The sequence below is a fragment of the Leucobacter sp. cx-328 genome, assembly GCF_014530035.1.
In the GTDB taxonomy this organism is placed as follows: Bacteria; Actinomycetota; Actinomycetes; order Actinomycetales; family Microbacteriaceae; genus Leucobacter.
On sequence record NZ_JACVMX010000001.1, the window covers coordinates 173,014 to 230,684 of the forward strand.

General features: G+C 62.3%; 50 protein-coding genes (2 of these 50 only partly in view). 17 read left to right on the forward strand and 33 right to left on the reverse strand.

The genetic code is table 11. From position 1 onward, the window contains the following. The 6 genes from ICL81_RS00750 to cls all read left to right on the forward strand — a co-directional run. Positions 1-258, forward strand: partial view of a PH domain-containing protein gene (locus tag ICL81_RS00750; RefSeq protein WP_188033097.1) — the 3' portion only. It extends 261 nt beyond the left edge of the window; only the last 258 of its 519 coding nucleotides appear in the window; its start codon lies beyond the left edge, outside the window; the stop codon is at positions 256-258. Next, complete coding sequence (locus ICL81_RS00755) at positions 255-2,042, forward strand: PH domain-containing protein (RefSeq protein ID WP_188033098.1); 1,788 nt, start codon at positions 255-257, stop codon at positions 2,040-2,042. The genes ICL81_RS00750 and ICL81_RS00755 overlap by 4 nt, the downstream gene beginning before the upstream one ends. Further along, positions 2,039-2,767, forward strand: coding sequence for an NAD(P)-binding domain-containing protein (locus ICL81_RS00760; RefSeq protein ID WP_188033099.1), 729 nt, complete (start codon positions 2,039-2,041; stop codon positions 2,765-2,767). Before ICL81_RS00755 ends, ICL81_RS00760 begins: the two co-directional genes overlap by 4 nt. 69 nt (positions 2,768-2,836) lie before the next feature. Beyond that, positions 2,837-4,375, forward strand: a complete 1,539-nt coding sequence (lysS, locus tag ICL81_RS00765) for a lysine--tRNA ligase (RefSeq protein WP_188033100.1) — start codon at positions 2,837-2,839, stop codon at positions 4,373-4,375. 312 nt (positions 4,376-4,687) lie between these two features. Further along, entirely contained in the window at positions 4,688-4,864 is a 177-nt protein-coding gene (locus tag ICL81_RS00770; RefSeq protein ID WP_188033101.1) for a hypothetical protein, read from the forward strand. 60 nt (positions 4,865-4,924) lie between these two features. Further along, positions 4,925-6,394 carry a cardiolipin synthase gene (gene cls / locus ICL81_RS00775; protein ID WP_188033102.1) on the forward strand — a complete coding sequence of 490 codons (1,470 nt, stop codon included), beginning with the start codon at positions 4,925-4,927 and terminating at the stop codon, positions 6,392-6,394. A 131-nt stretch (positions 6,395-6,525) separates the two neighbouring features. Here cls and ICL81_RS00780 read toward each other — a convergent pair whose 3' ends face one another. From ICL81_RS00780 to ICL81_RS00815, 8 genes are all read right to left on the reverse strand, one after another. Beyond that, entirely contained in the window at positions 6,526-7,608 is a 1,083-nt protein-coding gene (locus ICL81_RS00780) for an acyltransferase (RefSeq protein WP_188033103.1), read from the reverse strand. Between the two features lie 100 nt (positions 7,609-7,708). After that, positions 7,709-8,335, reverse strand: a complete 627-nt coding sequence (locus ICL81_RS00785) for a histidine phosphatase family protein (protein WP_188033104.1) — start codon at positions 8,333-8,335, stop codon at positions 7,709-7,711. Beyond that, positions 8,332-9,438: an ABC transporter ATP-binding protein gene (locus ICL81_RS00790; protein ID WP_188033105.1), complete on the reverse strand. Its 1,107-nt coding sequence runs from the start codon at positions 9,436-9,438 to the stop codon at positions 8,332-8,334. The genes ICL81_RS00785 and ICL81_RS00790 overlap by 4 nt, the downstream gene beginning before the upstream one ends. 8 nt (positions 9,439-9,446) lie before the next feature. Continuing rightward, a complete protein-coding gene (locus ICL81_RS00795; protein ID WP_188033106.1) occupies positions 9,447-11,123 on the reverse strand; it encodes an iron ABC transporter permease in 1,677 nt (558 codons plus the stop codon). Next, positions 11,107-12,129: an ABC transporter substrate-binding protein gene (locus tag ICL81_RS00800; protein WP_188033107.1), complete on the reverse strand. Its 1,023-nt coding sequence runs from the start codon at positions 12,127-12,129 to the stop codon at positions 11,107-11,109. The genes ICL81_RS00795 and ICL81_RS00800 overlap by 17 nt, the downstream gene beginning before the upstream one ends. Positions 12,130-12,187: 58 nt before the next feature. Continuing rightward, positions 12,188-13,015, reverse strand: coding sequence for a metallophosphoesterase (locus tag ICL81_RS00805; protein WP_188033108.1), 828 nt, complete (start codon positions 13,013-13,015; stop codon positions 12,188-12,190). Continuing rightward, a complete protein-coding gene (locus tag ICL81_RS00810; RefSeq protein WP_353055375.1) occupies positions 13,012-13,698 on the reverse strand; it encodes a tyrosine-protein phosphatase in 687 nt (228 codons plus the stop codon). The genes ICL81_RS00805 and ICL81_RS00810 overlap by 4 nt, the downstream gene beginning before the upstream one ends. 155 nt (positions 13,699-13,853) lie before the next feature. After that, positions 13,854-14,720 (reverse strand): MurR/RpiR family transcriptional regulator, encoded by an 867-nt coding sequence (locus tag ICL81_RS00815; RefSeq protein WP_188033110.1) that lies wholly within the window; start codon positions 14,718-14,720, stop codon positions 13,854-13,856. 207 nt (positions 14,721-14,927) lie between these two features. Between ICL81_RS00815 and ICL81_RS00820 the strand changes: the two genes are divergently transcribed. The 3 genes from ICL81_RS00820 (at position 14,928) to ICL81_RS00830 (ending at position 18,834) form a co-directional block, all read left to right on the forward strand. Then, positions 14,928-17,459, forward strand: coding sequence for an ATP-dependent Clp protease ATP-binding subunit (locus ICL81_RS00820; protein WP_188033111.1), 2,532 nt, complete (start codon positions 14,928-14,930; stop codon positions 17,457-17,459). Positions 17,460-17,619: 160 nt separating this feature from the next. Next, positions 17,620-18,147 (forward strand): amino-acid N-acetyltransferase, encoded by a 528-nt coding sequence (locus ICL81_RS00825; protein ID WP_188033112.1) that lies wholly within the window; start codon positions 17,620-17,622, stop codon positions 18,145-18,147. Between the two features lie 18 nt (positions 18,148-18,165). Beyond that, positions 18,166-18,834 (forward strand): hypothetical protein, encoded by a 669-nt coding sequence (locus ICL81_RS00830; protein ID WP_188033113.1) that lies wholly within the window; start codon positions 18,166-18,168, stop codon positions 18,832-18,834. A gap of 639 nt (positions 18,835-19,473) precedes the next feature. On the opposite strand, the gene ICL81_RS00835 is transcribed toward ICL81_RS00830, so the two are convergent. Further along, positions 19,474-21,021, reverse strand: coding sequence for a PucR family transcriptional regulator (locus tag ICL81_RS00835; protein WP_188033114.1), 1,548 nt, complete (start codon positions 21,019-21,021; stop codon positions 19,474-19,476). A gap of 83 nt (positions 21,022-21,104) precedes the next feature. Here ICL81_RS00835 and ICL81_RS00840 point away from each other — a divergent pair, with 83 nt between their 5' ends. Next, the gene (locus ICL81_RS00840) at positions 21,105-22,298 is read left to right on the forward strand and encodes a CoA transferase (protein ID WP_188033115.1); all 1,194 of its coding nucleotides are present in this window, start codon (positions 21,105-21,107) and stop codon (positions 22,296-22,298) included. A 69-nt stretch (positions 22,299-22,367) separates the two neighbouring features. Beyond that, positions 22,368-23,531 (forward strand): acyl-CoA dehydrogenase family protein, encoded by a 1,164-nt coding sequence (locus ICL81_RS00845; RefSeq protein WP_188033116.1) that lies wholly within the window; start codon positions 22,368-22,370, stop codon positions 23,529-23,531. A 787-nt stretch (positions 23,532-24,318) separates the two neighbouring features. On the opposite strand, the gene ICL81_RS00850 is transcribed toward ICL81_RS00845, so the two are convergent. From ICL81_RS00850 to ICL81_RS00875, 6 genes are all read right to left on the reverse strand, one after another. Beyond that, complete coding sequence (locus ICL81_RS00850) at positions 24,319-24,948, reverse strand: TetR/AcrR family transcriptional regulator (RefSeq protein ID WP_188033117.1); 630 nt, start codon at positions 24,946-24,948, stop codon at positions 24,319-24,321. A gap of 171 nt (positions 24,949-25,119) precedes the next feature. Continuing rightward, the gene (locus tag ICL81_RS00855; protein WP_370566811.1) at positions 25,120-26,526 is read right to left on the reverse strand and encodes a class II fumarate hydratase; all 1,407 of its coding nucleotides are present in this window, start codon (positions 26,524-26,526) and stop codon (positions 25,120-25,122) included. Between the two features lie 59 nt (positions 26,527-26,585). After that, entirely contained in the window at positions 26,586-27,263 is a 678-nt protein-coding gene (locus ICL81_RS00860; RefSeq protein WP_188033119.1) for a carbonic anhydrase, read from the reverse strand. An 11-nt stretch (positions 27,264-27,274) separates the two neighbouring features. Then, positions 27,275-27,985 carry a DUF4245 family protein gene (locus tag ICL81_RS00865; RefSeq protein WP_188033120.1) on the reverse strand — a complete coding sequence of 237 codons (711 nt, stop codon included), beginning with the start codon at positions 27,983-27,985 and terminating at the stop codon, positions 27,275-27,277. Positions 27,986-27,987: 2 nt separating this feature from the next. After that, on the reverse strand, positions 27,988-28,230 hold the full coding sequence (locus tag ICL81_RS00870) for an exodeoxyribonuclease VII small subunit (RefSeq protein ID WP_188033121.1): 243 nt from the start codon (positions 28,228-28,230) through the stop codon (positions 27,988-27,990). Positions 28,231-28,261: 31 nt separating this feature from the next. Next, positions 28,262-28,873, reverse strand: a complete 612-nt coding sequence (locus tag ICL81_RS00875) for a TetR/AcrR family transcriptional regulator (RefSeq protein ID WP_188033122.1) — start codon at positions 28,871-28,873, stop codon at positions 28,262-28,264. 74 nt (positions 28,874-28,947) lie between these two features. Between ICL81_RS00875 and ICL81_RS00880 the strand changes: the two genes are divergently transcribed. The 3 genes from ICL81_RS00880 to ICL81_RS00890 all read left to right on the forward strand — a co-directional run bounded on the left by ICL81_RS00880 (position 28,948) and on the right by ICL81_RS00890 (position 33,272). Beyond that, positions 28,948-30,339 (forward strand): amidase, encoded by a 1,392-nt coding sequence (locus ICL81_RS00880; protein ID WP_215394721.1) that lies wholly within the window; start codon positions 28,948-28,950, stop codon positions 30,337-30,339. 256 nt (positions 30,340-30,595) lie between these two features. Further along, positions 30,596-32,032: an APC family permease gene (locus ICL81_RS00885; protein WP_251381593.1), complete on the forward strand. Its 1,437-nt coding sequence runs from the start codon at positions 30,596-30,598 to the stop codon at positions 32,030-32,032. Between the two features lie 178 nt (positions 32,033-32,210). Next, a complete protein-coding gene (locus ICL81_RS00890) occupies positions 32,211-33,272 on the forward strand; it encodes a hypothetical protein (RefSeq protein WP_188033124.1) in 1,062 nt (353 codons plus the stop codon). Between the two features lie 5 nt (positions 33,273-33,277). Here the strand turns inward: ICL81_RS00890 and ICL81_RS00895 are convergent, their stop codons facing one another. The 7 genes from ICL81_RS00895 to hpaH form a co-directional block, all read right to left on the reverse strand. Next, positions 33,278-33,883, reverse strand: coding sequence for a TetR/AcrR family transcriptional regulator (locus ICL81_RS00895; RefSeq protein WP_188033125.1), 606 nt, complete (start codon positions 33,881-33,883; stop codon positions 33,278-33,280). A gap of 306 nt (positions 33,884-34,189) precedes the next feature. After that, positions 34,190-35,332 carry a 3,4-dihydroxyphenylacetate 2,3-dioxygenase gene (hpaD, locus tag ICL81_RS00900; RefSeq protein WP_188033126.1) on the reverse strand — a complete coding sequence of 381 codons (1,143 nt, stop codon included), beginning with the start codon at positions 35,330-35,332 and terminating at the stop codon, positions 34,190-34,192. 43 nt (positions 35,333-35,375) lie between these two features. Beyond that, a complete protein-coding gene (gene hpaE / locus ICL81_RS00905; protein ID WP_188022833.1) occupies positions 35,376-36,872 on the reverse strand; it encodes a 5-carboxymethyl-2-hydroxymuconate semialdehyde dehydrogenase in 1,497 nt (498 codons plus the stop codon). 43 nt (positions 36,873-36,915) lie between these two features. Further along, positions 36,916-37,593, reverse strand: a complete 678-nt coding sequence (locus tag ICL81_RS00910) for a GntR family transcriptional regulator (protein ID WP_188033127.1) — start codon at positions 37,591-37,593, stop codon at positions 36,916-36,918. A 2-nt stretch (positions 37,594-37,595) separates the two neighbouring features. Further along, positions 37,596-39,107, reverse strand: coding sequence for a fumarylacetoacetate hydrolase family protein (locus ICL81_RS00915; RefSeq protein WP_188033128.1), 1,512 nt, complete (start codon positions 39,105-39,107; stop codon positions 37,596-37,598). Between the two features lie 85 nt (positions 39,108-39,192). Then, positions 39,193-40,041: an HpcH/HpaI aldolase/citrate lyase family protein gene (locus ICL81_RS00920; RefSeq protein ID WP_188033129.1), complete on the reverse strand. Its 849-nt coding sequence runs from the start codon at positions 40,039-40,041 to the stop codon at positions 39,193-39,195. Next, positions 40,026-40,811 (reverse strand): 2-oxo-hept-4-ene-1,7-dioate hydratase, encoded by a 786-nt coding sequence (hpaH, locus tag ICL81_RS00925; RefSeq protein ID WP_188022829.1) that lies wholly within the window; start codon positions 40,809-40,811, stop codon positions 40,026-40,028. The genes ICL81_RS00920 and hpaH overlap by 16 nt, the downstream gene beginning before the upstream one ends. Before the next feature lie 321 nt (positions 40,812-41,132). On the opposite strand from hpaH, the gene ICL81_RS00930 reads away from it, so the two are divergent. After that, the gene (locus tag ICL81_RS00930; RefSeq protein WP_188033130.1) at positions 41,133-42,512 is read left to right on the forward strand and encodes an MFS transporter; all 1,380 of its coding nucleotides are present in this window, start codon (positions 41,133-41,135) and stop codon (positions 42,510-42,512) included. 311 nt (positions 42,513-42,823) lie between these two features. On the opposite strand, the gene ICL81_RS00935 is transcribed toward ICL81_RS00930, so the two are convergent. Both ICL81_RS00935 and ICL81_RS00940 read right to left on the reverse strand, forming a co-directional pair. Then, entirely contained in the window at positions 42,824-44,284 is a 1,461-nt protein-coding gene (locus ICL81_RS00935; RefSeq protein ID WP_188033131.1) for an MDR family MFS transporter, read from the reverse strand. Further along, positions 44,281-44,643, reverse strand: coding sequence for a DoxX family protein (locus ICL81_RS00940; RefSeq protein WP_188022826.1), 363 nt, complete (start codon positions 44,641-44,643; stop codon positions 44,281-44,283). The genes ICL81_RS00935 and ICL81_RS00940 overlap by 4 nt, the downstream gene beginning before the upstream one ends. A 139-nt stretch (positions 44,644-44,782) precedes the next feature. On the opposite strand from ICL81_RS00940, the gene ICL81_RS00945 reads away from it, so the two are divergent. Beyond that, positions 44,783-45,301 carry a helix-turn-helix domain-containing protein gene (locus ICL81_RS00945; protein WP_353055376.1) on the forward strand — a complete coding sequence of 173 codons (519 nt, stop codon included), beginning with the start codon at positions 44,783-44,785 and terminating at the stop codon, positions 45,299-45,301. A 539-nt stretch (positions 45,302-45,840) separates the two neighbouring features. Here ICL81_RS00945 and solA read toward each other — a convergent pair. The 6 genes from solA to ICL81_RS00975 all read right to left on the reverse strand — a co-directional run bounded on the left by solA (position 45,841) and on the right by ICL81_RS00975 (position 52,310). Continuing rightward, the gene (gene solA, locus ICL81_RS00950) at positions 45,841-47,013 is read right to left on the reverse strand and encodes an N-methyl-L-tryptophan oxidase (RefSeq protein WP_188033132.1); all 1,173 of its coding nucleotides are present in this window, start codon (positions 47,011-47,013) and stop codon (positions 45,841-45,843) included. A gap of 94 nt (positions 47,014-47,107) precedes the next feature. After that, entirely contained in the window at positions 47,108-48,235 is a 1,128-nt protein-coding gene (locus ICL81_RS00955; protein ID WP_188033133.1) for a tyramine oxidase subunit B, read from the reverse strand. A 126-nt stretch (positions 48,236-48,361) separates the two neighbouring features. After that, positions 48,362-48,940 (reverse strand): TetR/AcrR family transcriptional regulator, encoded by a 579-nt coding sequence (locus ICL81_RS00960; RefSeq protein ID WP_188033134.1) that lies wholly within the window; start codon positions 48,938-48,940, stop codon positions 48,362-48,364. Then, positions 48,940-50,484, reverse strand: a complete 1,545-nt coding sequence (locus ICL81_RS00965; protein WP_251381595.1) for an APC family permease — start codon at positions 50,482-50,484, stop codon at positions 48,940-48,942. Before ICL81_RS00965 ends, ICL81_RS00960 begins: the two co-directional genes overlap by 1 nt. A 288-nt stretch (positions 50,485-50,772) precedes the next feature. Beyond that, the gene (locus tag ICL81_RS00970) at positions 50,773-50,895 is read right to left on the reverse strand and encodes a nuclear transport factor 2 family protein (RefSeq protein WP_188033415.1); all 123 of its coding nucleotides are present in this window, start codon (positions 50,893-50,895) and stop codon (positions 50,773-50,775) included. Between the two features lie 2 nt (positions 50,896-50,897). Continuing rightward, a complete protein-coding gene (locus ICL81_RS00975; protein ID WP_188033135.1) occupies positions 50,898-52,310 on the reverse strand; it encodes an aldehyde dehydrogenase family protein in 1,413 nt (470 codons plus the stop codon). A 191-nt stretch (positions 52,311-52,501) separates the two neighbouring features. On the opposite strand from ICL81_RS00975, the gene ICL81_RS00980 reads away from it, so the two are divergent. Then, a complete protein-coding gene (locus ICL81_RS00980; RefSeq protein ID WP_188033136.1) occupies positions 52,502-54,097 on the forward strand; it encodes a GMC family oxidoreductase in 1,596 nt (531 codons plus the stop codon). A 104-nt stretch (positions 54,098-54,201) separates the two neighbouring features. Here the strand turns inward: ICL81_RS00980 and ICL81_RS00985 are convergent, their stop codons facing one another. From ICL81_RS00985 to ICL81_RS00995, 3 genes are all read right to left on the reverse strand, one after another. Then, positions 54,202-55,836 (reverse strand): amidohydrolase, encoded by a 1,635-nt coding sequence (locus ICL81_RS00985; RefSeq protein ID WP_188033137.1) that lies wholly within the window; start codon positions 55,834-55,836, stop codon positions 54,202-54,204. Between the two features lie 208 nt (positions 55,837-56,044). After that, positions 56,045-57,073 (reverse strand): helix-turn-helix domain-containing protein, encoded by a 1,029-nt coding sequence (locus ICL81_RS00990; protein WP_188033138.1) that lies wholly within the window; start codon positions 57,071-57,073, stop codon positions 56,045-56,047. Between the two features lie 299 nt (positions 57,074-57,372). Beyond that, positions 57,373-57,671, reverse strand: partial view of a thiamine pyrophosphate-binding protein gene (locus ICL81_RS00995; RefSeq protein ID WP_188033139.1) — the final stretch only. It continues 1,441 nt past the right edge of the window; the window shows 299 of its 1,740 coding nt (coding positions 1,442-1,740); its start codon lies beyond the right edge, outside the window — the gene reads right to left on this strand; its stop codon occupies positions 57,373-57,375.

Consider the following 57,671-nt stretch of genomic DNA (forward strand, 5'->3'; position numbering starts at 1 on the left):
TACCAGCTGCGCGAGGACGACTTCCTCTTCCGCCGCGGTTTCATGTTTGAGCGAATCGTCGCGGTGCCCTACGGCCGTCTCCAGCTCGTCGATATGAACCGCGGTCCCATCGCGCGCATGCTCGGTCTCGCGACGCTGAAGTTTGTGACGGCATCTGCAGCGACCGGCGTGAACCTCCCAGGACTCGAGGTCGCTGAGGCCGAGGCGCTGCGCGACAGGCTCGTCGAGCTTGCTGAGACCCGCAGGTCAGGACTGTGAGCGAGCAGCAGCCTGGCGCCGTCGCGCTCCCAGGTAAAGCCGACGCTGACGGCTGGCGTCATCTCCATCCACTGTCACCGCTTCTGCGTGGTGGCCTTGCGCTCATTGTTATTGCCGGCATCATCATCGCGAACCTTCGAGACCGTGTCATCCAGTTCTTCATGAATGATGCGTTCTCAGAAGGTGAACTGCCAGCCGGCTCGATCGACGGCTCTGGCGACCCCATTGATTTCATCGTGGAGCGCCAGCTCGTACCGCTCGCGCTCGGTGGCGCGCTCGGGCTCGTGCTGCTCATCGTGTTGTTCTCGTGGATCGTCTGGAAATTCCAGACCTACCGCATCACGACCGACACCGTCGAAGAACGGAGTGGTGTGATCTCGAAGAAGCACCGCCGTGCTCCGCTCGAGCGCGTGCAGAGTGTGAACCTGCAGCGCAGTTTGTTCGCACGCATTCTCGGCCTCGCAAAGGTCGAAGTCGTCACGGCAGGCCAGGGCGGCAAAGTCGAACTGGCATATCTTTCCTTTACCGATGCGAAGCTCGTGCGAGGAGAGATCTTGCGACGCGCTGCCGCGATCCGCGCCGGCAAGATCGCGCCGGCGGCTCCCGGCATTCCGGTTGAGCTCGCGTCCGCTGACCCTGCAGTTGCAGCTGCAGCTGCAACTGCAGCTGTGCACGCTGATCACGCCCAGGGTGAACCGAAGCTGTTGAGTGCGGCGGGCCTCTCAGGTCACGTTGATTCCATTCTCGACACAGATATCTCGCCGGAAGCCATCGCTGAGCAGACCCTCGTGAAAGTGCCGGTCGGGCGTCTGATCGCGTCGGTGCTGCTCGGCTGGGAGAGCGTGTTGCTTATCGCGTTCGTGCTGCTCGCCGGCGGTGGATTCGTATTCGGTGCGTTCAAGCTCCTTATCTCGGGCGATGGGGCGGCAGCCGGAATCGCAGCCGCTGTGCTGTTCACGGCCGTGCCGATGGTGATTGTCTTCGCTTCGATTCTGATTGCACAGTTCAATAAGGGGTACGGCTTCACGCTGTCACGCGGGGCCGACTCCGTACGTATTGGTTCTGGCCTTACCTCGACCGTCACCGAGTCGATTCCCTTCGGTAAAGTGCACGCTGTTGAAGCACGCCAGCCGCTGTTTTGGCGCCCGCTCGGCTGGTGGAAGGTGCGCATTACGCTTGCCGGCCAGACCGTCGCGCAGGGCGGCCAGAACGCGACCTCGCAGAACCTCATTCTTCCCGTCGGCAAGCTCGACGATGTGATTCGCGTCATTGAAACGATCATGCCTGGCCTCGGTGGCGAGCAGGCAGCCGCGGGCCTCGTCGATGCGCTTGTCGGCACTGGCGAGGGATACCTGGGTGCTGGGCCGCGATCCGCGCCCGTGCTCTGGTTCGGTAAGCGCCGCGCGGGTGTGCGGATCGAGACTCCCAACCTCTCGAGTTCTATGACCGCTGTAGGTCTGGCTGCGGCTCCCGCGCACGCTCCGGTGCCGAGCGAGGGGGAAGACGCGACGCTGCGGATTCGCCGCGGTGCGCTGAACCGTGTGCTGGTCATTATGCCGCTTGTTCGTGCACAGTCGGTGAGTTTCCGACAGCCGTTCGTGCATCGGTTCCTCGGGCTTGCGTCGGTGCAGGCACACACCGTGCTTGGGCCTGTGCGCGTAGAAATGCGGGGCCTGGCCAATGCTGACGCTCGCGCGCTGTTCACGGATCTTGAGCACGCAGTCCTTGATGCGCAACTACAAGATTCACAGCAGCGAGCTGCACTACGGAGGAATCACGCATGAGTTTCGGAGCGAGTCGCCTCGGCGTCGGAATCGTTGGCGCAGGAAACGTCGGCCCGGTGCTTGGTAGAGCCCTCGCCGGAGCGGGGCACGCCATCACCGGCGTCAACGCGACGGGGGACGAAGCGCGTGAACGCGTGGAAGCAATGCTTCCTGGAGTGCCGATTCTTGAGGTACCCGAGATTGTCCGGCGATCTGAGCTCGTGCTGTTCGCGGTCCCTGGCAGCGAACTCCCTGGAATCATCGAGGGGCTCACGAAGCTCAGCGCATGGCAGCCGGGGCAGCTTGCGATCCACACGGCGCCCGAATACGGCGCCGGGGTGTTCGCTGCTGCGCCGGGGGTCATCCCTATCGCACTTACACCCGCGATCGTCTTCACCGGCACGAGCCTCGACCTTGCCCGATTGTCAGGTGCGGCCGTCGCCGTGACCGCTCCCGCACCGGTGCTCCCGATCGGTCAGGCACTCGCGGTCGAGATGGGGGCCGAACCCGTGGTCGTGGCGGAGGCGGATCGCCCCACCTACGCTCGCGCACTCGACGCCGCACTGAGCTCAGCACGGGCAGCTGTCGCGACCCCAGCTGCGATTCTCGCGAGCATCGGTATCTCTCGCCCCGACCTGTTGCTCGGTGGTGTCGTGACCTCCGCGATTGACGAAGAACTGCGAAATGTCGCGGGTATCGAGGCTGAACCTCGGGAGCCAGAAGAAACCTGGGGCGAGCGCGGCTAAGATGGTGGGGTGCGTTGACACGAGAGTGTTCGGCGCGCTTCAAAATCGATTTGACGGAGGAACCCGCCCATGAGCGAGCAGACCGCGCCCACCACCCCGGCCGAGACCGAGGAAGATGTCTTCGAACAGAAGCGGGTGCGACTGGAGAAGCGTGACAAGCTCAACGCCTCCGGTGATCTCGCTGGCGGCGCATACCCCGTAGCTGTTCCCGTAACCACCACGATTCCCGCAGTGCGCGCACAGTGGGGTCACCTTGAGGAGACCCCCGATACCGCTTCGGGTGAGATCGTTGGCATCGCAGGCCGCGTCGTGTTCCAGCGCAACACTGGCAAGCTGTGCTTTGTGTCGCTGCAGGCAGGCGACGGCAGCCGCATCCAGGGCATGGTGAGCTTCGCCGAGGTCGGCGAAGAGTCGCTCGCTTCGTATAAGGAGCTTGTAGACCTCGGTGATCACCTCTTCATCCAGGGTGAGGTTATCTCGAGCCGCCGCGGTGAGCTCTCGATCATGGCGACCGGCTGGCAGATCGCATCGAAGGCGCTCGCTCCGCTCCCCAACATGTACGCAGAGCTGAACGAGGAGACTCGCGTTCGCGCGCGCTACCTCGACCTCATCCAGCGCGAGCAGGCACGCATCAATGTCGTGACTCGCGCACGCACCATGGAGAGCCTGCGCAAGACCTTCGCATCGCACGACTTCCTCGAAGTCGAGACCCCGATGCTTCAGACGATGCACGGCGGAGCTTCGGCTCGCCCGTTCATCACCCACTCGAACGCGTTCGACATGGAGCTCTACCTGCGCATCGCGCCCGAGCTCTTCCTCAAGCGCGCAGTTGTCGGTGGCCTCGAGCGCGTCTTCGAGATCAACCGTAACTTCCGTAACGAGGGCGCTGACTCGACCCACAGCCCCGAGTTCGCAATGCTCGAGTCGTACCAGGCGTACACCGACTACAACGGTATTGCTGACCTCACGCAGGAGCTCATTCAGAATGCAGCGCTCGCTGCAAACGCTGGCACCGAGCGCGAAGGCTCGCACGTTGTGAAGTGGGCAGACGGCACCCTCTTCGACCTCGGCGGCAACTGGGACCGCATCTCGATGTACGGCACCCTCTCTGAGGCATGCGGCAAGGAGATCACCCCCAAGACTTCGGTCGAGGAGCTCCAGACGATCGCAGATGCCGAAGGTGTCCAGGTAAAGCTTCCCAACCACGGCAAGCTTGTCGAGGAACTCTGGGAGCACTTCGTAAAAGACGGTCTCACCGCGCCGACCTTCGTCATGGACTTCCCGGTTGAGACCAGCCCGCTCACCCGACACCACCGCTCGATCGACGGTGTCGTTGAGAAGTGGGACCTCTACGTGCGCGGCTTTGAGCTTGCTACCGGCTACTCGGAGCTCATTGACCCCGTCGTGCAGCGAGACCGTTTCGTCCAGCAGGCAGCAGAGGCCGCACGCGGCGACGATGAGGCAATGGGCGTTGACGAAGAATTCCTGCGCGCGCTCGAGCACGCAATGCCGCCGTCGGGTGGCATGGGCATGGGCATGGACCGCCTGCTCATGGCTCTCACCGGCCTCGGTATTCGCGAGACCATTCTCTTCCCGCTCGTGAAGTAAGTTCTTTGCTGGCTGGCGCCGTCGGTTCCCCGTGTGGGAGCCGGCGGCGCTTTGCGTTGTGCGGCGCTTGTGGTCCCGGCCGCCTGGCCTCGCCCTCGCTGCGCGCCTGGCCTACCGACTTCTCGCCGCCACCTTCACGAGATTGATGGTTTCTGTCGAGAAGGGGTGTTTCTGCGCGTTGCAACGGGTGATCTCGGCAGAAACCGTCTGTTTCGCGCGGTTGAGGGGAAGAACTGGAACGCCTACTGCCGTAGACACGCGGTGGCGCGAGTTCACAGGATTCCCCCGGGGCGGCTGGCTAGGCTTAGGAATATGGATAACTGGTGGGTGAACGCAGTCTGGTCGCTGATTCCGACTGTCGTGATCGGTATCTTCTTCTGGCTGGTCATTCGACTCATCCTCCGCGCAGATCGTACAGAACGACGCATCTATCGCGAGATTGAGACGGAAGAGCGCGCCAAGGCTGGTCTGCCCGCCCGCGAAGAATAGCCGAACCCTGCCCTCCACCGATACAGTTGACAGGAACTGTACCGGCAGGAGGGCATTTTGGTGGCGGATGTGAACTGGGCTTACGTCTGGGCAATTTCGATCCTTTCGATCGAAATCGTCATTCGAATCGTTGCCCTCTTTGTCGTCCCGCGAAACCGCCGCCCAACCTCGGGGATGGCGTGGCTTCTGGCCATCTTCCTGCTCCCGATTCCGGGACTCATTCTCTTTCTCATTATTGGCAGCAAACGACTTCCCAAGAAGCGTGAGCTGAAGCAAGAGGCGATTAACAAGTTCGTCTCGGGTATTTCAGAGATCGACGGTGGTCGGCTCACGACAGATCCAGAGGACCTGCAAATTGGCGTCCTGAACGCCGTCGAACTCGGCAGCTCACTCGGCGCCCAGCCGATGCTTCGAGGAAACCGCGCAAGTATGTGCATCGACTACGAGCGATCGTTCGCGTGGATGGCAGATGCGATCCGCTCGGCGAAGCGCTACGTGCATATTGAGTTCTACATTCTCGTGCATGACGCTTCGACCGACGTGATTTTCCAAGCGATGCGCGAGGCCCGTGCACGGGGCGTCGAGGTTCGCGTGCTGCTTGACCATATTTCTGCGGTGCGTAACCCCGGGGCGAAGAAGACCCGCGAAACCCTTGACGAAATCGGTGCGGAGTGGGCTTACTTGCTTCCCGTTCGGCCGTGGCGCGGTGAGTATCAGCGCCCTGACCTGCGCAACCACCGAAAGCTCATCGTGGTTGACGGCCGTGTTGGCTTCATGGGATCGCAGAACATCGTTGACTCGAGTTACAACAAGAAGTCAAACATCCGCAGGGGGCTGCACTGGCGCGACATCATGGTGCGCGTCGAGGGACCAATCGTGCTCGGCCTCGAGGCAGTGTTCCAGGGCGACTGGTACCTCGAAACCGGCGAATACCTCGAACACTTGAACCTGCCCGAGCTCACGCCGTCGTTCCCCGGCACGCTCGATTGCCAGATCGTGCCGAGCGGTCCGGGATACGCGGCCGAAAATAACCTTCAGGTCTTTGTCTCGTTGCTCTACACCGCGCAGGACCGCATCAGCATCACGAGCCCCTACTTCGTTCCCGAGGGGTCGATCATGAATGCGCTCCGCGCAGCGACTGCACGCGGCGTCGAGGTAGAGCTGTTCGTTTCTGAGACCGGCGACCAAGCCATGGTCTATCACGCACAGCGTTCGTACTATGAGGAGCTGCTTCAGGCAGGGGTGCGGATCTGGATGTTCCGTCCGCCATACATCCTGCATTCCAAGCACTTCACGGTCGACCGGTCGGTCGCTGTGATTGGTTCTTCCAACATGGATCAGCGCTCGTTTGGTCTGAACATGGAGATCTCCATGGTGGTCTACGGTGAAAGTTTCATTAGCGATCTTGACCAGGTCACCGAGTACTACCGCGACAATTCACGCGAGCTCACGATCGAGGAATGGTCAAAGCAGCCGCTTCGCTCGCAGCTACTCGACGGACTTGCCCGCCTGACGAGCGCGCTGCAGTAGCGAGCCCCTACGTCTACGGCTAGCCTCGCCAAACACCGTCGTTCCCCCGAGATCGCCACCTTCAGGCGCCAGAAAGTGACAATCTTGGAAGAAAGTGTTGATCTCGCGAAGTTCTGGGCGCGACTCGGGCGCTAGCTGATATAGCTGCCGAACTTCGGAATTCGCTGCAACAACCATGCAACGCAAGCACTTGGCACCAGAATCGCAAGTGTCAGCAAGGGGACCGAGATGATCGTCGGCGCGAATGCTGCTGTGAAGTCGAACTGCTGGTACAGCCACTGGAAGAACGGGTGCACCAGGTAGATGCCGAAAGAGAGCTTACCAATCAGTGCAATGATCGGATGCGGGGGTACGTCTGCCTGGAAGCCGCGTTCACTCAGAGCACGCACGCCGATGAACACCGCAATAGCTGCGACCACCACATTTGGTGTGAGGTAATCGTAGAAGAACGCGTTTGGAGTCCCCGCCCCCTGTGAGACGAGCGCCGTGAGAGCAGCGGTGGCGACGACACCGCAGACGCCGAGTACGCTGATGAGTGCGACACGCTTGAGGGTGAGTAGCATCGTGCTGAGGAGATAGCCCAGAACGAAGAAAAGTGTGTACCCGAGCACAAGGTGCATGCGAGTCGTTTCGAGCACGCCAGCGATGAGGTAACCGACCTGCGGCAGATGTGTGAGCAGGGGCAGCACCGAGGCGAAGATGAACGCCAATACAACGAAGTACCAGGCATTCTTTCTGTCTGCTGTTATCGCGCGGAGCAGCGGCGTCACCAAATACAGTCCACCGAGGACGAACAAGAACCACAGGTGATAGTGGCCGAGCACGAACTGCTCGACAAGCGTGCGAAGTGAACCAGTGCCGCCCGGACCAAACGTGGCGAGCCCTGCATAAAACGCTGACCAAAGTACGTAGGCGACCAAGATGCGAGGAATGTACTTGCGGAAGATCGATGCCAACGTAATGTTGCGCGCTGGCTGGAGGAACAGTGCGCCACTCACCATGAAGAATACCGGAACACAGAAGCGGACGATGCTGTCATAAACGTTGAGCACCTGCCAGTCGAGGGTGTCAACAGGAGTTCTGTACCAGTTCCACGCCGCAGCATGCAGCAGTACGACCGCAATGATTGCGAGCGAGCGCAACGTATCAAGGTACGGAATTCGCTGAGGTCGAGCTGCCGGAGGTCGGGGAGCGATCGACGAAGAAGCGGTCATGATGCAGCAGCTTTCAGCTCAGAGAGTACAGTTCACCGACAACTTGCGCTGGGAAGCGCAGGTTGTCCGTCAACTAGCGTACTGAGTGCACGATGAATCGTTACGCTAGCGACAGCCCGGCCGTCGTTCTTGCGCGCCTGACCGAGAAGGGGCTAGCGAGGTTGCCGGTGCCGACACCATCCGAATCACGCCGCAACAACCAGATCTCACCGTTCAAGATACGGGGGACTTCGGTGTTGGTGATCCGCGCCAAACCTGCTCGCAGCATGGCGCCGTGAGCGACGACGATCGAGCCGGGAGCGGTCGTCAGGACGCGCTCGAATTCGCGGGCGGTGCGATCGGCGAGCACGTCGAGGGATTCTGCTCCCGGGATGATGAGGCCTGGCCAGCGGTCCATCGCTTCTGCAACATCCAAGCCTTCGGCTGGACCAAAGTCGCGCTCGATGAACGCGTGGTCAATGGCCGGGGGAGTGAGGCCGAGGGATTGCGCGATGATGGCCGCGGTCTCGTGCGCGCGGCCGAGCGGCGACGAGACGACGGAGTGCCAGGCGACTGACAGATCAAGCGCGGCAAGTAGCTCGCCTGTCGCTCGCGCCTGGGCGCGGCCGGTCTCGTTCAACGGTACCTCGGTGCGGCCCTGGATGCGGCGGGCGCTATTCCAATCGGTCTCACCGTGGCGAACGAGTGCAATTACCTCGGGCGAATCAGCGGGCGTGAACTCAGTCATGCCGCAAGGCTAGCTGGTTCGCGCGTCTGCGTCGAAGGCTGGGGCATTGGTGTCGGCTGGGAGTCGGACGGGTACAGCGTGCCGCCGGTGATCTCGATGCGCACGCGATCGCCGACCGCTGCGCGAGTTCCGCTCACTCTGCTGCGCAGGGAAAGGCCGGCCCAGTCGAGCATGATGTCGTCACATTCGCGGCCGAAGAGTGCGGATCGTACGATGGCAGGCCCTGCCGGGTCGAGCACCACACGCACGTCTTCTGGGCAAATCGCGAGCTCCACGGCACCGCACGCGAGTGTGGAGTCGAGCACTTCGGCAGGAACTCGCAGCTCGTGTCCTGCGGCAACGAAGCGGTGACGGGTGAGCGCCCCCGGCACGATCGTCGCGTCGGCGATGAACTTGGCGACGAACGGCGTCGCGGGTTGCGCAAGCAATTCGGCTGGGGTGGACTGCTGTTGGATGCGTCCGCCGTCGAGTACGACGACCCGATCCGCGATCGCGAGCGCTTCGCCGCGGTCGTGCGTGACAAAAATGACCGTGAGGCCGAGCTCCCGCGTGAGTGCACGCAGCTCGAGCCGCAACCGATCGCGCAGCGGCTCATCGAGCGCCGAAAGCGCCTCGTCGAGCAACAGCACCCGGGGTCGCGCGACGATGGCGCGGGCGATCGCCACTCGCTGCCGCTGCCCGCCAGAGAGTGTCGCTGGGTTTCGCTTCTCGGTGCCAGCGAGCCCGACGAGTTCGAGCACCTCGGCTACTCGGCGGTCCCGCTCGGCGCGGCTGACACCAGCGCGCTTGAGCGGGTAGGCGACATTGCGCCCGACGTTCCAGTGCGGCCAGATCGCGTGCTGCTGGAAGACCATGCCGAGCCCACGATGCTCTGGCTCAATCGCACGGTCTGCGCTTGCGACGATCTCGTCACCGATGCGGATCGTGCCAGCGGTCGGCCGGGCAAACCCTGCGACGGCACGCAGCAGGGTGGTTTTGCCAGAGCCAGAGGGGCCGACGAGGGCGATGAACTCGCCGTCACCGATGGTGAGGTCGATATCGGCGAGACCGAGATGACCGTCTGGGAATGCGAGACTGACGGATTCAAGGGCGACAGATGACATGCGTAAACCTAACGAGGGGTGCGCGCGGTGAGGCCGAGTCCGGCCAAGCCGACGAGCGCGACGATGAGCGACAGCGCCGAGGACGCGTTGTACGCCCCGGCCTGTTGCAGGTTGAAGATGACGACACCGAGAGTCTGTGATCCCGGCGAAAGCAGCAGCACGGAGAGCGTGAGCTCGCGCACAGCGGTGAGGCCGACGAGGACGGCCCCAGAGATCGCGGCGGGCACGGCCATACGGCAAGAGATGTCCCAGAGGGCGCGGATCCTGGAGGCGCCAGAAATTCGTGCAGCTTCTTCGGCAGTGGTTGGCGTTGCAGAGAGCGGCGCACTCACCGACTGCACCACGAGGGCGAGGAATGAGGTGAGGTAGGCGCAGAGGATGATCCACGGGGTATCGCGGAGCCCGATGTACGGCGCGATGACGAGCCATGCGACGGCGATCACGAGCCCGGGGATTGCTTGTGGCAGGAGCGCGAGCCCGAGCATCGCCGGGTTTGCGCGGGACTGGGTGCGGGTGACGAGCGTGCCGATCGCGAGTCCGAGCACACCGCAGATGAGCGCGGCGGTGATTGCGAGGAACAGCGAGTTCGAGACACCGGTGAGCGTGCCAGACGCGGTGAGTGCGCGGGCGAAGCTGTCGAGCGTGATGTTCTCTGGGGTGAACGGTACACCCGGTGCGGGCAAGAGCGCCTGCATTGCGAGGGTCACGAGCGGCAGCACGGTGAGTGCCGCGATGCTGAGCGTCGCAATCACACCGACCAGGCCGCGTGCGCGACCGAGGGGCAGTAGCGCGGGGGCTGCGGCCTGCACGTCAAGCTCGACCCTGGTCTGCGCGCGCAAGAGATCAACAATTACGCCGAGCAGTGCGATAACGAGCAATACAAAACCGATGGCGGCAACGACCGCGAGCGGGTCTTCGACCGTGCCCGACTGCAGGTAGCGATACACGAGCGTTGACAGGGTCGCGTACTTTCCGGGCGACCCAACGAGCGAAGGGATGCCGAAGTCTGCGAGGTTCGCGACGGCAACGAGGGTGAACGCTGACAACATCGCGGGACGCAGGAGGGGGACGGTGACCTCCCACAGCGAGCGGATCGCCGAGGACCCTGCGATGCGGGCTGCCTGCTCGAGATCCGCCGGGACGCGTTTGAGGGCTGCGGTCACGATCATCATGGCGATGGGGAAGCTGTGCAGAGTGAGTAGGAAGATGACGCCGTCGCCGCCATAGAGATTCCACAACGGCTGACCGAACTGACTCTCCCACCACCGGTTGAGCGCAGAGCTCGGGCCGAGGAGACTCAGCCAAGCGATCGCACCAACGAACGGCGGAATGAGCATGGGGCTGAGCGCCAGCACACGGAGTGCGCGACGCCCAGGAAGATCGGTGCGTTCGAGCAGGATCGCGAGGAACGTGCCTACGACGACCGCGAGCGCACCAGACAGGGTGGCCGAGACGAGCGAATTCACCGCTGCCTCAAACACAGTCGACGAGAGCAGTTCACGCCACCCGCCGCCCGTCGCCGCAAGTACGATGATCGCGCCGATCGGTACAACGACGAGCGCGGTGAGTGCGAGCCAGAGTGCTCCGCGCGTGAGCGTCAGCCCATCAGCGCGACGCACCCCGGCACGGGGGAGGCCCAGTCGAGCCACCCCCGCAACCGGAAACGTATTACTGGAAGAGGCCATTGAACGTCTGTACTGCGTCAGCCTGGGTCGCGCGGATCATCTCAAGATCGGGCGAGAGGAACGTGATGTCGGAGACCTTCGGCGCACCCGCGGGGCCGGTGACGTCTTCGCGGATCGGCAGGTACGACTGCGTTGCCGCGATCTCCTGGCCCTCCTTGCTGATGAGGAAGTCAACGAAGAGCTTCGCTGCCTCGGGCTCGTCAGTGTTCTCGAAGATGCCTACGGGCTGGGTGACGTAGGGGACACCCTCCGACGGGTAGACCGCCTCGATGGGGGAGCCAGCAGCCGAGAGGTCACGGACGAGCGAGTCGACCACGATGCCTACCGGGTTGCTGCCGTCAGCGACTGCCTGCGAGACGGGGCCGTTGCTGTCAGCGATGAGCGGCTCGTTCTTGGCGAGCGCCTCGAGCCAGGTCTTGCCCAGCTTGTCATTGTCAAGCCAGACCGCAGCGTTGTACGCTGCCGCACCCGAAACATCGGGGTTCGGCATCGCAATCTTGCCCGCGTACTGTGCGTCGGTGAGATCCTGCCACGAGGTCGGCGCGTCAGTGACGATGTTCGTGTTCACCGCGATGACGGTCGGCAACAGGCGGGTGCCAACGTAGAAGCCCTCGGGATCTGACATCTCAGGCATGATGTTCTCGGCTTCAGCTGACTCGTACTGCAGCAGCAGGTCACGCGCCGCGTAATCCTCGAATGTGGCAGCGTCAGCAGCGAGCAGCAGATCCGCGCCAATGTCGCCCGACTTCTCCTCGGCCGCGATACGAGCGGTGAGGTCACCGGTACCCGCGCGGAACACCTCGACCTCGATCTCGGGGTGCACGGTGCCGAACGCTGAGACGAGCTCGTCGATCTTCTCCTGCGGCTCCGAGGTGTACAGGGTGAGCGATGCTGGCTCAGCGTCCTTCGCGGGCTCTGCGTCAGCAGCCGGCGACGAGCAACCCGTCAGCGCGATCGTGCCGAGAGTGAGCGCGGCAATCGCACCGAAAGCGTGCTTGCGAATCATGTGGTTCTCCTAAATAACAAGAAATGAGATGTACGGGAAAGACAGAAAGAACAAACCGTCAACGCTCAGTAAGCGCCGCGGAAGCTGATGCGCTCGCCGCAGAGGTGAGCGGTTTCCGGAAGAGCGGCTGCGGTTCACACAGGCTCACGGTGGCGACGCTGACCTCGTGAGACGTCAGTCTGACGAGCGAAAACATGGGGGAGTCGTGGCCGGCGACGGAATTGGGATCCGCGTCCATCACCTGGTGATAGGCGAGCGAGGGGCCGACAAAGACCGGGATGCCATCGGCGGTCGCACTCAGCGGGTGATGGAAGTGGCCAGCAAGGAGGGCGCGCACGTCGCTTCCGCGCAGCACACGCAAGAGCTCGTCAGCATCGCGCAACCCCTGCTTGCGGAGCGCCGGCAACGGCGAATCAAGCGGCGCATGATGGATCGCGATGATCGTTCCACGGCCATACGGGGCGCGGATCGTGTCAGCTAGCCAGGCGAGCTGCTCGCCTCCGAGACTGCCCGTGTGGGAATCGAGCCGAACGAAGCGGAAATCCTCGATGTGCGTGACGCCGAAGTGGCTTGTCTCGTGCCCGGTGAGTGTGCGAGCGGCGACCGGATCATCGTGGTTGCCGAGCACCGTGAGTACGGGAGCGCCGAGCTCGTGCTCGAGTCGGCGGCACGCGAGTTCAAATGCTGCGTACGCGCCAGGGTTCTCGCGCTGCACGAGGTCGCCGGTGATAAGCACGACCTCCGGTGTGATGCCCGCCTCGGTTGCGTAGTCGCTCACGCTCCGTAGGCGTGCAAGGCCATCGACCGCACCGTAGAGTTCACCCGACTCCGTCGCGTGGACATCGCTGAGGTGCAGCACCGTGAAGCGACCGGTCGCGCGACTCATCGAATTGCTCCGGCGAGGGCGCGGGACTGCAGCGCGTTGAGCGCCTCCCGCGGTGTGCCGTTCGCGAGCAGGTATTCGGTGGCGCCGCCGAGCGCGTCGAGCTCATCGAGTGCGAGGCTCAGGGCTGCGGCGGGGCTGTCGAGGTGGAGGCGTTCGGCGGCTGCCCGATCCGCTCCCGCAATTCCTAGGCCGTTGAGCTGACGCGTCACCAGGTCGATGCGCTGCGGGCGGACGCGGTCACCGGAGAGCTCGTAGTCGGCAACGACCGTCGCGCGGTCATCGCCAGCTGCGAGCCGGGCGAGTGCCACGACGAGACCCGTACGGTCCTTGCCCGCTGCACAGTGCACGAGGCTGGCTCCCTCGGTCACTGCGAGCTGCGTGACCGCGAGGGCGAGCGCCCGCCCGCTGTTGCGGAGGAGGCCGAGGTAGACCGCTTCGAGCGTGCCATCGGCCGGCGGGGCTGCGCCGTACAGTGGCACCGAGACGACCGGGAGTGAGTGACTGCGCGGCGCGTGCTCCGAGGTCTCGCGCAGGTCAATGATCTGAGTGACACCGAGGTCGCGCAGCTGGTGTTCGTCGGCTGCGGTGAGCGTATCGACCGCTGCGGTGCGCACGAGCCAGGGGGTGCGCGGATCGCCAATGCTGCGTGCGTTGTAGGTCCCCTGCAGGGTGAGCTCGTTCACCAAGTGCGTCTCCAGATTCTTCGTGTGATTCGTGATGCACCGCCGTTTCATGTGGGATGAAATGCGTTACAGGAATCACTCTCACGGGTGCATATGACCGCTCGGTGAATCGGGAGGGAACCCGGAGTGAAGACTCGGGGCGTGGTGTGAACTTGCTAGTCAGCGGAGTCTGACAGTGCCGTAGCGACGACGTCAAACATGCCGGTTGCGTCGCCGCGGCCTGCGAGCTCCGTATACGCGGTAAGGAGCGCGTGCAGCGCGACCGAGTGGTTCACACGCGAGAAAAATGGGTCAACTGCCTGCTGGGAGCTGCGCGATCCTGTCGCGATGACGGTGTCGGCAAGCTCTGGAATCGGTGCGTGGGAATAGCTGCACACCACGATGACGGTGGCGCCAGCCTGCTGCGCCGCGCGCACGGTCGCCAGGGTGTGCGCATTGGCGCCGGAGTGCGTGAGCGCGAGGCACACGTCGTCGGGGCCGAGGGTGTGCGCGGTGAACTGCTGCGCCAAAATGTCGAGTGGTGACTCGACGGGGCGTCCAACCGTTGCGAAACGCATTGCCGCATCTTGGAGTGGTGGTGCAGAGAAGCCATTTGCCGTAAACATAATTCGGTTGGCGCCCAACAGCGTCTGCGCCGCCCGCATCACGGTCGAACGGTCAATTGCCGCCGCGCTCAGCCGCAACGCTTCCTGCGCCCCAGTGAACGACTGCGTGACGGCATCCAGGCTCGCGCTCGTCCCCGCTGACTGCAGGGGAGCGCCCTCGCGCGCCAACTCAAGTCGCAGGTGCTGGTACCCGCGGAACCCGAGCCGCTGGCAAGCGCGCACCACCGTAGCGGCAGAGGTGCCAGCGGCGGCCGCCAATTCCTGCGTCGACCAATCAGGGATTTCGGCGCAACGATCCAAGATCACTCCCGCCACAGCGCCCTCACTCGGGCCCAGGCTCGGTTTCAGGGCGCGGATCAGTGCAAGTGTTGGCGGGACAACGCCGGCTGGCGAAGAAACTTCAGAGGATCGCTGCATGGCAGCACGGTAAGTAGCTTGCGTGATCCGCGCATCCTCGCACGCCGTGCGTTGCCAGCTGTTCACCGGCCGGACAGTCTGTTGGGAAATTGAGGGAAGCTTGCACGCCTCTGGCGAACAAATCCCCACGCCGCAATATCACCGCGTAGCCTGGTTTTATCGACCGGGAGGCTACCGCCATGTGTCCCCGGAAACAGGAGGTATTCGATGTTTGAGAGATTCACAGACCGCGCTCGCCGCGTCATCGTTCTCGCCCAAGAAGAGGCGAAGATGCTGAATCACAACTACATCGGCACAGAGCACATTCTGCTCGGCCTCATCCACGAGGGTGAAGGTGTTGCCGCGAAGGCGCTTGAACAGCTCGACATCTCGCTTGATGCCGTGCGTGAGCAGGTGACCGAAATCATCGGCACTGGCCAGCAGCCGCCCGCCGGTCATATTCCCTTCACGCCGCGTGCGAAGAAGATGCTTGAGCTGAGCCTGCGTGAATCGCTCCAGCTCGGCCACAACTACATTGGCACCGAGCACATTCTGCTCGGTCTCATTCGTGAGGGCGAGGGCGTTGCAGCTCAGGTGCTCGTCAAGCTCGGTGCAGACCTGAACCGCGTCCGTCAGGCTGTCATTCAGCTGCTCTCGGGCTACCAGGCCGGCAAGGAGAACGCCACGGTTGGTGCTCCCGAGCAGCAGAACGACACCAAGGGCTCGCAGGTGCTCGACCAGTTCGGTCGTAACCTCACCCAGGCAGCTCGCGAAGGCAAGCTTGATCCGGTCATTGGCCGTGAGAAGGAAGTTGAGCGGGTCATGCAGATCCTCTCGCGCCGTTCGAAGAACAACCCCGTCCTGATCGGTGAGCCTGGCGTGGGCAAGACCGCAGTTGTCGAGGGCCTCGCGCAGGCAATCGTCAAGGGCGAAGTTCCCGAGACGCTGAAGGACAAGCAGCTCTACGTGCTTGACCTGTCGTCGATGATCGCCGGTAGCCGATACCGCGGTGACTTCGAGGAGCGCCTGAAGAAGGTCACCAAGGAGATCCGCAACCGCGGCGACATCATCATCTTCATCGATGAGATTCACACGCTCGTTGGCGCTGGCGCTGCCGAGGGTGCGATTGACGCAGCAAACATCCTGAAGCCGCTGCTTGCTCGTGGCGAGCTGCAGACCATCGGTGCGACCACGCTCGATGAGTTCCGTAAGCACTTCGAGAAGGATGCAGCGCTCGAGCGCCGCTTCCAGTCGATCATGGTGAACGAGCCTTCGCTGCCGCACACGATCAACATCCTCAAGGGTCTGCGTGACCGCTACGAGGCACACCACAAGGTTTCGATCACCGACGGTGCAATCGTCGCTGCCGCGAACCTTGCTGATCGCTATGTACAGGACCGCTTCCTTCCGGACAAGGCAATCGACCTTATCGATGAGGCAGGCGCACGCCTCCGCCTCTCGATCCTGTCGAGCCCGCCCGAGCTCGTCGAGTTCGACGAGAAGATCGCGGTCGTTCGTGCCGACAAAGAAAAGGCCATCGAGGAGCAGGACTTCGAGAAGGCTGCCGGCAAGCGCGACGAAGAGAAGAAGCTGATCGCTGAGCGTCTCCGCATGGAGAAGCAGTGGCGTTCGGGTGACGTCGAGTCGGCTGCTGAGGTCGATGAGGGACTCATCGCCGAGGTGCTCGCACAGGCAACCGGTATCCCCGTCTTCAAGCTCACTGAGGAAGAGACCTCGCGTCTCCGCTTCATGGAAGAGGCGCTGCACCAGCGCGTTATCGGCCAGAACGAAGCAATCTCGGCGCTCGCAAAGACGATCCGCCGCCAGCGCGCAGGACTCAAGGACCCGAAGCGTCCCTCGGGCTCGTTCATCTTCGCCGGCCCTACCGGTGTCGGTAAGACTGAACTCGCGAAGGCACTCGCTGAGTTCCTGTTCGACGACGAAGATGCGCTCATCTCGCTCGACATGTCGGAATACGGCGAGAAGCACACCGTTTCGCGCCTGTTCGGTGCCCCTCCCGGGTTCGTTGGCTTCGAAGAGGGCGGCCAGCTCACCGAGAAGGTGCGCCGCAAGCCGTTCTCGGTCGTGCTGTTCGATGAGATCGAGAAGGCTCACCCTGACATCTTCAACTCGCTCCTGCAGATCCTTGAAGAGGGTCGCTTGACCGACGGCCAGGGCCGCATCGTTGACTTCAAGAACACCGTCATCATCATGACGACCAACCTTGGTTCGACCGCGATTGCGGGCGGCCCGGTTGGCTTCCAGATCGAGGGCGACGTTCGCCACGGCTACGAGAAGATGAAGGGCAAGGTGAACGAGGAGCTCAAGAAGCACTTCAAGCCGGAGTTCCTCAACCGTGTCGATGACACGATTGTCTTCCCGCAGCTCACCAAGCCCGAGATCCTCAAGATTGTCGATCTCTTCGTCAAGCAGCTCAAGGACCGCCTGCTCGACCGCGACATGTACATCGAGGTTTCGCAGGCTGCTCGTGAGCGCCTCGCTGACCTGGGGTACGACCCCGCGCTCGGTGCACGTCCGCTGCGCCGCGCGATCCAGCGCGAAATCGAGGATCAGCTCTCCGAGCGCATCCTTGGTGCAGAGCTCGTCGCAGGCGACACGGTCGTGGTCGACATCGAGGAGGAGAGCGGCAAGTTCACCTTCGAGACCAAGAGCGCGAACCCCAAGTCGCACGGTGAATCGTCGGCTTCCGCAGCCGCAGCCGCAGCATCGACCGCACCCACCCCGGGCGCGACCGACTAAGGCTCATCTGCTAGCTCGCTAGCCAAGTGCGAAGGCCGGTATCCCCTCGGGGTACCGGCCTTTTGCTTTCCCTGGCACAGGCGGTCGGGATCCGCGCCCCAATCGAGCCAGGGAAATGGGTGCGGATCCGAGCAATCACACGAAAGAGTAGACTCAGCTCATGGAAATTCAGGCATCGGCAGTAACCATTCGCCAGGCGCGCACGCAGGACGTGCGCGCAATGGTGGCGCTTATGGAACCGCTGATTGCCCGACGTATTTTGCTCGGTAAAGATCTTGTTGATCTGTACGCTGCGGTTCCCGAGTTTCTCGTGGCGGTCGACGACAACGAAAACGTTGTCGGCTATGGCGCAGTGCACGTGATGTGGGAGCAGCTCGGTGAGGTACGCACGCTCGGCGTCTCTGAAGAGTGGCTCGGCAAGGGCATCGGCCACATGCTGCTCGATGCGCTCCAAGAACGCGCACGCGCGCTTGGTCTTGAGCAGCTCTTCTGCTTGACGTTTGAGACCACGTTCTTCGAGCGCCACGGTTTCTCTGCGGTCGAAGAAAACGAGTCGCTCGTTGCGGCTGACGTCTACGCCGAGCTGTTGCGCTCGACGGATGAGGGCATCGCGGAGTTCCTGGATCTCGCCCGTGTAAAGCCGAACACGCTCGGCAACACGCGAATGATCAAGCGCCTCTCTGCGTAATCGCGGTAGCCTGATTTCATGCCAGGCAACGCACGACAGACCCCAGGACAGGCCCCGACCGGCGGCCTGGACAAGAGCGTCTATCGGCGTCGGCGGATTGTCGTGTTCGGCGGCCTGCTGGTCGTCATTGCGCTCATCGTGCTGCTCATCATGTCGTTGAGCGGCGCGTTCGGCGGTTCTGGTGCCCGCGATTCCGGTTCTGGCGCGCAGAAGGTCGATGTTCCCGCCGACATTACCGCGCAGGAGAAGCAGAAGTCTGCGACGGAAAAGAAGGAAGGCGAGCCAGATGCGTGCGCCCAGGCGCGCGTCATGGTGACCGCGGTGGTCGACCACGACTCGTACGACCCTGGCGAGCTTCCGGAGCTCTCACTGACCGTTGAAAATACGAGCGAGGTTGAGTGCATCATTGACCTCGGCACCGCTGCGATGACGTTTGAAGTCTCTAGTGGTGACGATATTGTCTGGCGCTCGACCGATTGCCAGACTGATCAGACCAAACGCCAGATCATCCTGGTGCCTGGCAAGCCGCTCGAAACCGAACCCATCGTCTGGGACCGCACCCGCTCAGATCCTGAGACCTGCGACGTGACCCGCGACGATGTGATCGGCGAAGGCGCGACCTACCACCTGCGCACTGCGGTCGTCGGGACGACGAGCAAGGCTTCCGCGCAGTTCTTGTTGTACTAGACGGCACACTTTTGAGTTCGACTTCGCTTGCTGACTCAACCCCGTAAAGCAGGGGCGTTTCACACAAGACGGGGTGTTTGAACGGGGTTCGCCGGCGGCAGACCTGAAGGAAACTCTGAACAGCCCGTTCTGAGTGGCTTCTCGGGCATCCTGTCCGGTTTCTTGCACCGGACAGCGTTCGGCCGCTGTTGAAGGGTGTTGACGGCCATCACCTGTCAACGCTTGCGATACAACATCATGTCGTGCAAACTCACGTGATGGAGACCGTAGCTAGCCGTGCCGTTGATACTCCTGACGGGCCAGTACAGATAGTGATCTTGTGCGTGAACGGATCGCACCATGCGCCGGATGAGGACCCCGAGTACGCGGAATTTGTCTACGAGGTATGGGCCCCCGACGAGAAACTCTTTGCACGTCAAAGAATCTTTGGAGCCGATTCAATGCAAGCCCTGCTTCTCTGCATTGCTGCGTGTGGTGATCTATTAAGCAGGTACTACCCAGCGGCCTCCTGCCTCGGCTCAGACGGGCATGGGTTGTTGCAGACCGACCTTTCGAGCGGCCTCGAATGGCGAGCCACGGTGCGAATGGCGCTTGAGTAAAAACCTCGGGACGGGCCACGCAATTGCCCGGCACATCACCTTACTGCGCGAAGGTCTGCTCCTCGAGGCGCAGCGCGATCCAGATCTCGGCTCGGTCGTCGGGTTCCGAGAGTGAGCGCCCGATGAGTCGCTCGATCCGCTGCATGCGGTCACGCAGCGTGTTTCGGTGAATGCCGAGAGCTGTGGCAGCCGGGCCGCGCTGACCGTCGGCCTCGAACACGGCGCGGAGGGTGACTCGAAGCGTCTCGCGATCCGCCACCGTGAGCTCCGTTGATTCACGCGCGAGTGGACCAAGCACGCGCGCGGCAAGTTCGGCGCTTGGCGCGGGGTAACCGCCAGCGACCCCGCCATCCGCGGCGTTGCCCGGCAGCGTCATGAGGGTTTCGAGGACGGGGGAAGTGCGGTCAGCCCAGATGGTCTCTGGTACGCGCGGGGCGATGTAGAGGGGCGCGGTGGTCGACAGCGTCGGGAGCTTGGCGAGCGCGGATCGTCGACTCAGTGGTGCATCCTCCGCGGAGACGGCCCGCCCGAGTACGACATCGAGGCCGTGTGCGTGTGCCGCTTCTACCGCGGCATCGATGGCAGTTGATGTGTCAGGCACGAGCTGCCAGGCCTGCGCGATACCGGGCGCGGAGATGTGCGGCAATGCGGAGGTGATGAGGCGCTCGAACCCCGAGCGTGATCGTGAGCGCCACTCGACGAGATCTTCGGCGGATCCCTGCACAGCAACAGCTCGCACGGTCGCTGGCAGCGGGTGCGAGGGGAACAACACCGACAGCGCGGCTGGCGCTTGGGTGCCGGTGAGGAGGCCCTCAGTGAGCCGTGCCCACTGCTGACGTTCGCGCGCCTCGGCGGCGCTACTGCCGCGGATCCCAAGCCCAAGCACGATCGCGCCCGCTGCGATGACTGAGCGCCCCTCTGGAGAGAGCGGCGTGCCCCCCGATATGTGGAGCTGGAGCGATCCCGCAGAGTTGAGTGGCACCTGCTCCATCGCCTGGACCGAGCCGGGTGCTGCCCCGTGCGCTGAGGTTTGTGCTGCGGCGAATCCACCAGTGGCCGCGAGTACACTGCCGTCAATGCTCACGACGCCAAGCTGACGTCCGGTCGCCTGCGCGATGCTCGCGAGCACTGCCGCCGGCTCCTGCTCGCTACGGGCACTATCGAGAAGCCGCTCCTGGATGCGGAGCGCGTTTCGGGTTTCGCGCAGCTCGTCAGTGCGCAGCAGCTCGGCGATCGCCTTGCTGATCGCGATGAACGGCGTCGGGAGGGCAATTTCGAAGAGGGCCACCTGGTACGTGCTTGCTGCCTGCACGAGTTGCGCCGGTACCTGGTCGTGATTCACGCCGATGCCGAAGCCAATCGCGGCGACCTGCGCTCGGCTGAGGCTCGCAACGAAGTCACGCCAGCGCGGATCATCACCATCGAGCGCGAGGCCCGTCGTCATAATGATCTCGCCACCCTCGAGATACTCCGAGAGGTTGAGGAGCTCGGTGACGGATCCCCAGGTGAGCTCAGGATCGCGGCGGCCAGCCTGGATGAGGCGAAGCCCCAAACTGGGAATCGCGAGGAGCTGCGACAGTGTAGCCATGCTGCCATCATTGCACAGTTTATGCGATACAAGTTGTGCACTTTGTCACACAATGACGTCGAGGTCAAACGTACACTGGAGATGTGACCGACGACGTACATGCATCCCAGGGGCCGCTCAGCGGCATTCGAGTAGCCGACTTCTCGCGAGTTCTCGCGGGTCCGCACGCCACGATGATTCTTGCCGATTTCGGCGCAGACGTCATCAAGATCGAAAGTCCAGAGGGCGACGGCACTCGGCAGTGGAACCCGCCGACGAACGCGATCGGCCAGAGCACCTACTTTGCGGGCGTGAACCGTGGCAAGCGCTCGGTCGTCTGCGATCTTCGCTCGGAAGAGGGCAAGGCACGCGCTGCCGAGCTCGCGCGCACCGCTGACGTGGTGATTGAAAACTTCAAGCCTGGCACGATGGCCAAGTTTGGCCTGAGCTACGAAGAGGTAGCAGCCGAAAACCCCGGTGTCGTGTACTGCTCGATTTCCGGTTTCGGCGATGCTGAGGGCAAGAACCTTCCCGGGTACGACCTGCTCGTGCAGGCCGTTGGCGGACTCATGAGCATCACCGGCCGCGCAGACGCTGACGGGGGCGAGCCAACCAAGGTCGGTGTCGCACTCGTCGACATTCTCACCGGCTTGAATTCGGTCATCGGTATCCAGGCCGCGCTCCGTGCGCGTGAGGCGCCCGGCACCGACATGACCGGCCGTGGTCAGCACGTCAAGGTCACCCTGCTCGGATCGCTGCTTTCGGCGCTCGCGAACCAGACTTCTTCGACCCTCGAGACGGGCGTCTCTCCTGGCCGTATGGGCAATGCTCACCCGTCGATTTCGCCATACGAGACCTTCGCAGCCGCGGATCAGTCCATTGCGCTCGCAGTGGGCACCGACGGCCAGTTTGCCCGGCTGTGTGACGTGCTCGGTATTCCTGAGCTGGCGACCGATCCGCGCTACGCGACAAACGTAGATCGCGTGGCAAACCGTGTCAGCCTGCGTGAAGCGCTCGAGGCCCGCCTGAAGACTCGTCCCGCAGCAGAGTGGATCGACGAATTCACCGCCGCGGTCATTCCAGCAGGCCGCGTGAATACGATCGCGCAGGCGCTGGAACTTGCAGACTCGCTCGGCCTCGAACCCGTCGCCGAGACGCACGCACTGGATGACGAGGGTGTTGAACGAACCCTCCGCTCAGTTGCCACCCCAATCTCGTTCTCTGCAACGCCCCCGCGCTACGGCACTCCGCCTCCCCGCGTCGGCGAGCACCAGAACGCGGAGTGGCTGCCGCGCTAGGCACCGATCCGCGCCCCGTTCTTCCCTAACATCACCGGTATTCACACGGTAGTGAGCCAAAGGAGCATCATGACCACCACGATTGACCAGCTGTTCAACGTTTCCGACTTCGTGACCGAAGAGGAGCGTGAGTGGCAGATGAAGGCGCGTGAATTCGCGCAGACCCGCATCAAGCCGATCATCGACCAGGCATTTGAGGATCGTCGTCTTCCCGTCGAGCTGCTGCCAGAGGTCGGCGAATTCGGTGCGTTCGGCATGTACATGAACGGCTACGGCCTGAAGGGCGCATCGTCGGTCGCATACGGCCTCGTGGCGATGGAGTTTGAGGCGGTTGACTCTGGCTTCCGTACGGCGCTCTCGGTGCAGGGTTCGCTCGCAATGGGTGCGATTTACAAGTTCGGCTCGGAGGAGCAGAAGCAGCAGTGGCTGCCCGCAATGGGCCGCGGCGAGGCTGTCGGCTTCTTCGGTCTCACCGAACCCCAGGGCGGATCGGACCCCAACACCATGCTCACCACCGCACGTCGTGATGGCGACGAGTGGGTACTCAACGGTAAGAAGCGTTGGATCGGCCTCGCAACCATCGCCAAGGTCGGCGTCATCTGGGCGAAGGACGAAGAAGGCATCGTGCGCGGCTTTGTCGTGCCCACCGAAACCCCCGGCTTCAAGGCGACCGCGATTGAGAACAAGCTCTCGATGCGCGCCTCGCTGCAGACCGAGATTGAGCTGACGGATGTGCGTCTGCCGCTCGACGCAATTCTCCCAGGATCGAAGGGCCTCTCGTCGCCGTTCAAGTGCCTGAACGAAGCACGCTACGGCATCGCCTGGGGCGTTATGGGCGCAGCACGCTCGTGCCTCGAGGTCGCTGTCGAGCGCTCGCAGACCCGCCAGGTCTTTGGTGCTCCGATCGGCTCGAAGCAGATCATCCAGGCACAGCTCGCAGATATGTTTGTCGAGTACGAGAAGGGCTTGCTGCTTGCACTGCACCTCGGCCGTCTCAAGGACGCGGGCAACCTCTCGTACGGCCAGATCTCGGTCGGCAAGCTGAACAACGTGCGTGAAGCGATCAAGATTGCGGGCACCTGCCGCGGCATCCTCGGTGGCGACGGCATTACGAGCGACTTCCCTGTGATGCGCCACATGGCGAACCTCGAGTCGGTGCGCACTTACGAGGGCACCGACGAGGTACACCAGCTCGTCATTGGCCGCGAGTTGACCGGTATCGCAGCGTTCTAGTTTTGGTTGCGGGCTGGACCCCGCGCTAACCCCTCGAAACTAGGGGTTTCTGACACAGAGGGCACTTTCATACGTATGAAAGTGCCCTCTGTGCATGAGCGGGCTCATCTCGCGGGGTTGAGGTGGGCCGGCGTGCCTCGTATGGGCGCCCTACCTCGCAGGCCTTCGTTCTCCCTCGCAGGCCTTCGTTCTCCCTCGCAGGCCTTCGTTCTCCCTCGCAGGCCTTCGTTCTCTGAGCCAAACTGCCGCTCTGGTGGGCGGATATGGCAAGCGGACACAGGCCGGACCTTTGTACTCCTCTGCCGCACCACAGGAACGTCGCTGCCCGCACGCCCGCCGCAGATTGGACCTGCGGTCGAGCGGCCCGTAAAGCGCTGAGCAAGGCCAAAAGGTTAAGTCACGGTGCGCGCAGTCCCGCACCATAGCCGGAAGCCCGCGCCCACACAGCTCGCTCCGCCGCCGCAATGGCCATTGTGAGGGGAAAAGATGCCCGGCCACAGGCCGGACCTCTTCTTTCCGTGGCAGAGCCACAGACGGGCAAACTGGGCGCCACCGCAACTCATTGGCCTAGCGGCTGGCGGGGCTTGACGACGGGCGCAGGGGCCAATCCAGTGAAAACCAGGCCAAAACACGCCCCAACCCCTAGTTAACCCCACGAAACAAGGGGTTTCTCGCGAAACTACCACTTTCATACGCAAGAAAGACACCTTCTCGCGAGAAACGGCTCATTTCGCGGGGTTGGCGCCAAAGCAGGGTCCCGCTAAGCGCTAAGGGCTAAAAGCAGTGCCTAGCCGAGCGGCGGGAACAGCGCGCCTCGATCGAGCACAGTTCCGTCGGGCTCGGTGCGCATCCACTCGGGGTACACGACACCAAAGTTGGCACGCAGATCTTCGCGGGTAAATGAGGCGTCGCCAAGCCAGTAGCCAATGGCTGTTGCGAGCGCGCTCGCAAGTACCCAAGCGACCATGTCGATGTCGATGTCTGCGGGGGTGGTTGCCCAGTTGCGGCGTAGCTCAAGGTGCCACAGCAGCGACTCGTATGCGTGCTTGGTGAGTGCTTCGCGCACGGTTCCGTCGAGGGGATCCTCGAAGCCGAGACGGTAGAGGTCCTGGTTGTCCTCAACGTGGTCGACGAGGTGAGTGAAGCCCTCCCACATCTCAAGGATACGAGGGGTCGACTCGTCGGCGTACGCGTTGCGCGTCTCGCGACCACTGTCAGTTTCGGCGAGCATTCCACCGATGACGTCGGCGAGCGTCTCAGACGGGGTTGCATAGTGCTTGTAGAACGTCACACGGTTGATGCCAGCCTCAGCAGCAAGCTCAGAAACGGTGACGGTGCTGATATGTTTTGCGCTCGCGAGGTGCAGTACGGCCCGGTGGAGGGCAGCCCGTGTTCTCACTACGCGCGCATCAGTCATGGTCTCAAGAATAGTCCAGAATGGGCATGGAACATTGAGCATTGCGCGTTCTACGCCCAGTGTGTGATGAAGGAAATTTCACGCTGAGTAGCCGTTTATGCAAAAGGAGCCTGGTTACGCGTAGGTAACCAGGCTCCTAGTGTGACGAATTACGGCACTGAGAGTACGAAATTACTTCGCGACGCCCGGGTGCGTCATCGAGAGCAGATCGAGTGCCTTATCGAGGTCAGCCTCGGTAACCTCGCCACGCTCAACGTAGCCGAGGTCGATGACAGCGTCACGCACGGTAATGCCCTTGGCAACCGAGTGCTTTGCGATCTTCGCAGCCGCTTCGTAACCGATGAGGCGGTTCAGCGGGGTGACCGTTGAGGGGCTCATGCCTGCGAGTGCTGCAGCGCGCTCAAGGTTTGCCTCGAGGCCCTTGATGGTCTTGTCTGCGAGAACGACCGAAGCGTTCGAGAGCAGGCGAACCGACTCGAGGAGTGCGGTGCCCATGACGGGGATCTGCACGTTGAGCTCGAAGGTGCCAGAAGCGCCAGCGAAAGCGATTGCTGCGTCGTTACCGATAACGCGCGAGCAGACCATGAGGACTGCCTCGGGGATAACGGGGTTGACCTTGCCGGGCATGATCGACGAGCCGGGCTGGAGATCGGGGATGTGGATCTCGCCAAGGCCGGTGTTGGGGCCCGAGCTCATCCAGCGAAGATCGTTGTTGATCTTCACGAGCGAAACGGCGATCGTGCGCAGCGCGCCCGAAGCTTCGACGAGGCCGTCGCGGTTCGCCTGCGCCTCAAAGTGGTTGCGTGCCTCGGTGATGGGCAGGCCGCTCGAAGCTGCGATCTCAGCAATAACCTTCTCGGGGAAGCCGAGGGGAGTGTTGATGCCGGTGCCAACCGCGGTGCCGCCCTGAGGAACCTCAGCTACGCGGGGGAGAGCTGCGTCGATGCGCTCGATGCCGTAGCGGATCTGTGCAGCGTAGCCACCGAAGACCTGGCCGAACGTCACGGGAGTTGCGTCCATGAGGTGGGTGCGGCCGGGCTTGACTGCGGTCTTCCACAGTTCAGCCTTCTCCTCGAGCGCCTCAGCGAGATGTGCGAGCGAGGGCTTGAGCTGCTCGATGAGCGCGCCAGTCACAGCGATGTGTACCGAAGTGGGGAACACGTCGTTTGACGACTGCGAAGCGTTGACATGGTCGTTCGGGTGCACTGCATCGCCGCGGTGCTTCGTCGCGAGGTTCGCGAGAACTTCGTTCATGTTCATGTTCGAGGAGGTTCCCGAACCGGTCTGGTAGGTGTCTACCGGGAACATGTCGTGGTGTGCGCCACCAATAACCTCGTCTGCCGCTGCAACGATCGCGTCTGCGACGTCTGCGGGGAGGATGTCGAGCTCCTTGTTGGCAATTGCAGCCGCGCGCTTAATACGTGCGAGCGCAACGATCTGTGCAGGCTCAAGACCCGAGCCCGAGATCGGGAAGTTCTCAACTGCGCGCTGGGTCTGCGCCGAGTAGAGCGCATTCTTCGGAACGCGCACTTCACCCATGGTGTCGTGCTCGATGCGGTATTCGATCTGTTCGGTCACTGTCATCCTTTGTTTGACGAGATGAAAGAAGGGGAATTACAAAAGCGTGTGAGGCTCAATTAGCCAATCAGGTCGCTGGTCTCGATATTGAGGCGACCAACAGCAGTGTAAGGCACTGCGCGGCCTTCGAGAAGGCGGTACTGGCAGCCCACGACTGCGACCTCGCCGCGGTCGACCGCAGAGCTGATGGTCGGCGAGTTGCGAAGCAGCTCATTGACAGTCGACTGCAGGTGTAGGCGGCCAACGGTGTTCGCGTCGATCTCACCAGGAACGACGTAGGGCGACTCGTGGTGATCACGATGCCAGAGCGACTGAACCGCTGGCTGGATCGGCGCAAGCGTGTTACGCACGGCTGGGCTGACCTCACCTGGTTCGCGGGTGGTCTGGTCGATCGCAGCCGCGACTGCGCCACATGAATCGTGTGCGAGCACGACGATGAGTGCCGAACCGAGATGGGAAACGGCGTACTCCATCGAAGCGGTGATCGACTCTGCGACGACGTGCCCCATGTTGCGGGCAATGAACATGTCGCCGAGGCCGCAATCGAAGATGATCTCTGCAGCGAGGCGCGAGTCCGAGCAACCGAAGAGCGCAACGTCTGGTGACTGCTGGTTCACGAGCTCAGAGCGTCGCTCGACGTTCTGGTTGGGGTGGTTCGACGTACCGCTTACGAAGCGGTCGTTCCCTGCAATGAAGGTGTCCCAGGCTTCTTGCGGTGTGACACGTGGTGCGGTCATGCGGCTTCCTTTTACTGTGTTTCGGCGGATCCGCCCGTCGCCTGATCAGCGGGCTCGGCGAGCGAGTCCATGACCTGGGTGGCGAGCACACGAATGGTGCCGGCAGTATCAGTGCCGGAGACGATGACCGCGTCGTTGCCGACAGCGCCTGAGAGTGCGAAACGGATGTTGCTCTTGTCGATTCCCCTGTTCGGGTAGTCGTAGAGCGTCCAGTCAGTGCCCGCGAGGGCTTCCTGGCCGGTGGGAGCGAGCGCCTCAAGTACCTCGGTGTTGAGGTAGGTCTCAACGCCGGGAACATCAAGTACGGGTTCGCCGGTTTCAGTGAAGATCTGGGTGACGGAGGCGTATGCCTCGTCAGCGGTGGTGTAATGAATGCGCCAGACGTAGAAGCCGTCCTCGCGCTTCAGGCTGGCCGACTTTGCTTTCCAGCCAGCGTCAACAGCGGGAACGGCAAGGTTGTCGTTGAGGCCGGGGCCTGACTGCTCAGCGATCGCTGCGACATCGACCGAGCGCTGATCGAAATCACCGGTGCTCTGCGGCATCATGAAATAGATGACGAGCATGAGCCCGAAGCTCACGAGCAGCGAAAAGACCAGGTTGTTGAGGGTCTTGCGGCTCTTGTACAGGCGGCTGTTCTCGGCCTTGCGGGCTGCCGTCTCATAAGCGGTTTCAGGCCTGCCGAGTTCGGCAACGACTACTGGAGCCTTCGACTTCTTCGCCATCGTTAGTTGCCGGCCTCCATCGGTGCAGCTGAGTTTCGTGCGGCCTCAAGGCGCTGGCGAGCACCAAGGAGCCATTCTTCGCAGCGCTGCGCGAGCAGTTCGCCGCGTTCCCAGAGCTGGAGTGACTCTTCGAGCGTGATGCCGCCCTGTTCGAGTCGGCTGACGACCTGAATAAGTTCGTCACGAGCCTGTTCGTAGCTGAGCGTGCTCGTCTCGCTGACAGCAGCGGACCCCATGTCTGACATGCTCTCCAGCTTACTCGCTTCGGCTGAAGATTTACATGCGGGCGCGGATCCCCGCCAGCAGTATCTCGATCCCAGCCTCGTACGCTGGCCAAGCTGTCTCCGCGAGGTCTTCCGCCGGGTCGTGTGCGAGGCGCGGCAGGCTTGGCTGTGCGCGCACGATCAAGAATCCTGTCGCAAATGCGTCGGCGGTGTCGAGGATGATCCGCGCGTTTTCCTGGGAGAAACCAAGTGTGCCGAGGTGGGTGACGATGCTGTCGAGATGTTCGGTGACGTGCGCGGCTTCCGCCGGTGCGAGTGCGAGGAGAGCGAACGATCGCGGGAAGCGCAGCGCGAGATCGAAGTACGCGCGAAGCGTTGCCCGCATCACCGATTCCCAGTTGCTGCTTGAAGCGTGGATTACCCCTGGGATATCGAGCTCAGTGATCAGATGTGCGACGACAGCCGCCTGGAGATCATCGCGATTCTTGACGTGCGTGTAAAGCGACATCACTGCGCAGTCGAGGTCGGCGGCGACCGCGCGCATGGTAAGTCGATCCGCGCCATCGGCTTCGATGCGTGAAATTGCGGTCGTCACAATGATCTCGCGGGTGAGTGTGCCGCGAGCGGTCGTCTGTCGCCGCGTTGCCTCTTGACGGTTTGCCATGTCTGTAGGTTAATAGATGCACACGTTCCGTACTAAGTACGGTTTGCAATGTCGCAACATGAATGGGAGTCACTTTGGACCTGCATCACCTCACAGCATCGGAGGCGGTTCGTCGCTTCCAGAACCGCGAACTTTCGCCCGTTGACCTGCTTGATGCTGTCGTCGCGCGTGGCGAGATGACCGAGCCAACGGTCAACGCGATCACGGAGCAGTTCCTTGACGAGGCTTATGATGCCGCCCGCGCATCAGAAGCACGCTACGCGGCTGGCACCGCACGCCCGCTCGAGGGCGTCCCCACGATTATCAAGGAGGAGCAGCCGATCGCCGGTCGCACGAACGAGGAGGGGTCGCTTCTCGAAAAGGGTGTGATCGCTGACGTGACGCACCCGATTGTCGAGCGCATCTTCGACGCGGGTGCGGTTGTGCACGGCCGCGCGACGACCCCCGAATTCTGCTGCGCGCCGGTCACGCACACGAAACTCTGGGGCGTGACGCGTAACCCCTTCAACCCGGACATGACCCCGGGCGGATCCTCAGGCGGCTCCGGCGCCGTCCTCGCTGCCGGCTCAACGACCCTCGCTACCGGTTCAGATATTGGCGGATCGATCCGCATCCCCTCGGCGTACTGTGGCGTCGTCGGTTTCAAGCCGCCGTTCGCCCGCGTGCCGGGTCTCGCGCCGTTCAACAGTGATACCTACTGTGCTGACGGACCCATGGGGCGGTCGGTCGCGGATGTGGCCTTGCTGCAGAACGTGATTTCAGGGCCGTGGCGCGGTGACGCGGCTTCGCTGCCAAAGATCAATGTCTCGGCGAAGGTGCAGTCGCTCGCTGGCATGAAGATTGCGCTGAGCTACACGCTCGGCGGCTATGACGTTGACCCTGACGTGATCGCGAACACCCAGCGCTTCGCCGAGGCGCTGCGCTCGGCTGGCGCGACCGTGACCGAGGTAGATCTGCCGTGGGGCCCGAAGCGTGTGAAGGACGTGTCGTGGGCGCACTTCGGCGCGATCATGGGCGCATTCATCGAGAGCATCGCGAACGATTCGCCCGAACGTGTTGCGCAGCTGATGCCGTACACCCGCGCGTTCGCGGCCTCGGCGAAGACTGGTGGCGACTACGTCGAGGGTCTCATTGCCGAGTCGGCGTTCTACGAGCCCTTTGGTGAGCTGCTTGAGAAGTACGACGCACTCATTTGCCCGACGACGGCAAACACCGGGTTTGCGGCCGACGAGCCCTGCACCGACTCGGAGAACGTCTTTGGCCAGCTCATGACCCTGCCGTTCAATATCGTCGGCCGTGCGCCCGTGCTGGCCGTGCCGTCGGGGAAAGCCTCGAACGGCGTCCCGACCGGCGTACAGATTGTTGGCCGCACCTTCGACGATCAGACGGTCTTTAAGGTCGGCGCAGCAGTCGAAGCGGAACTCGCGCTGTGGACCGCGGCTGACTGGTGGCCTTCGGTCGTGTAGCGGCCCGAGTGGATGTTGGGCTCGCTGAGCGCTGATTGAGTGCAGATTCAGCGCAGATTCGGCCCTGAGTAAGCAGGCTGGGGTGCAGTGCGCCCCGGCCTGTTTCGCTGCGTTGCGTCCCGTTTCGCGCGGATGAATTGGCAAAGGATATGCTTACCCCTGGCATAGTGAGCCGTTTGTTTGCTGTGAAAACGCGCACAGAAACCCCACGGAAAATCCGGTGGGGTGGCGCACCTGGACTCATTCAACAGGAGGAATGGCGTTGGAACCCACGCTCAATCGGAGGCTCGGCGTCGCCGGGATCGTGTTTATGGTGATTGCCGCGGCAGCACCCATCACGGTCGTCGCCGCAAACTTCCCGATCATTATTCTGAGCTCGAGTTCCATTGGCGTTCCGTCGATGGTGCTCGCGGCAACGGTCATCCTGCTGCTCTTCGCAGTTGGGTACACCTGGATGACTCCGCGCGTGCCCGACGCTGGCGCGTTCTACTCGTACGTTGATCGCGGCCTCGGTCGTCGCACCGGCCTCGGCACAGCCGCGATTGCGCTCGTGTGTTATGTGCTGCTCACGGTGTCGATGACCTGCTACCTCGGTGTGCAGGCGGGCAACCTCATCAACCTGTGGTTCGGTGTGACGCCGCCGTGGTGGCTCATCTCCGGCATCATGATCGCGATTGTTGCCTTCCTGGGCTACCGCGATATTGAGCTCTCGGCAAAGGTGCTCGGCGTTGTGCTCGTGCTCGAGGTCGTCGCGGTGCTCGCAATCGACCTTGGCGTGCTCTTCTCTGGCGAAGAGCTCTCGATGAAGCCGCTCTTCCCGAGCGAGGCGCTCGTTGGTGCCCCCGGCCTTGGCCTGCTCTTCGCGTTCCTTGGCTTCTTTGGCTTTGAGGCAACCGCGGTCTTCCGTAACGAGGCGAAGAACCCCGAGCGTACGGTCCCACGCGCAACCTATATCGCGGTTATCACGATCGGTGTGCTGTACTTCATCTCGTCGTGGCTCGTGATTTCGGGCCTCGGCGTCGATACCGCAGTGGCGGATTCGAACGCGGCCCCCGACAGCATCGTGATCGCCCTCGCAGGCAACGTTGTCGCACCGATCTTCGCTGACATTGTGCAGGTGCTTGTCGTGACGAGCATGTTTGCGTGCATGCTCTCGTTCCACAACATCGTCACGCGCTACCTCTTCACGCTCGGTCAGCGCGGCGTGCTGCCCAAGCGCCTCTCGGATGTGCACCCCAAGCACCACGCGCCCTCGCGTGCATCGCTGTGGGTCACGATTATTACCGCGGTTGTAGTGCTGGTCTCGGCACTCGCGCAGCTTGATCCGGTGACCCAGATTTACACCTGGTACTCGGGAGCGGGCGCCGTTGGCGTCATTTTCATGATGGCACTCACGAGCATTGCGGTCATCGCGTTTGGCCGCTCCAGCAAGGCTGCCAGTGATACTCGACCGCCGGTCGGCGTGGTCGTTGCGGCGGTACTTGGCGGCCTCGGCTTGCTCGGCGTACTCGCGATTTCGGTCTCGAATCTCCCAGTTCTGGTTGGCGGCGTCACGGAGTCGTTCATCTGGGGTGGCGTGCTCGTTGTGGTATTCATTGGCGGCATGTTCTTGCCTGGCCGAACCTCGGTAGAGCAGGCCGCGCTCGTGGAAGAGCGTGCAGCGCATGCGGCACCGGTTGGGATAGATGACTAGTCGCTAACGACCGGCATTAATCGCGCGAAAGCGCCGAACGTCACCTGATGTTCGGCGCTTTTCTGCACTCTGACGAGCGTTTCTCATGCGTTGTGAACATCAGAGTGGTCGTTACGTGAATTCGTAGCAATTTGTCACACATCTACGTGGATCACCGAAGGGTCACAATACTGGAGCTATGACACAGGCAAACGTTACCGGGGCACACCTCGTAGGCAGCATCAACTTCGACACCGCTGAAGAGACCATGCGCACTGCGGCGGCTCACCTCGGCGACCACCTGAAGCGCATTCCCGACGGTGAAGTCGGCGAGCGATTCCACTGGATCGCGTTCCAGCCGGGTCGCCTCGCGAAGACCGAGGGCCTTGAGCAGGTCGGTGATCAGCAGATCCTGCTGCGTACGCTCGACCTCCGCCAGATTCGCCTCTCGGAGGGCGTCAATGCCGCCGACCTGAAGATCGCCAACCTCGGTTACGCCGATGCTGCGCTCGAATCGTACGCAGTGTTCGCCCGACTCCAGGAGGAGGGCGTGATTCCCGCTGGCATCCGCTTCCAGGTCTCGCTGCCGACCCCGCTTGCGACTCTCGCTAGCTTCGTGCGTGAGGAAGATCGCGCGGATCTCGAGCCCGTCTACGAGGCTGCTCTCGCGGCCGAGCTCGAGCAGATCCTCGCAGCGATTCCCCACGACAAGCTTGCAGTGCAGTGGGATGCTGCGCTCGAGTTCGCGATTCTCGAGCAGACCGCATACGCGGAGCGTGGCGGCAAGCGCTACGAGTGGTTCGACGACGTTTGGACCGGAACGAGCGAGCGTCTTGCGCGCCAGCTCGATCGCATTCCCGCTGACGTCGAAGCTGGCGTGCACCTTTGCTACGGCGACGTCGCTGAGAAGCACTTCGTTGAGCCCAAGGACGCAGCGAACCTCACCAAGTTCGCAAACCTCGTCGCTGCAGCGACCCAGCGCGACATCAACTGGGTGCACCTGCCCGTGCCGATCGAGCGCGACGACGCAGAGTTCTACGCGCCGCTGGCTGAGCTTGCACTCGCACCCACGACTGAGCTCTACGTCGGTCTCGTGCACCGCGAAGACGGTGCGGAAGGTGCATCGCGCCGTCTCGCTGCTGCTCGCCAGCACCTCACGCGTGACTTCGGCGTCGCGACCGAGTGCGGCTTTGGACGTTCGCCCGAGGGAACGACGGTTCCGCTCTTTGAGGCGCACCGCGCAGTCGCTGCCGCCTGGTAGTGGGATTAGCGCGTCAAAGGTTTCAGCCGCAATCTCGCAACGAAATCGGTGACTTGGTCTTCGAGCATCTGTGTGCTGAGATGCTCGGGGCTGACGACGCGCACCACGGCAGCGCCGATATTCAGCAGGATGATTTCTGACACGATTTGTTCATCTGACTTGGTCGTGACAATGTCGCCATCCTCGCGCCCCTGGCGTAGAAATTCGCGATAGCCAGTTTTCCAATCACTGAGGTAATGGCCATAGCCCTGCTCAAGCTCTGAGCTAAATGCACAGCGCTCCCAATAGGAAAGAAGCACGCGGGCAGTGGTTGTCGACTCTTCGTCGACTGGCAACGTGTATCGCATGGCGGTCTCGAGCGCTTCGATACCGCGCTTGCCGCGCACATGCCCTTCCAGACGCTTCTGCAGGCTGCCGAGCGAACGCGCGTACGCGCCCTCGATGATCGCGTCCTTGCCCGAGAAATAGTGCTTGAGTGCCCCGTTGGCGAAGCCTGCCCGTGTCGCAATTTCACGCATTGTGGCGGCTTCGATGCCGCCCTCCACGATGAGCTGCCAGGCCACATCGATGATGTCTTCGCGACGCTTATCGTGATCGATGATCTTGGGCATTCGTCCTCGCTGACTGAACTGGGGCTGTGCTTGATTGGCGGATCAGAAAGCCGCTGACATGCGACACAGGCATGGTTATATTCAACATCGTAGACGAAAACCCGCCGTGCCGGACTCGTGCACGTCGGTGGATCGCCAACAGTAGAGGCCAAAAGTCGCGTAATTGAATAGTGACTCCGGACCTTGACGAATCGCACAAGGCACTAGCCGAGAAAAGTGTTGGGCCCCGGTACTCGTTTGTAACGAGTACCGGGGCCCAACGGTGTGAGTGCAACTCCGGTGAGAGTGCGACCTCTGAGCGACTGCTTAGAGGGTGTTGCCGAGCTTGAAGCCCTGCTCCTTGTCGCCGTCACGGGTGTACGAGAACCCGTCGGCGCCGATGGTGACAGCCATCTCCGAGTCATCGGTACGGCTGATGACGGGCTGGGGGTTGCCGTCAAGGTCGAGAACGAGCGAAGCGTCGGTGTACCACGACGGTACGACCGGGTTGCCCCACCAGTCACGACGCTGGTTGTCGTGAACGTCCCAGGTGATAACAGGGTTATCGGGATCGCCGGTGTAGTAGTCCTGCGTGTAGATCTCGACGCGGTGGCCGTCGGGATCGCGGAGGTAGAGGTAGAACGCGTTCGAGACACCGTGACGGCCGGGACCGCGCTCGATGTGATCGCTCAGGCGGAGTGCACCGAGCTTGTCGCAGATCGCGAGAATGTTGTGCTTCTCGTGGGTTGCGAACGCGACGTGGTGCATACGGGGGCCGTCGCCACCGGTTGCAGCGGTGTCGTGCACGGTGGGCTTGCGGCGCAGCCATGCAGCGTAGACGGTGCCCTCTTCATCCTGGATATCCTCAGTGACGCGGAAGCCGAGGTCCTGGTAGTGACGGACCGCACGGGGAACGTCAGGGGTGACCTGGTTGAAGTGGTCGAGGCGGACGAGCTCACCGGGGGTGTGCAGGTCGTAGCGCCACGAGAGACGCTCAACGTGAGTGGTCTCGAAGAAGAACTCGTACGGGAAGCCGAGGGGGTCGACCACGCGAACCGAGTCGCCGATGCCCATGACGAAGCCCTCAGTATTGCGGCGAACGTCGCAGCCGAGCTCGGTGTAGAACTCAACCGCGCGGTCGAGGTCCTCTGCCGAACGGACGCGGTACGAGAACGCAGCCACAGCAGCGATCGGGCCCTTGCGGAGCACGAGGTTGTGGTGGATGAACTCCTCGGTCGAGCGCAGGTAGACGACCTCGTCGTCCTCAGCGGTCACGTAGAGGCCGAGTACGTCGACGTAGAACTGGCGCGACTTCGCGAGGTCGGTAACGACGAGCTCCATGTATGCACAGCGGAGGATGTCGGGCGCCTGCGACTTGGGAGTCGAGACCGGGTTGTCGGTCTTGATCGGTGCTTCTTCGGTTACCCAGAAACCGGACGAGGTCTTCTCACGACCCTTGAGATCTGACATTATGCTTCCTTGCGTAATTCGTAATTGATGAGTGGCGGATCGGCTACTTGCCGAGTCCAAACTTGGGGGAGTGTGCTTCGTTCAGCGTGATGTGCACAGCCTGCTGATCGGTGTAGAAATCGATCGAGCGGTAGCCGCCCTCGTGGCCGAGGCCCGAAGCCTTGACGCCGCCGAAGGGGGTGCGGAGGTCGCGAACGTTGTTCGAGTTCAGCCAGACCATGCCAGCCTCAACCGACTGCGCGAAGTTGTGCGCACGCTTGAGGTTCGAGGTCCAGATGTACGCTGCGAGACCGTACTTGGTGTTGTTCGCGAGTGCGAGCGCTTCCTCGTCGGTGTCGAACGGTGTAATCGCAACGACCGGGCCGAAGATCTCTTCCTGGAAGATGCGTGCATCGGGAGCGACGTCTGCGAAGACGGTCGGCGACACGAAGTTACCGGTCGGGAACTCTGCGGGGCGGCCGCCACCTGCGACGAGACGACCCTCGGTCTTGCCGAGCTCGACGTAGCTCATGACCTTTGCGTAGTGCTCGGGGTGCACGAGCGCGCCAACCTCAGTTGCGGGATCGCTGGGGAGACCAACGACAACGTTCTTCGCGCGCTCTGCGTAACGCTCAACGAACTCGTCGTAGATGTCGCGCTGCACGAGGATGCGGCTGCCAGCGGTGCAACGCTCGCCGTTCAGGCTGAAGACGCCGAAGACGGTTGCGTCGAGTGCTGCGTCGAGGTCAGCATCTGCGAAGACCACTGCGGGGCTCTTGCCACCGAGCTCCATCGACAGGCCCTTGAGGAAGGGAGCCGAGTTGCCGAAGATGAGCGAGCCGGTGCTGCTCTCGCCGGTGAACGAGATGAGCGGAACGTCGGGGTGCTTGACGAGCGCGTCGCCAGCCTCTTCACCGAAACCGTTCACGAGGTTGAAGACACCGTCGGGGATGCCTGCCTCGCGGAAGATCTCGCCCCACAGCGACGCCGAGAGGGGAGTGAACTCTGCCGGCTTCAGCACAACGGTGTTACCGGTTGCGAGCGCGGGGCCAAGCTTCCACGACTCGAGCATGAAGGGAGTGTTCCACGGGGTGATGAGACCTGCAACACCGATGGGCTTGCGGTTCACGTAGTTGATCTGACGACCGGGCACCTTGAAGGTGTCGTCGTGCTGCGCAACGATGAGGTCTGCGAAGAAGCGGAAGTTCTCAGCCGCACGACGCGCCTGGCCCTTCGCCTGGGTGATGGGCAGACCCGAGTCGTAGCTCTCGAGCTGTGCAAGCTGCTCGTCGCGCGACTCAACGATGTCGGCAACCTTGTGCAGAATGCGTGAACGCTCGCGGGGGAGCATCTTGGGCCAGGGACCCTCGGTGAATGCGCGGCGTGCAGCTGCAACAGCAAGGTCAACATCGGCCTTCTGGCCTGCAGAAGCCTTGATGTAGGTCTCGTTTGAGACCGGATCGAGCACGTCGAATTCTTCGCCGCCAATCGAGTCGACGAACTTGCCGTCGATAAAGTGGCGGATCTTGTCGGGGAGGCCGGCAGGCTTTTCCTGAATCATGATTCCTACTTTCTTGGAGGATGAAAATTGAGGTGAATGAAAACTAGGCGACCGCTTCAGCGGTGTCGTGGCGCGTCTCCTCGCGGTACGCGAGCACTGCGTTGAGAGTGTTCAAGCGGTGCGCGCGAGCTGCGAGTTCGATGTCGAACGGGTCAGCGTGCGATTCGAGGAGGCGGAGAAGCTCGTCGTGTTCTGCGACGGACTCCTGGGCGCGACCGGGCACGAAGCTGAACGACGAATCGCGCAGTACCTTCATGCGGTTCCAGCCGCGGTGAACAAGATCGAGAATGTGCGGGTTCGGGCAGCTCTCAAAGAAGACCGAGTGGAATTCCTTGTTGAGTTCGGTGAACCGGCGCGGATCGAAGCTTTCAAGCGTCTCGCGCATGCTCTCATTGATCGCACGTGCGCGGGCAATCTGCTCCGGCGTGACCGCGGGGGCAGCGAGCGAGGTGGCGGATCCCTCTACAAGCGCGAGCGTCTGCATGGTGTGCAGGTACTCGGTCTCCTTGAAGAGTGCGACCTGGGCGCCGACGTTCCGTTCAAAAGTCACGAGCTGCTCTGCCTCGAGGCGGCGGATCGCTTCGCGAACCGGCACCACGGACATTTCAAGCTCGGAAGCCAGACTCGCAAGCACGAGGCGGAAACCGGGGCCGTACTCGCCGTCCTCGATCCGCGCCTTGATCTTGAGGTAGGCCACCTCAGACTTTGAACGTGTGGTCATGGTTACGCGCCCTCGCCAGCTGCGAGCTCTGCCTCGTAGCGCGCACGCCACTCAGCATTCATTGGGAACAGGCCGTCGACCTTTGCGCCGGCAGCAACCTGGTCAGCAACCCATGCGTCCTCTGCCTCCTGCTTTGCGGAGTCGCGCGCGACCTCTTCGAGCAGGAACGGCGGGATCACGATGACGCCATCGCGGTCGCCCATGATGACATCGCCGGGCTGGACAGCTGCGCCGCCGCACGCGATCGTGACATCGGTCTCCCACGGGACGTGACGGCGACCGAGCACGCTCGGGTGTGCGCCCTGCGAGAAGACGGGAATCGCGAACTCTTCAACAGCCGAGTAATCGCGCACGCCGCCATCGGTGACGATGCCAGCTGCGCCGCGGAACTGTGCGCGCAGTGCGAGCACATCGCCGACGGTGCCGGTCTCACGAACGCCGCGAGCTTCAACGACGAGCACTTCGCCCTCGTTGACGCTGTCGAACGCGCGCTTCTGCGCGTTGTAGCCGCCGCCGTACTTCTTGAAGAGGTCGGGGCGGAACGGGATGAAGCGCAGTGTTTTCGCGATGCCGAGAATGCGGTCGCCCTCGTGATTCGGATGCACGCCGTCGATGAAGATGTCGACGTAGCCGCGCTTGCGCAGCGCTGCCGACACCGTTGCGACCGCAACACCGTCGAGTAGCTCGCGCAGCTCTGCGGTGAGGGGGTGCGCCTCGACGGGCTTGTCGAGCGGCGAAGCCTTGCCAGCGGCAACTGCAGCCGAGTGCTCTTCCTCGCTGCCCCATGCTTCGACGCGCTGCAGATCGTTGATCGCGGGCTTCGAGCCGAAGTCGCCGAATGCCTGGGTGCCCTGCGTGACGGTGGTCACGAGGCGACCGGTCGTCGGAGCGCCCGGTGCCGTGGGGGCGTCAACCTCGACCTCAACGACATCGCCTGGAACGACGACCGACGAGCCAGCGGGAGTGCCGGTGAGAATCACGTCGCCGGTCTCGAGCGTCATGTGCTGCGACAGGTCAGCGACGAGCTGGCCGAAGGAGAACTTCAGGGTGTCGCTGGTGTCGTTCTGAACGAGTTCACCGTTGACCCAGGTGCGTACGCGCCAGCTGTCCTGATCGATGCCGTCGGTTGAAATTGCGACCGGGCCGATCGGGGTGTAGCCGTCGCCACCCTTGTTGCGAACGTTCGATCCCTTGTCTGCCGAGCGCAGGTCGTAGAGGCCGAAGTCGTTTGCTGCGGTGACGTGCGAGACGTGCTTCCAGCCGTCTTCGGGGGTGACCCAGTGTGCGGGCTCACCGATGACGAGTGCAACCTCGCCCTCGAATCCGAGCAGTTCGGTACCGGCCGGGCGCTCAATCGTTGCGCCGGTCGGTGCGAGCGACGAAGCGGGCTTGAAGAAGTAGGAAGGGAACTCAGGAGTGCGACCGCGCTGCGCAATGCGCGACGGGTAGTTGAGATGCACAGCAATGATCTTGCCGGGGGTCTCAATTCCGAGTGAATCGATGCCGAACGTCATGACAACCTCTGCTTCTTTGCTTGATGATATTTCTTATCGTATACGATCTGGTTGGATTTGTGAAATGGCAAATCCTGGGAGCTTGCTAATAGCTCGCGCGAGGGGTGGATCCGCCGCCATCCCCACGGAAACTGTCGACGAGCGCTTCAGTCTGGCGAGCCAGAATCGCGACATCTGCGCCGACAGCGACGAAGGAAGCGCCGGCCGCAATATACCGATCCGCGTCCGCGCGCACGAATGCATTCACACCAACTGGCTTGCCAGCAGCCTTCGCCGCTGCGATGACGTCGAGTACGTTCGCGACGACATCGGGGTGGTTCTGCTGACCCAGTAGGCCCATTGATGCGGCGAGATCAGACGGCCCGATAAAGATCGCGTCAACGCCATCAACCGCAAGAATCTCGGCCGCGTTGCGAACCGCCTCTGCCGACTCGATCTGCACGGTGAGGCTGATGGTCTCGGATGCGCGACCGAGGTAGCCCTCGACGCGATTCCAGCGGGCGGATCGCGCAAGCGCCGAGCCAACTCCGCGGACGCCGCCGCCGACACTGCCGTCGGGGTAGCGCACCGCGCGCACGATCTGCTCGGCCTGTGCTGCCGAGTCGACCATGGGAATGAGCAGGTTCTGCGCGCCAAGGTCAAGGAACTGCTTGATCGTGACGGTATCGCCGTAGGGCGGGCGCACGAGCGGAGCGACCGGGTAGGCCGACATCGCGTAGAGCTGTGCGAGCACCGACTCGAGGCCATTGGGGGAGTGCTCTGCATCGAGCAGCACCCAATCGCAGCCGCTGCCGGCGACGATCTCAGCCGTGATGGGGCTGCCTGCGCAGGCCCACAGGCCGATGAGTGGGCGGGCGGTCTCAGGTGCGGCCGCTTCGGCCGTTTCTGCGAGACGCTGTGTGAGCGTTGTGGGGAGGTTTAGATGAATCGGCATGTGATCGATCCCAGTTCTGCGTAATCAGCGTGGACGGTGTCGCCGCGCTCCACCCACATGGGCTTCGTAAACGAGCCAGCAAGAATGATCTCGCCCGCCTCGAGTGACTGACCGTGCTGCGCGAGCTTGTTCGCAAGCCATGCGACGCCGAGAGCGGGGTGGCCGAGGATCGCACCTGCCACGCCTGAATCTTCGATGGTCTCGTTGCGGTACAGGAGCGCCTTTGCCCAGGTGAGGTCAACCTCGTCGACCTTGACCGGGCGGCCGCCGATGACCATGGCGCCCATCGCTGCGTTGTCACTGATGGTGTCTACGATCGTGCGGCCCTCGAGCTCGAGGTGAGAGTTGAGAATCTCGAGTGCGGGAACCACGTACGCGGTTGCGTCGAGCACGTCAAAGATGGTGACGTTCGGGCCCGAAAGCGGCTTAGAGAGCACGAATGCGAGCTCGACCTCAATGCGAACGTTTGAGAAGCGATCGAACTCGATGACGGCGCCCGACTCGTGCACCATGTCATCGTGGATGACGCCGTAGTCCGGCTCCGAGATGCCAGTGGCGACCTGCATTACCTTCGAGGTGAGGCCAATCTTGTGGCCCACGAGCTTTGCGCCGTTTGCGATGCGGCGATCCGACCATTCCTTCTGGATGGCGTAGGAGTCTTCGATGACCATGCCGGGGTAGCGGCTGGTGAGCTTCGGGAGGATGGTGCGGTCACGATCCGCCTGCACCAATTCCTCTGCAATTGCCTTGATCTGTGCCTGCTCGAGCATGTGCCCTCCCAATCTGCGACTGCGCTGCCGCGTAAGACTTGATCAAATCGTATACGATTCGCAGGCTCTTGTGCCAGCTTGAATTGGAGGAAATGTGTTCGATAGTTAAACATTGCCCTGGACGGGAATTTTCTCCGATCGGAGATGTGTGAAATGTGATTTGCGCCCGCGAAAGATCAGCCTTACGATGTTTGGAATCGTATACGATCCACTGGTTTGGTGGACAGTATGCACAGGCGCTCAATGGGTGGCGCCGCAATGTGGCGGCAATAGGGCGCTGTCACATTCACCACACATCCAGACAAGGAAGTCGGAGCAACGATGTCATCATCAGCTGTCACACCGGCGCAACAACGCGAGTTGCGCAAGGTGGCCGCGGCCACAGTAATCGGTACCACCATTGAGTGGTACGACTTTTTCCTCTACGCAAGCGCAGCGGGACTCGTCTTTAACAAGTTGTTCTTCGAGCCCGTCGGTTCGGAGTACGGCACCATCATTTCGTTCTTCACGGTCGGCGTAAGTTTCCTCTTCCGACCGCTCGGCGCTTTCCTGGCCGGCCACTTCGGTGACCGTCTCGGCCGCAAGTCGATGCTCGTGCTCACCCTGGTTCTTATGGGTGCCGCGACGACCCTCATCGGTGTGCTGCCAACCTACGCCCAGATTGGCGTAGCGGCACCGCTGCTGCTCGTGTTCCTGCGCGTGCTGCAGGGCCTTTCAACCGGTGGCGAGTGGGGTGCGGCAGTGCTCATGGCCGTTGAGCACGCCCCCGCTGGCAAGCGTGGCCGCATGGGCGCGTTCCCGCAGATCGGTGTGCCGATCGGCCTGCTGCTCGCATCGGGTGTGCTCGCGCTCATGACGGGTGTAATCTCGCCAGGCGAGGCTTTCCTTGAGTGGGGCTGGCGTATTCCGTTCCTGCTGAGCATCGTGCTCGTCATCGTTGGTTTCGCGGTGCGTCGTTCGGTTGAGGAGAGCCCGGTATTCACCGAGATCTCGGAGCGCAAGCAGCAGACCAAGGTTCCCGCAGCGCAGCTCTTTAAGAAGCACTGGCTGCTCGTGCTCTTCGCGGCATTCACCTTTGCTGGCAACAACGCCGCTGGCTACATGACCACTGGCGGCTACATCCAGAACTACGCAACCACCCCCATCGAAGAGGGTGGCCTGGTCGGCATGGAGCGTACACCCGTGCTGCTCGCCGTTGCCGGCGCCTCAATTGTCTGGCTGGCAGTGACCTACTTTGCCGCAGTAATCTCTGACCGCATCGGTCGCAAGAAGACCTACATTATTGGCTGGATCGCGTTCCTCGCGATCATCTTCATCCTGTTCCCGCTCGTCAACACGGGCAACGTCTGGCTACTCTTCCTCGGTCTATCGCTCTTCGCGATCGGCAACGGCTTCACGTATGGCCCGCAGGCGGCGTACTTTGCGGAGCTGTTCCCCGCATCGATCCGCTACTCGGGCGTCTCGATCACCTACGCGATTGGTGCCATCCTCGGTGGTGCGTTCGCTCCGATGATCGCGACCTGGCTCGTGAAGAGCACCGGCAGCGCATCGTCTGTCGCGTTCTACATTGCTGGTGTGCTCGTCGTCGCGTTCATTGCGACCATGCTGCTGCGTGATCGTACGGACATTCCGCTCGATCCTGACAGTGAAGAGATCCAGGAAAAGGGTCACTTCATCTGGGAGAAGGCGCACAACGCGTAATCTCGAGAACTGTTTGACGGAGGCCCGGTGCATTGCGCACCGGGCCTCCGTTGTGTGTGCGGTGTGCGGTGTGCGGTGTGCTGCGTGCTGCGTGCTGTGTGCTGTAGCTTCTCGCCCTCGTCTGGAAATCGACCGTCGGCCAAACGAAAACTCCGGTTTTCATGCTGACGACGGTTGATTTCTCGGTGGAGGTCAACGGCTGCCGCGGTTGGCCTTTGGCCAGTCGTGCTGTGGGTTGAGTGCTTTGCCTTGCCAGTAGCTCGCTGACGGTATCACCTAGTTACGTGATGGCCATGGGAGGCGGATGCAGATTACTGAGTTGGGGTTCGCTTCACGAACCAGGCACCAATTACCGCGAGAACTGAGAGCATCGCGCCGATCAGAAACGCGAACGCAATACCGTCAGCGCTTGCGGCAATGGCGCTTGCTCCTGATGCAGCTGAACTTGCTGACCGCACGCCGAGCACCGTTACAAACAGGGCTGTTCCAATGGCGCCGGCCACCTGTTGCACTGCGCCAACGGTTGCTGATCCGTGTGAGTAGAGCTGCGGAGTAAGCGAGCCGAGTGCACTCGTCATCAGCGGAGTCATCATCATCGCGAGCCCAAGGGACAGTCCAATATGGGCCGCGGTGACGAAAATCGGCGAGGTGTTCTCGGTGAGCTGGGTAAGCGACCACAGCACGGCACTCGCCAACATTGAACCGGGAATGACAAGAGGGCGTGGCCCGTAGCGGTCGAAGAGACGACCAACAAGTGGGGCGATAAGCCCCATAATGAGGCCACCGGGAAGCATGGTGAGCCCCGTAGCTACGGGATCGAGGCCGAGTACATTCTGAAGATAAATTGGAAGCAGAATGAGCGTTCCAAACATCGCTGCCATCATGATCGTCACAAGCGACAACGAGAGCGCAAATGGCCGTGAGGCAAATACTCTGAGATCAAGGAGCGCTCGATTTGCACGCTGAAGTACTAGTTGACGCCAAACGTATAGTGCGAGTCCGATGATGCCTGCAGCAAGCACAAGTCCGCCGGTTAACAGGCCGTCTGCGTTGCCAGATCCGATGGTTGAGAACCCGTACACAAGCCCACCGAAGCCGAGAGCTGAAAGCGGGATGGAAATTGCATCAAACGGCGTTTTTAGGGTCTCGCCAACGTTGGGCAACCGCAAGAAGCCTATGAGCAGCATCGCCAATGAAATCGGCAGGACGAACCAGAACAGCGCGCGCCACGAGAAAGCGTTGAGAATGAGCCCCGACACGGTCGGGCCAAGCGCAGGCGCGACCGCCATGACAATGGTGATTCGTCCCATAAATCGGCCACGTGACTCCGCTGGGATGAGCGCCATGATCGTGGTCATCAGCATTGGCATCATCATTGCCGTGCCGCCTGCCTGAATGGCCCGAGCGACGAGTAGTAGTGGGAAGGTTGGAGCGAGTGCTCCGAGTAACGTGCCTGCGGTGAACAGCGACATGGCGAGCGTGAAGATTTGACGTGTGGTGAAACGCTGCAGGAGATAGCCCGTTGTGGGGATCACGATTGCCATCGTGAGCATGAATGCCGTTGTCGTCCACTGCGCGGCGTTCAACGTGATGCCGAGGTCGGCCGTGAGATGCGGGAGTGCCACGCCCATCACGGTTTCATTCAGGATCGTGACAAATGCTGCACCGAGGAGAAGCCAGATTGCTTTGGTGCTGCTGACGTGAGTGGTGTTAGCACCAGTGGCAGGCAGGGGATGTTCTGGGGCGAATGCCCCAGACGAGTGCTCGCTCACAGTGTCACGAACCAAAGAACAGCAACAGTGATTCCAAGCAGCATGAGAATGATGTTCATGTAGAAGGGCTCTTTGAAGCGGCGGTGGGCGAACACTGCGAGGAACTGGATGACTGCCAGACCAATAGCAGCGATTGGCCCGAGAATGGCGACGAACCCGATGAGTGGGAACACAATCACGGCGATGGCGCCAAGAACTTCAGCGGCTCCAATGAACTTCACGCTGCCGGGGCTGAGCTCCTGCAATGTAGGCATTGGCATGTCTGCGTGCGGCTTTGCGAGCTTCATGCCGCCGGCCATCAGGAACATGAACGCGAGGATTCCTGAGAGCACCCAGGTGATGATTGAAAGAACGAGCACTGCGTCTACTCCATAAGTAACTAAATGTAACTGAGGTACAGTGAGTAAGTATCGGTTACGGGGTGGCAGGCACTGCAACGTGACTGAGTTACTCCCGTGTGACTGACTATGGGTTCACTAAAGCGGAAATGGAAGACTGATGAGTGGTCAAAACGTTACGGTGTATGGCGTAGAGACGCCGGACAAGCTTGGTGGGGAGACAGCGGTGTTCGCCGAGGGCGCAGCCTCCGACCATCAGCTGGTCAGGTCAGCGGGGCATGATGAACCGCGAATGCAACATATTTGCGCGGTCGATGACCAACAGGCCGAGGTGTTTCGGTCGATCCTTGCACGCGTGGGTGATAAATGGAGCATGATGCTTATTGGCATGCTGCAGCAAGGCCCCTACCGTTTCACTGAGCTTAAACGGATGACTCCGGGTATCTCGTCGCGAATGCTCACCTTCACGCTGCGGCAGCTCGAACGCGACGGGCTCGTCGAGCGGACGGTGTATGCCGAGATTCCGCCTCGTGTCGAATACCGAGCAACCGTACTCGGGAGCACGCTCGTCGGACCAGTCATGGCAATTGCCGAATGGGCATTGACTCACCAAACCGAAATTGTCGCGTTCCGTGATCGATATGACCATGCGCAGGATGAATCGTCCTCCGCTCGATAGGACGGGAAGGGTCGGTTCTGGTCGGGTTGGGTCAGTCCTGGTCTGATCTGGTCAAGCAAATACTGCCGCGGTTGGCCGTGGGCCAACCTTGCCCTTGGCAAGATTGCTGCGGGTGAGCTTTGGCCGCGGTGTTATCTGCACTGGCGGAAGGTGCGGCGGGGATTTGCCGTAGATATGCGTTCTGCCCTCAATCGCGTATTTTGTGCTCCAAATTGCATATCTACGGCCGATTACATATTTACGGCAAATCACACTGTGCCCGGCGCGCAGGCAACAGCAGACGCAAGCCAACACGCCATCGGCAAGGCTCGGCGATAGCCGCGCCGCGGCAGACCCATATGCTGCGCAGGCCTGGCGGGTGGCATCCCCAAAGACCCGTGGGACGAAGGGCCGATCGACTCACCGTGGGTATGCAAAAAGACCTTCGGTAAGACGAAAGCAGCAGAATTCGTCTTACCGAAGGTCGATTTCAAGCCGAAGGCAAAACCACCCCAACGGCGAGCGAGAGCAGGCCCCGGGCACAGCCCGGGATCCCGTATTTAGTGGCCACCGCCCGTGTAAGGGCCGGTCTTCGCGAGGCGTTCCATGTGAGCAGCCAGTGCGAAGCGCGGATCGATGGTGTTGTCTTCGCCCGTGACGAGCTGCGCGGCCCACTCGCCGATCTGCGGAGCGAACTTGAAGCCGTGCCCCGACAAGCCTGTTAGCGTCACGACGCGGCCGCTTTCGCTGCGGTCGACGACGGGCAGGCGGTCAGGAGTGTACGCGCAATGGTGCACGCTTTCGCGTACTGGCTCGGGGTTGATGCCGTCGAACAGCTCTGCTGCGCGCTGGCCAATCTTGATGAGCTCCTCGCGGGTGTGGTGCTTTGGCACCTCAGCAACATCGCGGAACACCGGCCACTCCGGGTTCGTGCACGCCTTGAATGCGTAGCCGTCGAAGCTCGGAGCACCGAAGAAGTGCACGGGGCCGGAGTCGCGCAGGAACACGGGGAACCTGTCTGGCACAAACGCTGCGGGGTCGCGAGGCATGAACCAGGTGAGGCCAAGCACCTGCAGACGGAGGAGTTCGTCGAGCTCGGGGGAGAGGCGCGTCGACCACGAACCCGAGGCAACGACCACCGACTGGGTAAGCCACGAACCCTGGGTGGTGCGCACGACGACACCGTCTGCTCGCTCTTCAATGCCGATGACCTCGGTATTGAAGAACAGGCGTGCGCCGTTGCGCTCAGCGACGTCGAGGGCACTCATGACGGCGACCTCGGGGCGCAGCCCACCGCCCTGCTCATCGAAGAGCGCGATGTCGTCGTCGCTGATGATGTGCTGCGGGAATTCTGCGCGCAGTTCCTCTGCCGAGAGCACGCGGTGCGGGAGGTCGAATTCCTTGACGGTGCCGAGCGCGACCTGCAGGTCGGGGAAGTCAGCGGGAGCAATGCTCAAGCAGCCGACCTCGGTGTAGATGTCGCGGCCTGAATCTGCTTCGAGCTCGCGCCAGAGCGTGCGCGAGCGCTGGATCATGCGAACGTAGGTGCCACCCTCGTGCACCGCGGTGCGGAACACGCGTGACTCGCCAGCGTACGAGCCGTGCGAATGCACGCGGCCGTACTGTTCGATGCCGACGACGTCGAGCCCCTCACGCTTGCTCAGCTGCCAGAGTGCCATCGAGCCGACAGCGCCGGTGCCGATGACGAGGACGTCAGTTTTCTGAAGTTCCATTTCTCTTTCCTCCGTAAATCTGTGTGCGTTGTGTGATGAAGGGCGCGGATCGTGTCCCACGGCCGTGATCTGCGATCCGCGCCCCACTGGGTGGTTAGGCGAGTGCGGGCTTGTCCCACAGGTTCAGCTTGGTGCCGATGCCCTGCTCGAGTGCGTTGCGGTAGATCTTTGTTGCCCAGGCTACGTCTTCGGTGGGCATGCCGCCGACCGAATAGATGAAGATCTCATCGTCGTGCTTGCGTCCGGGCGTCTTGCCGATGAGGATCTCACCCATATCTTCGAACTGCTCGGGCTGCATGCGGCCCTCGCGGATGCGGTCGACAAGATGCATACCCCAGATGCCAACGGTCTCGTGTGCGGGAGCGGGAAGCTCCTCAGCCCATGCCTGATAGATCTTGCGTGCGTCGGCGACGTGGCGCGAGCGCAGGGTGAGTTCCTCGTCGAGGGCGAGGTGTGCCGAGCAGCAAATGAATGCGCCGGGCTTGACCCACTCGCTTGCGACGTAGGGGTAGTTCTCGGAGCCCATCGGGCTCGGCACAGCGATGCTCACGATGTCTGCGTCGCGCACCGCGTGCTCGATATCGGCAACCTGCTCAACGATGAGGTGCGGGAAGGTTTCGTTTGTCCACGCTGCGAACGCGTCGATGCTCGACTGGCTGCGGCCGGCGACTTTGACGGTCGTGATGCCGGGGCGCGCTGCCACAAATGCCTCAAGGGAGGTGCGGTTCATGGGGCCGGGGCCGACGATGCCGACGACCTTGGCGTCTTCGCGCGCGAGTTCCTTGGCGCCAACGCCGGGGATCGCGCCGGTGCGGTACGCGCTAAGCAGGTTGGCGCTCATGATCGCGAGGGGTGCGCCGGTGTCCTTGTCACTCAGGGTGAACATGAGGATGGAGCGGGGAAGCCCCTTCTTCTTGTTCTCGACGTTCGAGCCGTACCACTTGCAGCCGACGGTCTGGAATTCACCACCGAGATAGGCGGGCATTGCCATGAATCGGCGGTCGGGGCCATCGAGCGGCATACCGGCAAACGGTGACTCGGTCGGGAAGAAGATCTGTGCACCGTGCGAGTTGTTCTCGCTGCCGGCCATGCGGTAGTCGCCAGCTGCGAACAGTTTGAGGAGGTCGCTCATGGTGTCGACGCATGCGGCCATGTCGGTCACGCCTGCCGAGATCATGTCCTTCTCATCGAGGTAAAGGAAGTCGATCTGGGTGTCGGTCATGTGTATCTCCAATGATCTGTGGTTGGCGTGTGTGGGGCGCGGATCGGGACTGCTGATCCGCGAAAACTGTGGGGCCCTGTTCTGCGGTGTGCGTGGGCACGGTGTCGCAACAGTGCGAGCTGAGCGTTATGTCTCGAGTTGCGCTGCAGACTTGATGATCTGGCGCAGGTAGTGCAGTGCTGGTTCGATCTCGCCGGGATTCACGAGCTGTTGGAAGACCATGCCGTCAAGCGCGAACCAGATCGTTTCGGCGAGGCCGGCTTGGTGTAATCCGAGGTGCGCGAGTTGGGCTGAGATCGCCTCGCGGTAGGTCTCGTAGTAGCGGTCGACGTGTGGCCGCAGTTCCGGGCGGCGGCGAGATTCGAGCAGGAGCTCGTACTGGAACGCGTGAATGTCTTCTTGGCGGCGGGCGAGCGTCTCGAGCCCGGCGGCGAAGTCGCGATAGCTTGCAGACGGCTGACGCATGCTCGAGGCTTCGAGGCTCTGGTCAATGGAGTAGTCGAGTGCCAGCGCGATGAGTTGGTCTCGGCTGCCGAAGTGGTACCTGACGAGGCTGTGCGAGACGCCTGCCTCTGCCGCGATTGCGCGGTAGGTGAGGGCGCGCAACCCACCCTTCGCGACGACGGTGACCGTCGCGCGAAGGAGGGCGTCGCGGCCCGGCTGAGCAGAGGCGACCTGCTCAGCCGGGAGTGTGGTCGTCGACATTACTCGCCCACAACCTCGATGAGCTCGGTGCCGTACGCGCCTGGCTCGGTGCCGTGACCGATCTGCTGGTACAGCTCCGGCTTGCGCTTGCGCAGCACGTTCGCCCAGATCACGCCGATCACGAGTGCCAACACGATGATGCCTGGCAGCAGGAAGGTGGTGAGGTCGGGCTGTTCCTGATCAAGCATGAGCTGGAAGTTCATGAGGATCATGATGAACATCGTCACGAGCAAGATGCCCGAGAGTGCGGGGGCAATGATCCGCACCCATGCGCTCTTGCCGTGCGGCATGCGTCGGAAGTACCCAATCACCGCAAACGCCGCGAGACCCATAAGGAGCACGAGGCCGGCAGCGCCGGTGTTCGTGAGCCAGGTGAACATTGTGAGCACGGGGAAGAGGAATGACATGTCGCCAAACATCGCTTCTGCGCCGCCGAATGCGTCGCCTGCGAGCGCAAAGCCAGCCACGACGACTGCCGCGATGATGGTCTGCGTGACCGAGCCAGCCCAGGGAGCGCCCGACTTCGTGGTGCGAGCGAAACTCTGGGGGAGTACACCCTCGCGACCGAGCGAGTACAGGTATCGGGCGACCGCGTTGTGGAAGGCCTGGAGCGCCGCGAAAAGGCTCGTGATGAACAGGATTGTCATGATGTCAGCGATGAGAACTCCGACGTGGTCGGTCATGAAGACGAACATGAGGTCAGGGCCGAACTCGCGCGACGAATCTACGATGGCGCTCGGACCGATGCCGACCGAGAATGCCCACGCGCTGAACGCGTAGAAGAGGCCGATGATGGCGACCGCTGCATAGGTGGCGCGGGGGACGGTGCGCTTGGGATCCTTGGCTTCCTCACCGTAGATCGCGCCCGACTCGAAGCCCATGAATGCGGCGACGCCGAAGACAAGAATGAGGCCAAGCTCGGGACCAAAGAGCGCTGCGGGATTCAGTGCAGCGGTGGTGACGCCCTCGGGCGCGACCGTGAACGACACAATGTCGAAGATGATGACGGCAACGAACTCGAGTGCGACGAGAACGCCGAGCACCTTCGCGCTGAGATCAACGCGGTTCACGCCGAGAATCGCAACGACAATAATGCAGAGGCCGACCCAGACCCACCACGGTGAGGCGAAGCCAAACTTGGCTTCGAGGAATACCGAGAGCTGGAATCCGAAGAGGCCGTAGATGCCGATCTGCATCGCGTTGTACGAGACGAGCGCGATGAACGCGCCGCCGACGCCGAGCGCACGGCTCAGGCCCTGCGAAACGTAGGCGTAGAACGCACCGGCGTTGGTCACGAAGCGGCCCATTGCGGTGTAACCGACGGTGAACAGCGCGAGGATCGCTGCGATAAGTAGGAAGCCAAGCGGGACGCCGAGCGAACCGGTGACTGCGAACGAGGTGGTAACGCCGCCAGCAACCACGGTGAGTGGTGCAGATGCGGCGATGATCATGAGCGTGATTGATGGCACGCCGAGCACGCGACGGCTGAGGCCTTCGTCACCGGCCTCGGTCGCTTGCGAAAGCTGTTGGTCTTGCAGGGTCATCGTTGATCTCCTTCACGGGCTGGCAACGCTGCCGATGCGCTCCATGTAGCGCGCGAATCCCGTTCTTCTCAACGAGTGTAAATACGGGACTGTCCAACTGGAAAGTCGATCCGTGTGCTGGCAGTGCACGGGGTATGACAATCCGTGCAGGGTTCTTGGGCGAAGCTGATCCACGCCCCAGAAACGCACGAAGGGCGCCGTAGGAATTCCCTACGACGCCCATCTGAGCGATCGGTGCGATCCGCCACCAACGCGGGTGCGGGTACGGATCGGGCCCGCGCTCCCGACCTATGCGACGGTCGTGAACACCTTGCTCACGATGCGCCAGCGGCCGTCGATGCGCACGAGGCCGAACTGGTTGTGGAAGTTCGCACCGAGGTACGCCGTTTCTTCCAGAATGGCCTGCTTTATTCTTAGCCGCTGATGACGTGGGGCTCGGCGACGGCCTTGAGGCCCTCGACGCCGAACTCACGACCGTAGCCCGACTGCTTCGCGCCGCCGAAGGGAACCATAGGGTGGAGTCCGCCGTGCGAGTTGATCCAGGTCGTGCCAGCCTGCAGACGCGACGCGACCGCAATGGCCTTCGCGCGATCGCTCGACCAGACCGACGAACCGAGACCGAACTCGAGCGCGTTTGCCTGCGCGATGACGTCGTCAAGATCGGAGTAGCGGATCACCGGAAGTGCGGGACCGAACTGTTCCTCGAGGACGAGCTCCTGCTGGGGGTCAATGTCGGTGATGATCGTGGTGGGGTAGAAGTTGCCCGGTGCTTCACGGTCAGGGTTGCCACCGAGCGCGACGGTCGCGCCCGAAGCCTTCGCCGACTCGACAAGACGATCAACAACCTCGAACTGCTTGCGGTTCTGCAGCGGACCGAGCACGTTCTGCTCTTCAAGGCCAACGCCCATCGGGACCGCGGCGGCAAACTTCACGAGCTCGGCGACGACCGCGTCGTAGACGTCATCGTGCACGTACAGGCGCTTGAGTGCTGCACAGGTCTGACCGGTGTTGATGAAGGCGCCCCAGAAGAGATCCTCGGCAATGGCTGCCGGATCCACGTCGGGAAGCACGATGCCAGCGTCATTGCCGCCGAGCTCGAGCGTGAGGCGGGTGACGTTGGGAGCCGAAGCCTCGATGATGTTCTTGCCGACCGGGGTCGAACCGGTGAACATGATCTTGCCGATTTTCGGGCTGCGGGTCAGCGCGTCACCGACGGTGCGGCCGGGGCCAGCAACGATGTTCAGCACGCCCTCGGGCAGCACCTGGTTCATCACCTTCACAAGTGCGAGCACCGAAAGCGCGGTCGTATCTGCCGGCTTGATGACGACGGTGTTGCCTATGCGCAGCGACGGCGCGATCTGCCAGATCGAAATCATGAGCGGCCAGTTCCACGGCGAGATTGCGCCGACGACACCGATCGGGCGGTAGTGCATCTCTGCATAGCCCGACTCGTCATCAATGAGTACCTCGACGGGAAGCGGAGTATCAGCGGGAGTGCGGGTCCACGCAACGCAACCGCCAACCTCGAACCGAGCGTTCGGGCCGTTGAGTGGCTTGCCCTGCTCACGTGACAGGAGTTCAGCGAGCGCCTCAGCCGAAGCCTCGATCGCGTCAGCTGCCTTGTGCAGGTAGGCCGAACGCTCCGCATCGCTGAGCGCCGCCCACGCGGGCTGCGCAGCTTCGGCGGTATCGATTGCTGCTTCGAGATCCGCGATGCTCTGCACCGGTGCGTCACCGATCTTCGCGTCGGTCGCCGGGTCGAATACCTCGCGGGTTTCACCGCTGGTCGGGGTGATCGCTGCAAGCAGCTTCTCGTAGGTTTCCATTGGAGCCTCCACTTTGAGTCCTGTAGTTGCTACCAGGCTACGCTTCAGGTCGCAGCGAAGGCTTGTCGCCGCAGGAAGCGTCGTTGACTTTCCGTGCCGAGGTTGAACTTCCGGCCGCAAGCAGCCCGGCGTGCGTGAAAGCCTGCCAGGAGACTCGCGAGCACCGTCGCCGCGATAGAGAGGACTCACCAATGCCGGAACAGTCGACCACCGAAACCTCACCGAAGAGTGTCATCGTCGTTGGCGCGGGATCTGCAGGATCGGTCGTTGCCCGCCGTCTTGCCGATGCTGGCGTCACCGTCACCATGCTCGAAGCTGGTGGTGAAGACACGAATCCAGCGATCCACGACCTCAGCCGAGCTGGCGAACTCTGGCACAGTGCAGACGACTGGGACTACTACACCACCCCGCAGGCGGGAGCTGCCGGCCGCCGCATGCATCTGCCGCGCGGCAAAGTTCTCGGCGGATCACACGCCCTCAACGCCATGATCTGGGTACGTTGCTCACCCCTCGACTTCGACCACTGGGCAGAGCTCGGCAACGACGGTTGGGCGTGGAACGACGTGCTTCCTGTTTACCGCGACATCGAGAACTTCTCTGGCGGAGCATCCGAACTGCACGGTGACCAGGGCCTGCTCGACGTCACCGATGACTATGAGCTGTCACCCATTCAGCAGTCGATCATCGACGCGGGCATTGAAGAAGGTCTTGCGCACAACCTCGACTACAACGGTGACTCGCTCGAAGGAATCTCGAAGCAGCAGGTCACCATTCGCGACAGCGAGCGTCTGAACACCTACATGGCCTACCTCAAGCCCGTGCGCGATCGGGTCACCGTAGAAACCGGCTGCCGCGTCGACGAGCTCCTGTTTGCTGAGGATACGGCTGACGTGGCAGGGAAGGCTGCCGGTGCTGATCCGCGCGTCATTGGTGTGCGGATCACCCAGAACGGAGAAATCCGCGACCTGTATGCGGATGAGGTCGTGCTGGCTGCAGGTGCAATCGACTCACCGCGCGTGCTACTGCGCTCGGGCATCGGCCCGGCGGAAGAACTGCGTGCAGTGGGCATCGAACCGCGCGTTGACCTGCCCGGCGTCGGCAAGAACCTGCATGATCACCTGCTCGCGCCGGTCATCTTCGACACCGAGAAGCCCATCGATGTACCGCGAGCTGGCGTCTCCGTCACACAGAGTCACCTCTTCTGGAAGAGCCGTCCCGAACTCGACCGTCCCGACACTCAGCCCATCAACTTCTCCGTGCCCATGTATGGTGAAAACCTTGAGCCCCGCGGCGACAACGCCTTCTCGCTCATGGCTGGTCTCGTCACGCCAGCGGCCCGCGGCGAGATCACGCTCTCTGGCCCCGGTGCAGACGATCCCATCAACATCGATCTCGGCGCCCTCGGCCACGAAGACGACGTCGCTTCACTCGTCGCTTCGGTACGCCAGTGCCGCTCAATCGGCCGCCAGCCCGCGCTCGCCGCAAGCGTTGTAGACGGCGGTTGGGGTGCAACGGAGATCTATCCCGGCCCCGAGATCGGCGACGGCGAAGACCTCGTCGAATACGTACGCCAGACGGTCGCGACCTACCACCACCAGGTTGGCACGTGCAAGATGGGGATCGACGAGCTCGCAGTGGTGACGCCGCGCCTTTCGGTGCGCGGTGTCACCGGATTGCGCGTCATCGACGCCTCGGTAATGCCTCGCGTCTCAACCGGCAACACCAACGCACCCTCGGTGCTCATTGGTGAGCAGGGCGCGAAGTTCTTGTTGGCGGGGGAGCGGTAGAAAGCGTACCTTGTAACACTGCGAAGAGCTGGTGGCGCACACGAGATCAGTTCTCTGGTGATCCACCAGCTCTTCGAGTGTCTGGAGCGACTGAGCGACTGAGCTTACGCCGCAAAAACCTTTCGCCCAGCAAACCACGTCTCCCGTACTGTGGTCTGCACGAGCTCACGCTCGGGCTGCGCGAACGGGTCGCGGTCGAGGAGTACGAAGTCAGCCGACTTGCCGACCTCGAGCGAGCCGGTCTCTGCGTCCAGTCCCATCGCGGTCGCGCCGTTGATCGTGAATGCGCGGATCGCCTCGTCCAGCGTGATCGCCTGCTCAGGCCAGAGCGTGCCGGAGTAGGCGCCTGTTGGATCCTCGCGGGTGACTAAGCCGTGGATGCCTTCCCACGCGTTCGGCGAGGGGGATACAGGCCAGTCGGATCCGCCAGCAACAAGCGCACCAGCGTTCAACAAAGACCGGTTGGGCTGCATGTGCCCGGCGCGTTCGTGTGGGAGCACCTCGCTAATGGCCTGAGCAATGGGGCCAGGAACCCAGATGAACGGTGAGATATCGGCCGCTACGCCGAGTTTCGCGAAGCGAGGGACATCGTCGGGATGGACGAACTGGCCATGTGCGACTTGGTACTGGGGCTCGGTAATGCCCTCCGTGCGGAGCTCTTCGACAACGTTCAACACGGCGTGCACCGATGCGTCGCCGGTACAGTGAATCTTTGCGGAAAGGCCAGCTTTAGCCACACGTCGTAACCAATCACCGAGCTCGTCGTGTGAGAGCAGCGTCTCGCCATGGAAATGATCGCCGTGGGTATCATCTGGGAGATATGGCTCCAGGAACGAAGCAGTACGGGTTGGTGGCACTCCATCGAGGAAGATCTTTACAAAGTCCGGTCGATGGTGCTTGGTGCGGAACTGTTCGCCCGTAAACACAAGGTCATCGCCCACCTCTGAGTAACCAAAGATCTCGTCGTTGACAAGGAGCGAACTCACCACCCATGCGTTCAACTCGTCGCCTTCGTCAAGGGAGCGAAGCGCCTCAAGAATGTGAGTTGATACACCAGCGTCCTGGAAAGCGGTCACCCCGAAAGAACTGAGAATCTCAATGCCGCGGCGCGATGCCTCGCGCTCCTGCGCGGCAGTGAGTGCACCCTGCGCTTCGGCTGCGAGAGACACGGGCAATGCCGCGGCTTCGAGCAGTACGCCGGTCGGTTCGCTGTTCTCAAGGAGTACGCCAGGCGTGGCCGGGTCGATGTCGGCAAGTTCCATGGCTCGGGTGTTCGCCCAGCGGTTGTGGAGCGAATCGTCTGCGAGCGAGACCGGGCGGCCGCCCGCTGCCTCATCAAGTAGTTCGAGCGCGTCACGGGTGTTGACGGCGTCGAGTCGGTCGCTCGCCCATGGCCCGCCGGTGATCCAGGCGTCGGCTGGCAAATTCGATGCATACTCGCGCACCGCCGCAATGATGTCGTCGAGCGTTGCCCCCACCGGAATCGCCAGCTCGTACAGGTCGGTCTTGCCCGCGAGGAAGTGGTGATTGTGGACGTCGACCAGGCCGGGCATGACGAATGCACCGTCAAGCTCACGAACCTCGGTCTGGCCGGTTGCGTAGCCGGCGATCTCTGTGGCGGATCCGACTGCCAGCACCCGGCCCGCCGTGATCGCGATGGCCTCTGCCCACGGCTGCTCGGTGTTGGCGGTGTAAACCCGGCCATTCGTGAGGATCAAATCTGCGGTGGGGTGAGACATCAGCGGCTCCAGGATCGTGGCTGCTCCCAACATTGGGAGGCTATACGAAGAATTAAATTCTCCACGCGTAGAACTTAGCACATTGCGGGGTCATTTGCCGGAGATATGCAATCGGCCATCAATATGTTGTTTGGGGCCTGATTTGGCATATCGACGGCGGATCGCAGATGCACGGTAACAACCTGCGAGTGTGGCGGATCCGCCGAGGCTACAGGTGGCGGAACTCGCTCGGCGCGACCCCATATGCCGACTTAAATACCCGGCTGAAGTGCGCTGCGTCGGGGAAGCCCCAGCGGCTGGCGATTGCCGAGACGGTGCGATCCGCCAATACCGGATCGAGCAGGTCGGTACGGCAGCGCTCGAGACGGCGCTCGCGGATCCACGTCGACACCGTCGTTCCCGACTGCTTGAACAGTGCGTGCAAGTGGCGCGTAGAAATGAAGTGGGCACCGGCGATCGAGCCAGGCGACAGCGTGGGAGAACCGAGGTGGAGCTCGATGTAGCTCGTGATTTTCTGGAGCATCACCTGGTGCGGATCGCGCTGCGCGGGGTCAGCGTCAAGGATGCTCGAGAACAGCGTGCTCATCAGATCGAGGCTCGTGTGCGCGAGCTTAGCGCGCAGGCGCTCGTCAAGCGGAGACAGCTGGGTAGGGAACTGAGACAGGAACGCGGTGACCACCGGGGCAAGGCCACGGTTCTCGGTGTTCAGCGACGTAGCGGTGAGCTGCTCGGTGAACGATATGGGAAGCTCGAGGCGATCTTTGGGGAACATCATGATGAGGTTCCGGAAATCTTGGTCGAACAGCAACGAGTATGGGCGCGAGGTGTCATAGACGGAGAGATCACCGGCACGCAGGACGGTCTCGCGCCCATCCTGCACGAGAATGCTCGAACCAGACAGCATGAGACTGACCTTGTAATACCCGCTCCCACCGGCCGCGATGGTTTCGGCGGTCCGCTCCACGAGGTGTGGGCGTGCGACGACCTCGGTGAAGACGACGTCGTCTGCGTGCTCGGCAGAGGTACGGCCCACGAACGGTTCGTCTCGCTCGGTGGTGATCTTGAGAGGTACAAATGAGGAGCTGATGAGGCTATTGAACTGCTCGATGCCGCTGGTGGCGTCGGCGTGCTGCTGGTGGAGCTCGTATGACGGCTGATGCGCTGCTTGCTCTGCTCGCCGCTGCGTTGCGGTCTGGGCAGCTTCGTTCGACGCTGGCCGCGACTGTGCGATCTGCATCTGTACTCACCTCGTTGTTGTGCAGTGCGATGGGGCAAGCCCACCTTCCTTGCCGAGAGACTACACCCAGTTCCTTGGAAGGTCACCTTTAGGTGTGACACAGGTGGGGACAAGGCTCGTCGGGGTCGGACCAGAACAAGCCCGCACGTGAGCAAACCCCGCGAAAAGGGGCTTTTCTCTCGAAAACCAGGGTTTCATACGCATGAAACGGGTGATCTCGACAGAAAAGCCCCTTTTCGCGGGGTTCGCCGGGTTCGCGGGGATTCGCGGCACTCGTGCCACAAAGGCCAAGACGCGAACTACTCCACGTCGAGCCCGTTCACGCGCTGAATCTCGCGCTGATACTCGGCGACGACCGACTGCGAGACGCGGCAGTCGAGCACGATCGTGCCGCGCGCGCCAGCTTCGGTCCAGTCGCGGAGCGCGTCGAGATCCGCCAACGACGACACCACGACGCCAGTCGCGCCGAGCGCGGCAGCCATGCCGGCGAAGTTCGCGTCGGGGATGAGCATGGGCGCCTGGTCGAGACCCATCACGCCGTACAGGTGCACCTCGGCGCCGTACGCGCCATCGTTCCACACGACAACAACGAGGCTGG

What these genes read in the sequence shown, in the direction of transcription:
- ICL81_RS00920 (WP_188033129.1), bottom strand. Translation starts at nt 40,041, where the DNA reads ATGCCGATTCATCTAAACCTCCCCACAACGCTCACACAGCGTCTCGCA.
- ICL81_RS00915 (WP_188033128.1), bottom strand. Translation starts at nt 39,107, where the DNA reads ATGACGTTCGGCATCGATTCACTCGGAATTGAGACCCCCGGCAAGATC.
- ICL81_RS00890 (WP_188033124.1), top strand. Translation starts at nt 32,211, where the DNA reads ATGACACAGGCAAACGTTACCGGGGCACACCTCGTAGGCAGCATCAAC.
- ICL81_RS00870 (WP_188033121.1), bottom strand. Translation starts at nt 28,230, where the DNA reads ATGTCAGACATGGGGTCCGCTGCTGTCAGCGAGACGAGCACGCTCAGC.
- ICL81_RS00815 (WP_188033110.1), bottom strand. Translation starts at nt 14,720, where the DNA reads ATGCAGCGATCCTCTGAAGTTTCTTCGCCAGCCGGCGTTGTCCCGCCA.
- ICL81_RS00830 (WP_188033113.1), top strand. Translation starts at nt 18,166, where the DNA reads ATGCCAGGCAACGCACGACAGACCCCAGGACAGGCCCCGACCGGCGGC.
- hpaH (WP_188022829.1), bottom strand. Translation starts at nt 40,811, where the DNA reads ATGCTCGAGCAGGCACAGATCAAGGCAATTGCAGAGGAATTGGTGCAG.
- solA (WP_188033132.1), bottom strand. Translation starts at nt 47,013, where the DNA reads ATGGAACTTCAGAAAACTGACGTCCTCGTCATCGGCACCGGCGCTGTC.
- ICL81_RS00990 (WP_188033138.1), bottom strand. Translation starts at nt 57,073, where the DNA reads ATGCAGATCGCACAGTCGCGGCCAGCGTCGAACGAAGCTGCCCAGACC.
- ICL81_RS00860 (WP_188033119.1), bottom strand. Translation starts at nt 27,263, where the DNA reads ATGACCGCACCACGTGTCACACCGCAAGAAGCCTGGGACACCTTCATT.
- ICL81_RS00850 (WP_188033117.1), bottom strand. Translation starts at nt 24,948, where the DNA reads ATGACTGATGCGCGCGTAGTGAGAACACGGGCTGCCCTCCACCGGGCC.
- ICL81_RS00760 (WP_188033099.1), top strand. Translation starts at nt 2,039, where the DNA reads ATGAGTTTCGGAGCGAGTCGCCTCGGCGTCGGAATCGTTGGCGCAGGA.
- ICL81_RS00975 (WP_188033135.1), bottom strand. Translation starts at nt 52,310, where the DNA reads ATGGAAACCTACGAGAAGCTGCTTGCAGCGATCACCCCGACCAGCGGT.
- ICL81_RS00835 (WP_188033114.1), bottom strand. Translation starts at nt 21,021, where the DNA reads ATGGCTACACTGTCGCAGCTCCTCGCGATTCCCAGTTTGGGGCTTCGC.
- ICL81_RS00895 (WP_188033125.1), bottom strand. Translation starts at nt 33,883, where the DNA reads ATGCCCAAGATCATCGATCACGATAAGCGTCGCGAAGACATCATCGAT.
- ICL81_RS00825 (WP_188033112.1), top strand. Translation starts at nt 17,620, where the DNA reads ATGGAAATTCAGGCATCGGCAGTAACCATTCGCCAGGCGCGCACGCAG.
- ICL81_RS00960 (WP_188033134.1), bottom strand. Translation starts at nt 48,940, where the DNA reads ATGTCGACGACCACACTCCCGGCTGAGCAGGTCGCCTCTGCTCAGCCG.
- ICL81_RS00955 (WP_188033133.1), bottom strand. Translation starts at nt 48,235, where the DNA reads ATGACCGACACCCAGATCGACTTCCTTTACCTCGATGAGAAGGACATG.
- ICL81_RS00800 (WP_188033107.1), bottom strand. Translation starts at nt 12,129, where the DNA reads ATGATTCGCAAGCACGCTTTCGGTGCGATTGCCGCGCTCACTCTCGGC.
- ICL81_RS00910 (WP_188033127.1), bottom strand. Translation starts at nt 37,593, where the DNA reads ATGACCACACGTTCAAAGTCTGAGGTGGCCTACCTCAAGATCAAGGCG.
- ICL81_RS00820 (WP_188033111.1), top strand. Translation starts at nt 14,928, where the DNA reads ATGTTTGAGAGATTCACAGACCGCGCTCGCCGCGTCATCGTTCTCGCC.
- ICL81_RS00885 (WP_251381593.1), top strand. Translation starts at nt 30,596, where the DNA reads ATGGCGTTGGAACCCACGCTCAATCGGAGGCTCGGCGTCGCCGGGATC.
- ICL81_RS00945 (WP_353055376.1), top strand. Translation starts at nt 44,783, where the DNA reads ATGAGTGGTCAAAACGTTACGGTGTATGGCGTAGAGACGCCGGACAAG.
- ICL81_RS00790 (WP_188033105.1), bottom strand. Translation starts at nt 9,438, where the DNA reads ATGTCATCTGTCGCCCTTGAATCCGTCAGTCTCGCATTCCCAGACGGT.
- ICL81_RS00930 (WP_188033130.1), top strand. Translation starts at nt 41,133, where the DNA reads ATGTCATCATCAGCTGTCACACCGGCGCAACAACGCGAGTTGCGCAAG.
- ICL81_RS00980 (WP_188033136.1), top strand. Translation starts at nt 52,502, where the DNA reads ATGCCGGAACAGTCGACCACCGAAACCTCACCGAAGAGTGTCATCGTC.
- hpaE (WP_188022833.1), bottom strand. Translation starts at nt 36,872, where the DNA reads ATGATTCAGGAAAAGCCTGCCGGCCTCCCCGACAAGATCCGCCACTTT.
- ICL81_RS00795 (WP_188033106.1), bottom strand. Translation starts at nt 11,123, where the DNA reads ATGGCCTCTTCCAGTAATACGTTTCCGGTTGCGGGGGTGGCTCGACTG.
- ICL81_RS00875 (WP_188033122.1), bottom strand. Translation starts at nt 28,873, where the DNA reads ATGGCAAACCGTCAAGAGGCAACGCGGCGACAGACGACCGCTCGCGGC.
- hpaD (WP_188033126.1), bottom strand. Translation starts at nt 35,332, where the DNA reads ATGTCAGATCTCAAGGGTCGTGAGAAGACCTCGTCCGGTTTCTGGGTA.
- ICL81_RS00865 (WP_188033120.1), bottom strand. Translation starts at nt 27,985, where the DNA reads ATGGCGAAGAAGTCGAAGGCTCCAGTAGTCGTTGCCGAACTCGGCAGG.
- ICL81_RS00805 (WP_188033108.1), bottom strand. Translation starts at nt 13,015, where the DNA reads ATGAGTCGCGCGACCGGTCGCTTCACGGTGCTGCACCTCAGCGATGTC.
- ICL81_RS00785 (WP_188033104.1), bottom strand. Translation starts at nt 8,335, where the DNA reads ATGACTGAGTTCACGCCCGCTGATTCGCCCGAGGTAATTGCACTCGTT.
- ICL81_RS00985 (WP_188033137.1), bottom strand. Translation starts at nt 55,836, where the DNA reads ATGTCTCACCCCACCGCAGATTTGATCCTCACGAATGGCCGGGTTTAC.
- ICL81_RS00965 (WP_251381595.1), bottom strand. Translation starts at nt 50,484, where the DNA reads ATGACCCTGCAAGACCAACAGCTTTCGCAAGCGACCGAGGCCGGTGAC.
- ICL81_RS00780 (WP_188033103.1), bottom strand. Translation starts at nt 7,608, where the DNA reads ATGACCGCTTCTTCGTCGATCGCTCCCCGACCTCCGGCAGCTCGACCT.
- ICL81_RS00845 (WP_188033116.1), top strand. Translation starts at nt 22,368, where the DNA reads ATGACCACCACGATTGACCAGCTGTTCAACGTTTCCGACTTCGTGACC.
- ICL81_RS00770 (WP_188033101.1), top strand. Translation starts at nt 4,688, where the DNA reads ATGGATAACTGGTGGGTGAACGCAGTCTGGTCGCTGATTCCGACTGTC.
- lysS (WP_188033100.1), top strand. Translation starts at nt 2,837, where the DNA reads ATGAGCGAGCAGACCGCGCCCACCACCCCGGCCGAGACCGAGGAAGAT.